This window comes from Micromonospora sp. NPDC002717 (assembly GCF_040295705.1).
Classification (GTDB): domain Bacteria; phylum Actinomycetota; class Actinomycetes; order Mycobacteriales; family Micromonosporaceae; genus Micromonospora.
In genome coordinates, this window is record NZ_JBEOVW010000009.1 from 165,467 (window position 1) to 221,720 (window position 56,254).

The 56,254-nt window shown below is 73.9% G+C and carries 49 protein-coding genes and 1 pseudogene (1 of these 50 only partly in view); 26 read left to right on the forward strand and 24 right to left on the reverse strand.

The features are described 5' to 3' along the window. Positions 1–432: the 5' portion of an MDR family MFS transporter gene (locus ABT006_RS16085; protein ID WP_350707000.1), read on the reverse strand. It extends 951 nt beyond the left edge of the window; only the first 432 of its 1,383 coding nucleotides appear in the window; the start codon lies at positions 430–432; the stop codon falls past the left edge of the window. Positions 433–583: 151 nt separating this feature from the next. Between ABT006_RS16085 and ABT006_RS16090 the strand changes: the two genes are divergently transcribed. After that, positions 584–1,351 carry a phosphoglyceromutase gene (locus ABT006_RS16090; protein ID WP_350707001.1) on the forward strand — a complete coding sequence of 256 codons (768 nt, stop codon included), beginning with the start codon at positions 584–586 and terminating at the stop codon, positions 1,349–1,351. Positions 1,352–1,401: 50 nt separating this feature from the next. On the opposite strand, the gene phoU is transcribed toward ABT006_RS16090, so the two are convergent. Continuing rightward, positions 1,402–2,058, reverse strand: coding sequence for a phosphate signaling complex protein PhoU (phoU, locus tag ABT006_RS16095; protein WP_350707003.1), 657 nt, complete (start codon positions 2,056–2,058; stop codon positions 1,402–1,404). 198 nt (positions 2,059–2,256) lie between these two features. Between phoU and ABT006_RS16100 the strand changes: the two genes are divergently transcribed. Both ABT006_RS16100 and ABT006_RS16105 read left to right on the forward strand, forming a co-directional pair. Next, the gene (locus ABT006_RS16100) at positions 2,257–3,543 is read left to right on the forward strand and encodes a sensor histidine kinase (RefSeq protein ID WP_350707005.1); all 1,287 of its coding nucleotides are present in this window, start codon (positions 2,257–2,259) and stop codon (positions 3,541–3,543) included. 23 nt (positions 3,544–3,566) lie between these two features. Next, positions 3,567–4,250 carry a response regulator gene (locus ABT006_RS16105; RefSeq protein ID WP_350707007.1) on the forward strand — a complete coding sequence of 228 codons (684 nt, stop codon included), beginning with the start codon at positions 3,567–3,569 and terminating at the stop codon, positions 4,248–4,250. 64 nt (positions 4,251–4,314) lie between these two features. On the opposite strand, the gene ABT006_RS16110 is transcribed toward ABT006_RS16105, so the two are convergent. Continuing rightward, entirely contained in the window at positions 4,315–5,124 is an 810-nt protein-coding gene (locus ABT006_RS16110) for a DUF3109 family protein (protein WP_350707009.1), read from the reverse strand. Positions 5,125–5,198: 74 nt separating this feature from the next. On the opposite strand from ABT006_RS16110, the gene ABT006_RS16115 reads away from it, so the two are divergent. Then, positions 5,199–6,143, forward strand: coding sequence for a Ppx/GppA phosphatase family protein (locus ABT006_RS16115; RefSeq protein WP_350707011.1), 945 nt, complete (start codon positions 5,199–5,201; stop codon positions 6,141–6,143). Positions 6,144–6,204: 61 nt separating this feature from the next. After that, positions 6,205–7,011, forward strand: a complete 807-nt coding sequence (locus tag ABT006_RS16120; protein WP_350707013.1) for a sugar phosphate isomerase/epimerase family protein — start codon at positions 6,205–6,207, stop codon at positions 7,009–7,011. 149 nt (positions 7,012–7,160) lie between these two features. Here ABT006_RS16120 and ABT006_RS16125 read toward each other — a convergent pair whose 3' ends face one another. The 3 genes from ABT006_RS16125 to ABT006_RS16135 are packed head-to-tail and all read right to left on the reverse strand — an operon-like array spanning position 7,161 to position 9,193. Continuing rightward, positions 7,161–7,733, reverse strand: a complete 573-nt coding sequence (locus ABT006_RS16125) for a CGNR zinc finger domain-containing protein (protein WP_350707015.1) — start codon at positions 7,731–7,733, stop codon at positions 7,161–7,163. 19 nt (positions 7,734–7,752) lie between these two features. After that, positions 7,753–8,919, reverse strand: a complete 1,167-nt coding sequence (locus ABT006_RS16130; protein ID WP_350707017.1) for a glutathionylspermidine synthase family protein — start codon at positions 8,917–8,919, stop codon at positions 7,753–7,755. 1 nt (position 8,920) lies between these two features. Continuing rightward, a complete protein-coding gene (locus ABT006_RS16135; protein WP_350707019.1) occupies positions 8,921–9,193 on the reverse strand; it encodes a hypothetical protein in 273 nt (90 codons plus the stop codon). Between the two features lie 131 nt (positions 9,194–9,324). Between ABT006_RS16135 and ABT006_RS16140 the strand changes: the two genes are divergently transcribed. From ABT006_RS16140 to ABT006_RS16175, 7 genes are all read left to right on the forward strand, one after another. Then, positions 9,325–10,245: a proline dehydrogenase family protein gene (locus ABT006_RS16140; protein ID WP_350707020.1), complete on the forward strand. Its 921-nt coding sequence runs from the start codon at positions 9,325–9,327 to the stop codon at positions 10,243–10,245. A gap of 194 nt (positions 10,246–10,439) precedes the next feature. Beyond that, positions 10,440–10,775 (forward strand): YrdB family protein, encoded by a 336-nt coding sequence (locus tag ABT006_RS16145; RefSeq protein ID WP_350707022.1) that lies wholly within the window; start codon positions 10,440–10,442, stop codon positions 10,773–10,775. A gap of 119 nt (positions 10,776–10,894) precedes the next feature. Then, positions 10,895–12,466, forward strand: a complete 1,572-nt coding sequence (locus ABT006_RS16150; RefSeq protein ID WP_350707024.1) for a hypothetical protein — start codon at positions 10,895–10,897, stop codon at positions 12,464–12,466. A gap of 588 nt (positions 12,467–13,054) precedes the next feature. Further along, positions 13,055–13,264 carry a helix-turn-helix domain-containing protein gene (locus ABT006_RS16160; RefSeq protein ID WP_007465625.1) on the forward strand — a complete coding sequence of 70 codons (210 nt, stop codon included), beginning with the start codon at positions 13,055–13,057 and terminating at the stop codon, positions 13,262–13,264. Between the two features lie 219 nt (positions 13,265–13,483). Beyond that, positions 13,484–13,585, forward strand: a complete 102-nt coding sequence (locus ABT006_RS16165; protein ID WP_007465623.1) for a 30S ribosomal protein bS22 — start codon at positions 13,484–13,486, stop codon at positions 13,583–13,585. 120 nt (positions 13,586–13,705) lie between these two features. Then, complete coding sequence (locus ABT006_RS16170) at positions 13,706–14,779, forward strand: NAD-dependent epimerase/dehydratase family protein (protein ID WP_350707026.1); 1,074 nt, start codon at positions 13,706–13,708, stop codon at positions 14,777–14,779. A 257-nt stretch (positions 14,780–15,036) separates the two neighbouring features. Further along, positions 15,037–15,918, forward strand: a complete 882-nt coding sequence (locus ABT006_RS16175; protein WP_350707187.1) for a lysophospholipid acyltransferase family protein — start codon at positions 15,037–15,039, stop codon at positions 15,916–15,918. An 18-nt stretch (positions 15,919–15,936) separates the two neighbouring features. Here the strand turns inward: ABT006_RS16175 and ABT006_RS16180 are convergent, their stop codons facing one another. The 3 genes from ABT006_RS16180 to ABT006_RS16190 all read right to left on the reverse strand — a co-directional run bounded on the left by ABT006_RS16180 (position 15,937) and on the right by ABT006_RS16190 (position 19,056). Next, complete coding sequence (locus ABT006_RS16180; protein WP_350707028.1) at positions 15,937–16,812, reverse strand: HAD family hydrolase; 876 nt, start codon at positions 16,810–16,812, stop codon at positions 15,937–15,939. Between the two features lie 120 nt (positions 16,813–16,932). Then, entirely contained in the window at positions 16,933–17,808 is an 876-nt protein-coding gene (locus ABT006_RS16185; protein WP_350707030.1) for a DUF5667 domain-containing protein, read from the reverse strand. Positions 17,809–18,096: 288 nt separating this feature from the next. After that, positions 18,097–19,056: an ECF subfamily RNA polymerase sigma factor, BldN family gene (locus tag ABT006_RS16190; protein ID WP_350707032.1), complete on the reverse strand. Its 960-nt coding sequence runs from the start codon at positions 19,054–19,056 to the stop codon at positions 18,097–18,099. A gap of 600 nt (positions 19,057–19,656) precedes the next feature. On the opposite strand from ABT006_RS16190, the gene ABT006_RS16195 reads away from it, so the two are divergent. From ABT006_RS16195 to ABT006_RS16205, 3 genes are read left to right on the forward strand one after another with little or no spacing between them, the layout of a single operon-like run. Further along, positions 19,657–21,420: an AMP-binding protein gene (locus ABT006_RS16195; RefSeq protein WP_350707034.1), complete on the forward strand. Its 1,764-nt coding sequence runs from the start codon at positions 19,657–19,659 to the stop codon at positions 21,418–21,420. Continuing rightward, on the forward strand, positions 21,413–21,664 hold the full coding sequence (locus ABT006_RS16200; protein WP_350707036.1) for a glutaredoxin family protein: 252 nt from the start codon (positions 21,413–21,415) through the stop codon (positions 21,662–21,664). Before ABT006_RS16195 ends, ABT006_RS16200 begins: the two co-directional genes overlap by 8 nt. A 60-nt stretch (positions 21,665–21,724) precedes the next feature. Beyond that, positions 21,725–22,375 (forward strand): HAD family hydrolase, encoded by a 651-nt coding sequence (locus ABT006_RS16205; protein ID WP_350707038.1) that lies wholly within the window; start codon positions 21,725–21,727, stop codon positions 22,373–22,375. A 9-nt stretch (positions 22,376–22,384) separates the two neighbouring features. Here the strand turns inward: ABT006_RS16205 and ABT006_RS16210 are convergent, their stop codons facing one another. Next, entirely contained in the window at positions 22,385–23,038 is a 654-nt protein-coding gene (locus ABT006_RS16210) for a response regulator (protein ID WP_350707040.1), read from the reverse strand. 25 nt (positions 23,039–23,063) lie between these two features. Then, positions 23,064–24,365, reverse strand: a complete 1,302-nt coding sequence (locus tag ABT006_RS16215) for a sensor histidine kinase (protein WP_350707042.1) — start codon at positions 24,363–24,365, stop codon at positions 23,064–23,066. 461 nt (positions 24,366–24,826) lie between these two features. Here ABT006_RS16215 and ABT006_RS16220 point away from each other — a divergent pair, with 461 nt between their 5' ends. The 5 genes from ABT006_RS16220 to hemB are packed head-to-tail and all read left to right on the forward strand — an operon-like array spanning position 24,827 to position 30,563. Then, a complete protein-coding gene (locus ABT006_RS16220) occupies positions 24,827–25,597 on the forward strand; it encodes a redox-sensing transcriptional repressor Rex (RefSeq protein WP_350707043.1) in 771 nt (256 codons plus the stop codon). Beyond that, positions 25,594–26,988 carry a glutamyl-tRNA reductase gene (locus ABT006_RS16225; protein ID WP_350707045.1) on the forward strand — a complete coding sequence of 465 codons (1,395 nt, stop codon included), beginning with the start codon at positions 25,594–25,596 and terminating at the stop codon, positions 26,986–26,988. The genes ABT006_RS16220 and ABT006_RS16225 overlap by 4 nt, the downstream gene beginning before the upstream one ends. Beyond that, a complete protein-coding gene (hemC, locus tag ABT006_RS16230) occupies positions 26,985–27,980 on the forward strand; it encodes a hydroxymethylbilane synthase (RefSeq protein ID WP_350707047.1) in 996 nt (331 codons plus the stop codon). The genes ABT006_RS16225 and hemC overlap by 4 nt, the downstream gene beginning before the upstream one ends. Further along, positions 27,977–29,557 carry a bifunctional uroporphyrinogen-III C-methyltransferase/uroporphyrinogen-III synthase gene (locus ABT006_RS16235; protein WP_350707049.1) on the forward strand — a complete coding sequence of 527 codons (1,581 nt, stop codon included), beginning with the start codon at positions 27,977–27,979 and terminating at the stop codon, positions 29,555–29,557. Before hemC ends, ABT006_RS16235 begins: the two co-directional genes overlap by 4 nt. Before the next feature lie 22 nt (positions 29,558–29,579). Beyond that, positions 29,580–30,563, forward strand: coding sequence for a porphobilinogen synthase (hemB, locus tag ABT006_RS16240; RefSeq protein WP_350707051.1), 984 nt, complete (start codon positions 29,580–29,582; stop codon positions 30,561–30,563). 473 nt (positions 30,564–31,036) lie between these two features. On the opposite strand, the gene ABT006_RS16245 is transcribed toward hemB, so the two are convergent. The 3 genes from ABT006_RS16245 to ABT006_RS16255 form a co-directional block, all read right to left on the reverse strand. Further along, the gene (locus tag ABT006_RS16245; protein WP_350707053.1) at positions 31,037–34,315 is read right to left on the reverse strand and encodes a lamin tail domain-containing protein; all 3,279 of its coding nucleotides are present in this window, start codon (positions 34,313–34,315) and stop codon (positions 31,037–31,039) included. 97 nt (positions 34,316–34,412) lie between these two features. Further along, on the reverse strand, positions 34,413–35,429 hold the full coding sequence (locus ABT006_RS16250) for a GNAT family N-acetyltransferase (protein ID WP_350707189.1): 1,017 nt from the start codon (positions 35,427–35,429) through the stop codon (positions 34,413–34,415). Positions 35,430–35,501: 72 nt separating this feature from the next. Beyond that, positions 35,502–37,046: a lytic transglycosylase domain-containing protein gene (locus ABT006_RS16255; RefSeq protein ID WP_350707055.1), complete on the reverse strand. Its 1,545-nt coding sequence runs from the start codon at positions 37,044–37,046 to the stop codon at positions 35,502–35,504. A gap of 38 nt (positions 37,047–37,084) precedes the next feature. On the opposite strand from ABT006_RS16255, the gene ABT006_RS16260 reads away from it, so the two are divergent. Together ABT006_RS16260 and ABT006_RS16265 are read left to right on the forward strand one after the other, a co-directional pair. Further along, positions 37,085–37,306, forward strand: a complete 222-nt coding sequence (locus tag ABT006_RS16260; protein WP_350707057.1) for an FmdB family zinc ribbon protein — start codon at positions 37,085–37,087, stop codon at positions 37,304–37,306. A 173-nt stretch (positions 37,307–37,479) separates the two neighbouring features. Beyond that, positions 37,480–40,308, forward strand: coding sequence for an ATP-binding protein (locus ABT006_RS16265; protein ID WP_502890978.1), 2,829 nt, complete (start codon positions 37,480–37,482; stop codon positions 40,306–40,308). 85 nt (positions 40,309–40,393) lie between these two features. Here the strand turns inward: ABT006_RS16265 and ABT006_RS16270 are convergent, their stop codons facing one another. The 7 genes from ABT006_RS16270 to arfA all read right to left on the reverse strand — a co-directional run bounded on the left by ABT006_RS16270 (position 40,394) and on the right by arfA (position 48,844). Further along, positions 40,394–40,930: a phospholipase gene (locus tag ABT006_RS16270; RefSeq protein WP_350707059.1), complete on the reverse strand. Its 537-nt coding sequence runs from the start codon at positions 40,928–40,930 to the stop codon at positions 40,394–40,396. A gap of 176 nt (positions 40,931–41,106) precedes the next feature. Then, positions 41,107–42,768: a glycoside hydrolase family 10-like protein gene (locus ABT006_RS16275; RefSeq protein WP_350707060.1), complete on the reverse strand. Its 1,662-nt coding sequence runs from the start codon at positions 42,766–42,768 to the stop codon at positions 41,107–41,109. A 283-nt stretch (positions 42,769–43,051) separates the two neighbouring features. Beyond that, positions 43,052–44,068: a glycoside hydrolase family 43 protein gene (locus tag ABT006_RS16280; protein WP_350707062.1), complete on the reverse strand. Its 1,017-nt coding sequence runs from the start codon at positions 44,066–44,068 to the stop codon at positions 43,052–43,054. Then, on the reverse strand, positions 44,065–44,964 hold the full coding sequence (locus ABT006_RS16285; protein ID WP_350707064.1) for a carbohydrate ABC transporter permease: 900 nt from the start codon (positions 44,962–44,964) through the stop codon (positions 44,065–44,067). The genes ABT006_RS16280 and ABT006_RS16285 overlap by 4 nt, the downstream gene beginning before the upstream one ends. An 11-nt stretch (positions 44,965–44,975) precedes the next feature. Beyond that, positions 44,976–45,941: a carbohydrate ABC transporter permease gene (locus tag ABT006_RS16290; protein WP_350707066.1), complete on the reverse strand. Its 966-nt coding sequence runs from the start codon at positions 45,939–45,941 to the stop codon at positions 44,976–44,978. A gap of 6 nt (positions 45,942–45,947) precedes the next feature. Continuing rightward, a complete protein-coding gene (locus ABT006_RS16295; RefSeq protein ID WP_350707068.1) occupies positions 45,948–47,270 on the reverse strand; it encodes an ABC transporter substrate-binding protein in 1,323 nt (440 codons plus the stop codon). Positions 47,271–47,329: 59 nt separating this feature from the next. After that, entirely contained in the window at positions 47,330–48,844 is a 1,515-nt protein-coding gene (arfA, locus tag ABT006_RS16300; protein ID WP_350707070.1) for an arabinosylfuranosidase ArfA, read from the reverse strand. A gap of 136 nt (positions 48,845–48,980) precedes the next feature. Between arfA and ABT006_RS16305 the strand changes: the two genes are divergently transcribed. Beyond that, positions 48,981–49,988, forward strand: coding sequence for a LacI family DNA-binding transcriptional regulator (locus ABT006_RS16305; RefSeq protein ID WP_350707072.1), 1,008 nt, complete (start codon positions 48,981–48,983; stop codon positions 49,986–49,988). Positions 49,989–50,011: 23 nt separating this feature from the next. Here ABT006_RS16305 and ABT006_RS16310 read toward each other — a convergent pair whose 3' ends face one another. From ABT006_RS16310 to ABT006_RS16320, 3 genes and pseudogenes are all read right to left on the reverse strand, one after another. After that, positions 50,012–50,737 (reverse strand): methyltransferase domain-containing protein, encoded by a 726-nt coding sequence (locus tag ABT006_RS16310; RefSeq protein ID WP_350707074.1) that lies wholly within the window; start codon positions 50,735–50,737, stop codon positions 50,012–50,014. 151 nt (positions 50,738–50,888) lie between these two features. Then, positions 50,889–51,134, reverse strand: a pseudogene (locus ABT006_RS16315) (hypothetical protein); the annotation flags it as partial. Positions 51,135–51,172: 38 nt separating this feature from the next. Beyond that, positions 51,173–52,810, reverse strand: coding sequence for an ABC-F family ATP-binding cassette domain-containing protein (locus tag ABT006_RS16320; protein ID WP_350707076.1), 1,638 nt, complete (start codon positions 52,808–52,810; stop codon positions 51,173–51,175). Between the two features lie 174 nt (positions 52,811–52,984). Here ABT006_RS16320 and ABT006_RS16325 point away from each other — a divergent pair, with 174 nt between their 5' ends. The 3 genes from ABT006_RS16325 to ABT006_RS16335 all read left to right on the forward strand — a co-directional run bounded on the left by ABT006_RS16325 (position 52,985) and on the right by ABT006_RS16335 (position 54,668). Beyond that, positions 52,985–53,755: an ROK family protein gene (locus ABT006_RS16325; RefSeq protein ID WP_350707078.1), complete on the forward strand. Its 771-nt coding sequence runs from the start codon at positions 52,985–52,987 to the stop codon at positions 53,753–53,755. A 94-nt stretch (positions 53,756–53,849) separates the two neighbouring features. Next, a complete protein-coding gene (locus tag ABT006_RS16330; protein ID WP_350707080.1) occupies positions 53,850–54,218 on the forward strand; it encodes a tetratricopeptide repeat protein in 369 nt (122 codons plus the stop codon). 195 nt (positions 54,219–54,413) lie between these two features. Then, a complete protein-coding gene (locus tag ABT006_RS16335) occupies positions 54,414–54,668 on the forward strand; it encodes a Smr/MutS family protein (RefSeq protein WP_013736060.1) in 255 nt (84 codons plus the stop codon). The last annotated feature ends 1,586 nt before the right edge of the window (positions 54,669–56,254 follow it).

Consider the following 56,254-nt stretch of genomic DNA (forward strand, 5'->3'; position numbering starts at 1 on the left):
CGAGAAGGCGCGCAGCCGGTCCTTCTCCGGCACCACGTCGATCATCATCGCGCCGAACGCCGGGCGGGCCGCCTCGGCGAACATGCCGAGCAGCAGCGCGCCGAGCGCCACCGCCCAGAGTTCCCGGGCGAAGCCGAGCGCGAGCATCATGGTGGCCGCGCCGAGGTGCGCGGTGAGCAGGGTCGGCCGGCGGCCCCAGCGGTCGGTCAGGGTGCCGCCGACGGTGGTGCCGACCGCGCCGCCGACACCCCACAGGCCGATCACGAGGCCCGCCTGCGACGCGGAGAAGTCGCGCTCCTGGGTCAGGTAGATGGCGAGGAAGACCAGGACGAACGAGCCGAGCCGGTTGATCAGCGTGCCGGCCCAGAGGTACCAGAAGGTGACCGGCAGGCCACCTGTCGTGTCCCCGAACCAACCCCGCATCGTCCGCACGTCGGCGCCCCCGCTCGCGTAATGACCGTCCTGATTGTTGCGCCTTACAACCTAGTGGCGGGCCGGTTTTCCGGTCATCGTCTTTTCCACGTGGTGGTCGTCACGACCACTGCCCGCGTGTCCCCGCGCCGGGTGCGGCAGGATGATCCGCATGACTGCGAGCGAGGGGCCCACCGTCGGGACGCTGGTCCTGCTGCGGCACGGCGAGAGCGACTGGAACGCCAAGAACCTCTTCACCGGCTGGGTCGACGTCGACCTGACCGAGAAGGGCGAGAACGAGGCGCGCCGCGGCGGCGAGCTGCTGCGCGAGCACAGCCTGCTGCCGGACGTGGTGCACACCAGCGTCATGCGCCGCGCGATCCGCACCGCCGAGCTGGCGCTCAACGCGGCCGACCGGCACTGGATCGCCGTGCGGCGGTCGTGGCGGCTCAACGAGCGGCACTACGGCGCGCTGCAGGGCAAGAACAAGAAGCAGACCCTGGAGGAGTACGGCGAGGAGCAGTTCATGCTCTGGCGCCGCTCGTATGACACGCCGCCGCCGCCGATCGCGGACGACGACGAGTTCTCGCAGGTGGGCGACCCGCGCTACGCGCTGCTGCCCAGCGAGCTGATGCCGCGCACCGAGTGCCTCAAGGACGTCGTCGAGCGGATGCTGCCCTACTGGTACGACTCCATCGTGCCGGACATCCTGGCCGGTCGGACGGTGCTGGTGGCCGCGCACGGCAACTCGCTGCGCGCCCTGGTCAAGCACCTGGACCAGATCTCCGACGAGGCGATCGCCAAGCTCAACATCCCGACCGGGATCCCGCTGCGCTACGACCTCGACCCGCAGCTGCGCCCGCTGACGCTGGGCGGCACCTACCTCGACCCGACCGCCGCCAAGGCGGCCGCCGCCGCCGTGGCCAACCAGGGTCGCTGACCGGCACGACGACGGCCCCCGGGTGCCCCGGGGGCCGTCGCCCGTCCGCCTCAGGCCGCCGAGGGAGGCGGGGTCTGCCCGGTGATCAGGTAGACCACGTGCTCGCCGGAGTTGACGGCGTGGTCGGCGAAGCGCTCGTAGAAGCGGCCGAGCAGGGTGGCGTCGATCGCGGTCTCCACGCCGTACGGCCAGTCCTCGCCGAGCAGCACCCCGAACAGGCTCCGGTGCAGGTCGTCCATGGTGTCGTCGTCGCGGTCCAGTTCGGCGGCGAGGTCGGCGTCGGGCTTGGCGAGCACCGAGCCGATCTTGACGGCCATCCGGTCGGCGGTGGCGGCCATGTCGGTGAAGATCGGCCGCAGCTCGGCCGGCACGGCCGGCGACGGGTGCCGGCGCAGGGCCGTCTTGGCGACGTGGTCGGCCAGGTCGCCCATCCGCTCCAGGTCGGCCGCGACGTGCAGCGCGGTGATCATCGCGCGCAGGTCGGAGGCGACCGGCGCCTGCCGGGCGAGCAGGTCGCAGACCCGCTCCTCGACGTGCCGGTAGAGGTCGTCGATCTCGGCGTCCCGCTCGATCACCGTCTCGGCCGCCCGGCGGTCCGCGGTGAGCAGAGCGCGGGTGGCCTGCCGCATCGCGGCCCGGACCCCCTCCGCCATGTCCACCAGCAGTTGGCTGACGGTCTGCAGGTCAGCCCGGAACTCGTCGCGCATTGTCACGTCCTGTGGTCGGTGGTCGCCGCCGGAGGGCGGCGAGGGAGCAGGTGCGCCGCCCACGGTAGGTCGGACGGACGGACCGCAGATGAACCACGGTGAACGACGCCGGACGCGGGAGTGAACTTTCCCGGAAGTGAGCGTGATTCGCCCCATTTGTATTGGTTGCCAGGTTAACAATCGCCCTACGATCGCCGGGTGGAGTGGGCGGTGACGGTCGCGTTGGCCGTGGGGCTGGTGGCCGGACTGGTCGCCGGGGTGCTGCTGCCCCGGTTCGTGCCGGGGCTGGGCGGGCGCTCCACCTCGACGGGGAGCCGGCCGGGCTTCCCCCTCACGCGTGGGAGGCTCCCGATAGCCGAGGATCCGCAGTCCGGGCTCGGCCGCCGGACCATCGACTCGCTCCGCGCCGGCGTGGTGGTGCTCGACCCCGACGACCTGCCCGTCCTGGTCAACCCCGCCGCCCGCGCGATGGGGCTGCTCCGCACCGGCCCGACCCCCGGCTCGATCGCCGCCCACCCCCTGATCCGTACGCTCGCCGGGCAGGTCCGGCGCACCGGCGTGCGGCGCGAGATCGAGCTGGACCTGCCGCGCGGCCGCGACAACACCGGGGTTAACCCGCTCGGGGTGCACCTGCGGGCGATGGGACTCGGCGCGGGCTACATCGCGGTGGAGGCGGCGGACGTCACCGAGTCGCACCGGCTGGCCCGGGTGCGCCGGGACTTCGTGGCCAACGTCAGCCACGAGCTGAAGACCCCCATCGGCGCCCTGCAACTCCTCGCCGAGGCGCTGCTCGACGCCACCGAGCCGGCCGGCGCGGGCGCGCCCGACCTCTCCGAGGACCTGGTCGCCGCCCGGCGCTTCGCCGAGCGGATCCAGCACGAGTCGACCCGGCTGGGCCGCCTGGTGCAGGAGCTGCTGGAGCTGACCCGGCTCCAGGGCGCCGAGGCGCAGCCGCCCCCGGAGCCGGTCGCCGTCGACTGGGTGGTCGCCGAGGTGGTCGACCGGACCCGCACCTCCGCCGCCGCCCGCCGTATCGACGTGGTCGTCGAGGGGGAACGGGGGCTCACGGTCCACGGCAGCGACACCCAGCTCGCCACGGCGGTGTCGAACCTGGTCGAGAACGCCATCAACTACTCGGCCGAGGACACGACCGTCCGGATCACCGCCCGCGCCGACGACGAACACGTGGAGATCGCCGTCGCCGACCAGGGCATCGGCATCGCCCCGACCGACGTCGACCGGATCTTCGAGCGCTTCTACCGGGCCGACCAGGCGCGGTCCCGGTCGACCGGCGGCACCGGGCTGGGGCTGGCCATCGTCAAACACATCGTCGGCAACCATGGCGGGCGGGTCGAGGTGTCGAGCACTCTTGGTGGTGGGTCGACGTTCACCCTGCGGCTGCCCGCCCGTCCCCCCGACGAGATCCTGGCGACACTGCCGTCTGCTGGGATCGAGGCCGGCCCGGCCGAGCTCCGGCAGGTCTGACAGCAATGGAAAGGAAATCCCCGTTGAGCCGCGTTCTGGTGGTCGAGGACGAGGAGTCGTTCTCCGACGCCCTGTCGTACATGCTCCGCAAGGAGGGCTTCGAGGTGTCCGTCGCCGCGACGGGCCCCTCCGCCCTCACCGAGTTCGACCGGACCGGCGCCGACATCGTGCTGCTCGACCTGATGCTGCCCGAGATGTCCGGCACCGAGGTGTGCCGGCAGCTCCGACAGCGCTCGCACGTGCCGATCATCATGGTCACCGCGCGGGACAGTGAGATCGACAAGGTGGTCGGCCTGGAGATCGGCGCCGACGACTACGTGACGAAGCCGTACTCGCCGCGGGAGCTGGTCGCCCGGATCCGGGCGGTGCTGCGCCGGCAGAGCTCCGAGGTCGCCGAGTCGGGCGCGCCGACGCTGGCCGCCGGCCCGGTCCGGATGGACATCGAGCGGCACGTGGTGACCGTCGACGGCGCCCCGGTGCAGCTTCCGCTCAAGGAGTTCGAGCTGCTGGAGCTGCTGCTGCGCAACGCCGGCCGGGTGCTGACCCGGGGGCAGCTCATCGACCGGGTCTGGGGGGCCGACTACGTCGGCGACACCAAGACCCTCGACGTGCACGTCAAGCGGCTGCGTTCCAAGATCGAGCCGGAGCCGTCCGCGCCGCGCTTCATCGTCACCGTGCGGGGCCTGGGCTACAAGTTCGAGCCCTGATCGGCGTACGCGCGAAAGGGGCCCGCGCCGGCGCGGGCCCCTTTCGGACGTGCTGCGGTGGCGGTCAGGCGCCGTCGGCCGGGTGCGGGGCGACCATGCCCTGCCGGCTGCGCGCCCCGCACAGCTCGGCCAGCTTCGCGTACGCGGGCGCGCCGATCAGCGCCGTCAGCTCCGGGCCGTAGGAGACGTACATCGGCTCGGCGCCGACGTGCGCGTCGGTGGAGGAGGTGCACCACCAGTCCAGGTCGTGCCCGCCGGCGCCCCACCCCCGCCGGTCGAACTCGGACAGCGTGGAGACCAGCACCTTGGTGTTGTCCGGCCGCTTGACCCACTCCTGGTCGCGGCGGATCGGCAGCTGCCAGCAGACGTCCGGCTTGTATTCCAGCGGGTGCACCCCGTCGCGCAGCGCCTGGGCGTGCAGCGCGCAGCCGGCGCCGCCCGGGAAGTCGGCGTCGTTGAGGAAGACGCACGGACCGTCCTCCGCCTGGGTGGCGGTGCGGCGGGCCGGGTTCTTGCCGTCGATCGTGTCGTTCTCGGTCCAGTTCTTGAACCCGCGACGGAAGTGCTGCCACGTCGCCGGGCTCAGCCGCTTCACCGCGGCCCGGACCCGCTGCTCGTCGTCGGAGTCGGTGAAGAACGCGCCGTGCGAGCAGCAGCCGTCGGCGGCCCGGCCGGCGACGATGCCGTGGCAGCCCCGGCCGAAGACGCACGTCCAGCGGGAGAGCAGCCAGGTCAGGTCGGCCCGGACCAGGTGGTTCTCGTCCGCCGGGTCGGCGAACTCGATCCACTCCCGCGGGAAGTCCAGCGGCACCTCGCGGCTGCGGGGGTCGTCCGGGTCGTCGACCAGCACACGGAGTTCGATCTGCCCTGTCACCCGGCCCAGCGTACGCGGGGAGCACGGCCCGGTCCGCCGAGCCGCGCAAACCGGTTGCCCCTAGGGTCGTCAACATGCGACTGGGTGTCCTCGACGTCGGTTCCAACACGGTGCACCTGCTGGTGGTCGACGCCCACCACGGCGCGCACCCCTGGCCGGCGCACTCCGAGAAGGTGGTGCTGCGGCTGGCCGAGCAGATCGACCCGGACGGCGCGCTCACCGAGACGGGCGCGGACGGCCTGGTCAAGGCGGTCAGCATGGCCAGGGCGGCCGCCGACGGGCTGGACGCCGACGACCTGATCGCGTTCGCCACCTCCGCCGTGCGGGACGCCACCAACGCCCCCGAGGTGCTCGCCCGGGTCCGCGAGGAGGCCGGCGTACGCCTGGAGGTGCTCCCGGGCGCGGACGAGGCGCGACTGACCTTCCTCGCGGTGCGGCGCTGGTTCGGCTGGTCGGCGGGGCGGCTGCTGGTGCTGGACGTCGGCGGCGGCTCGCTGGAGATCGCGGCCGGCATCGACGAGGATCCGGACGAGGCGGTGTCGCTGCCGCTCGGCGCCGGCCGGCTGACCCGGGACCGGCTCCGGGCGGCACCGGACAGCGCGGCGCCGCCGCCGGCCGAGGCGGTCGACGAGCTGCGGGCGTACGCCGACGGCCTGCTGGAGCCCGTCGTCGCGCGGATGACCGCGGTGGGCTGGGAACGCCCCGTGGCCACCTCGAAGACGTTCCGGACCCTGGCCCGGCTGGCCGGTGCGGCCCCCTCCGGCGCGGGCCTGTGGGCCCCCCGCCGGCTCACCCGCCGCGGGCTGCGGCAGGTGCTCGGGTTCATCCGGCACATCCCGCCGGCCCAGCTCGCCGAGCTGGAGGGGGTCAGCGCGGGCCGGGCCCACCAGTTGCTCGCCGGGGCGGTGGTCGCCGAGGCGGCGATGCGCCGGCTGGACGTGGAGGCGCTGGACATCTGCCCGTGGGCGTTGCGCGAGGGCGTGATCCTGCGCCGGCTCGACCAGCTCGGTTCCGGGTGATACGGGCGCTTTGCGGGTTCTCGTCATGAGGTGTCAATCGACCCCGGCTACCCTCGATGGTGTGACATCCCGCGTCCCCGTGCTCCTGTCCAGTTCCTCGGTCTTCCCTGAGCGGACCGCGGCGGCGTTCCAGCTGGCCGCGGCGCTCGGCTACGACGGCGTCGAGGTGATGGTCTGGACGGACGCCGTCAGCCAGGACGTCGGCGCGCTGCGCGGGCTCGCCGAGCACTACGGCGTCCCGGTGCTCTCCGTCCACGCGCCCTGCCTGCTGGTCACCCAGCGGGTGTGGAGCCCGGACCCGTGGGAGCGGCTGCGCCGGTCCGCGGAGATGGCGGCGGCGCTCGGCGCGCCCACCGTGGTGGTCCACCCGCCGTTCACCTGGCAGCGCGACTACGCGCGCAACTTCGCCGACGGGCTGGCCAGGATCGCCGGCGAGTTCCCGGAGCTGCGCCTCCCGGTGGAGAACATGTACCCGGTCCGGATGGCCGGCCGGCAGTTCGTCCCGTACGTCCCGGGCTGGGACCCGACCGAGACCGGCTACGCCTCCTACACGCTCGACCTGTCGCACTGCGCCGCCTCGCACACCGACTCGATGGCGATGGCCGACCGGATGGGCGCCGGCCTGGCGCACGTGCACCTCGGCGACGGCACCGGCGAGGGGCGCGACGAGCACCTCGTGCCCGGGCGCGGCAACCAGCCCTGCGCCGAGCTGCTCTCCTCGCTCGCCGGGCGGGGGTTCACCGGCTCGGTCGCCGTGGAGGTCACCACCCGGGGCGCGAAGAGCCGCGCGGTGCGGGAGGCCGACCTGCGCGAGGCGCTGGAGTTCGCCCGCCAGCACCTCGGCACCCCGTCCCCCGTCGACGCCTGACACGCCGACCCTCGACGCGGCACCCGAACCACGCGGGTCGGGCGGGGCCGCGGCGGGAGACCGGGCGCGGCGGGCCGCGCCGTGAGCCGGTCGAGGGCGCCGGTCGACGGCCGGCCCGGCCCGGGCCGGTGGCCGACCCGGGCCGGGCGTCAGGCGACCGTGGTGAGGGATTCCTTGCTGGCGGCGCCGGCCTGCTCGCCCACCGCGGCGCGCTTGCGGGCCCGGTGCGCGGCCACGTGCGAGCGGGTGGCGCAGCGCTCCGAGCAGAACCGCCGGCAGCAGTTGGACGAGGTGTCCAGGTAGACGTTGCCGCAGCGTTCGTCGGCGCAGACCCCGAACCGGGCGCTGCCGTACTCGCAGAGCCAGACCGAGAGGCCCCAGACCGCGCCCGCCAGGTATTCGGCGCTCACCGAGGCGCCCCGGCTGGTCACGTGCATGTGCCAGTCGCTGGAGTCGTGCCCGGAGATGCGGGGCTGCACCGGGAACGCCTCCAGCAGGGCGTTGAGCTCGGCCACCGCCTGGGCGTCCCGCCCGGAGGTGCCGTACTCGAAGACGTCGCGCAGGCGCTTCTGCGCCCGCCGGAAGGTCGCGAGGTCCCGCTCCGCCACCTCGTCACGCATCCACGCGTTGTCGTCGGGGAAGAGGGCCCGCAGGTCGTCGAGGTCGTCCAGGCGGGCGTTGACGAGGTCAACGCCGGTCCGGGCGTACGCGTCGAAGTTCACGCCCCCAACGGTAGACGACTCAGGAGCCGCGTGGTGCGTCGATGTAGTGCGGCAGGAACCGCGCGTAGCCGTCGGTGATGAGGCTCGCGCTCTCCCGCACCCCCGCACCGGCCGACTCGCCGTCGACCACCCAGCTGCCCAGCACCATCCGGTTGCCCTCGAACTCCGGCAGCGCGCGGAACTCCTGGTAGCAGAAGCCCTCGTCGCCGTAGATCCCCGGATTGGTGATCTCCCCGGCGCCGGTGACGATCCGCACCGAGCCGCCCTCCCGGCCGAGCAGCGGCTTGGCGACGTACTCGGGCATGCCGCGCGGCGAGTCGAGGTACGCCGGCAGCAGCAGCTCGTGGCCGGGGTACAGCTCCCAGAGCACGGCGAGCAGCGCCTTGTTCGACAGGAGCAGCTTCCACGCCGGCTCGATCCAGGTGGTCGGGGTGCCCGGCCGCAGCGCCAGCGACCCGTACGGCTCGGCGAGCATCCACTCCCAGGGGTAGAGCTTGAAGCAGGTGGTGACCGGCTGGTCCGCCGCGTCGACGAAGCGCCGGCCGTCCCAGCCGATCTCCTGGACGGGCTGGAACACGACGTCCAGCCCGGCCTGCCGGGCGGTCTCGGCGAGGTAGCCGGCGGTCATCTGGTCCTCGCCGGACTCCTCCTCGTTCGACCAGACCACGTGCACCCGCCGGTCGTGCAGGCCGGCGCCGATCTTCGCCCAGGCGCCGACGAGGCGCTCGTGCAGGCTGTTCCACTGGTCCAGCTCCGGCCGGGTGTGCTCCAGCCAGTACCACTGGACGATGCTCGCCTCGACCAGGGCGGTCGGGGTGTCGGCGTTGTACTCCAGCAGCTTCGGGGGCCAGCTGCCGTCGTACCAGAGGTCGAAGCGCCCGTAGAGGGTCGGCGGCGACTCGCGCAGCGACCGGGCCACGGCCTCGGCCGCCCAGTCCGGGATGCCGAACTCGGCGTGGCGGCGGCGCGCGACGACGTGTTCGGCGGCGGCCACCGACATCCGGTGCAGCTCCTCCGTCGCCTCCTCCAGCCGCAGCACCTCGTCCAGCTCGAAGGCGTACGCGGCGGTCTCGTCCCAGTACGACATGATCCCGCCGTCGGGCAGCTCCGTGTCGACGTACACCAGGCCCTGCGAGCGGATGGTCGCGTCCCAGCCGGGGCGGGGGGTGACGGACTCCCGGCGCACGTCAGCCGCCGCAGGCGGCGAGGTGGGTGCCGAAGCCGCCCCGGTCGGGGACGGCCGCGGTGACCGGTTCCGGCGCGGTGCCGCCGGCGGTGACCTCGGGCACCCGCAGCGCGACGGCCACGGTGCCGCCGCCGCCGACAGGCCCGAGGGCGCAGTCGTCGTCATCGTCGTCGTCGGAGGTCGTGTTGCAGGCGGAGAGGGCGAGCGCCAGTGCGGTGAGCGCGCCGAGCTGCACGGAGGCCGACCGGAGCCGGCGGCGGGGGCGATGTTCCACGTCATGGTTGTAACCGATGGACACCAGTGCCGTCCGCCCCCGGGTAAGGCATGTGATGCGGTTGGGACCTGGGCGCGGGTACTGCCGCCGCCGCCCGGCGCGCGGGCGTCGTCGGGCGTTACGCTCGGTCCATGCTCCGTTCCGTCATCCTCGCCGCCTCCCGGTCATCCCAGGTCGAGCGGCTCGTCGCGACGGCCCCGGTCACCCGGGACCTCGTCCGCCGGTTCGTGGCCGGCGCCAAGACCGACGACGCGTTGCGCGCGACCCGCGAACTCGTCGACGACGGTCTCGCGGTCACCCTCGACCACCTCGGCGAGGACACCGTCACCCCCGAGCAGGCCAACGCCACCCGGGACGAATACCTGCGGCTGCTGACGCGGCTCTCGGGCGCGGGGCTGACCCCGGCGGCCGAGGTGAGCGTCAAGCTCTCCGCGCTCGGCCAGGCGTTCGACGAGCAGCTGGCGTATGACAACGCACGGGCGATCTGCCTGGCAGCCGACGAGGTGGGCACCACGGTCACCCTGGACATGGAGGACCACACCACCACCGACTCGACCCTGGACATCCTGGCCAAGCTGCGCAAGGACTTCCCGTCGACCGGCGCGGTGCTCCAGGCGTACCTGCGGCGGACCGAGTCGGACTGCCGCGAGTTGGCCACGGCCGGGTCCCGGGTGCGGCTGTGCAAGGGCGCGTACAAGGAGCCGGAGTCGGTGGCCTACCAGTCCGCCCGCGAGGTGGACAAGTCGTACGTCCGCTGCATGAACATCCTGATGTCCGGCGACGGCTACCCGATGCTGGCCACCCACGACCCGCGCCTGATCGCCATCGGCGAGGACCGGGCCCGCTGGTTCGACCGCGGCCCCGAGCGGTTCGAGTTCCAGATGCTGTACGGCATCCGGCCGGAGGAGCAGGCCCGGCTGGTCGGCGAGGGCTACACCGTGCGCACCTACGTGCCCTACGGCGACCAGTGGTACGGCTACCTGATGCGCCGCCTCGCCGAGCGCCCGTCCAACCTGGTCTTCTTCGGCCGGGCCGTGCTCAGCAGGAAGTGACTCGGACGTTCGACCGGGCGCGGGTGCCCAGCACCAGGCGGTAGCCGTCCGGATCGACCACCGTCACCCCCCCCAGCGGTCCCAGTACGGGCCGGCGGAGCCCCTCGTCCCGCCGGCCCGTTCCAGTTCCGGACCAGCTCGTCGTCGACCGCGCCGAGCGGCGCGTCCGGTCCCGAATCCCGGGAGGAGCGCCGATGTACGCCCTGCTCTTGCTGCTGCTCTTCCTGCTCGAACTGGCCGTGCTGGCGATCGGCGGCTGGTGGGGCTGGTCGTGGGACGCCGGGACGCCCGCCCGGCTGGCCGCCGCCGTCGCCGTGCCGCTGCTGCTGGCCGCGCTCTGGGGCGTCTTCGGGTCGCCGAAGGCCCGGGTGCCGCTGCCGGCGGCGGGCAAGCACGCGTTCCAGGCCGCCTGGTTCGTGGCCGGCGGCGGGATGCTCGCCCTGCTCGGGCGGCCGCTGGTCGGCGTCGCGCTGGTCGTCGTCTGGGCACTCACCGTCGCCCTGCTCCGGCGATCGGGCCGCCCTGCCTGAGCCCGCCCCGGCGGCCCGCCGGTCCGGGCTGCCACGGGTGCCGGCGCGACCCGCCCGGGTGCGGCGTCGGGCCGTGGCGGTGGTCGCCGGGGCGACCGGATGGTCGTACCCTTCGCCGGGTGACTGACGGGCAGCCCGGGGCGGACGGTCGGCCGGCGACGGACGACGCGCGGGCCACCGCGACGACACCACCCGCCGCATCGTCCACGCCCACCGAGCTGCCCACGCCGGGCACCCCTGCCGCGCCCAGCGGGCCGGCCACGTCCCCCACGCCCAGCGGGCCGGCCACGTCCCCCGCGCCCAGCGGGCCGGCCACGTCCCCCACGCCCAGCGGGCCGGCCACGTCCCCCGCGCCCGTCGGGCCGGGCCTGCCGACCGTGCCCACGGCGTCGGCCGAGCCCGGTCCCGTCGCGGTGCCGGTGGTGCCGCCGGAGCGGGTGTCACGGCGGCTGTGGCCGCTCTGGGCGGCGCTCGCGGCGGTCGTGGTGATGGTCACCTGCGGCCTGTCCACGGCGTTGCTGGCCGGCCTCGCGCGCGACGACGCCGGGCCGGTGCCGGGGGCCTCCGGCACCCGGGCCGACGACCCCGCCACGAGGGCCGCCCGCCAACTCGGCGAGCGGATGACGGCGGAGCTGGCGCGGCAGTCGGCCGCGCTGCTCGCCGGGGACCGGGCCGGGTTCCTGGCCGTCGCGGAACCCGTCGCGCACCCGGACCTGCGCCGCCGGTACGCCGCGCTGCGGGCGCTGCGGGTGACCACCTGGCAGGCCGAGGCGACCGGCCTGCCCACCCCGGTCGACGGCCGGCCCGGCGAGTGGCGGTTGCCGGTCGAGTTCCGGTACTGCCTCGTCGTGCCGGACTGCCGCACCAGCCCGGTGCTGACCGGCACCCGCTGGCGGGCGGGGGACCGGCCCCGGCTGCTCGCCGTGGAGCCGTCCCGATCGGTGGAGACCGGCACCCGGCCCTGGGAGGTCAGCGAGCTGGCCGTCGCCGTCGGCCCGCGCACCCTGGTGGCCACCACCCCCGCCCTGCGCCGGCAACTGCCCGGCCTGCTCGCCCAGGCCGAGGCGGCCGCCACGGTCGCCGACACGTACGCCGTCGGCGGCCGGCCGCCCGACCGGTACCGGGTCTTCTACGCGGGCCGCGCGGAGTGGCAGCGCTGGTACGGCGGTGACCGGCCGAAGTGGACCGGCGGGTACGCGGTCGCCGTCGGCGGCGGCCACCACGAGGTGGTGCTCAACGCCGACGGGCTGGTGTCCAGCGGGGTGGACGACCTCCTCCGGCACGAGCTGACCCACGCCGCCTCGCTGCCCGAGCGGGGCTACCCGGGCAAGGGCATCTGGTGGCTGGTCGAGGGGCTGGCCGAGCACGCCGGCGCCGACGGCCAGCCGGTCGACCGGTACGAGGGACTGGCCGAGGTGCGGCGGCTGACCGGCGGCTGGGACGGCCGGCTCGACGGCCTCACCCCGGCCGACGACGCGCCGGCCGAGCGGGTCAGCGGCAGCTACGGCATCTCCTACCTGGCCGTCCGGCACCTGGTCGACCGGTTCGGCCCGGAGCGGCTGCTGGCCTTCTTCGCGGCGGTGGTGCACGAGCGTCGCCCGGTGGCCGACGCGGCCGAGGCGACCTTCGGCGAGCCGTGGAGCGCCCTGCACGACGAGTGCGTCGCGTACGTCCGGGCCGTGGCCGCCTGAGCGGCGCGTCGTCCGACGTCGCCTGAACGGCGCGGGGCCGAACGTCGCCCGGGCGGTGGGTCATCGGGCGTCGACGTGGGCTCGTGGCGCGGGCCGCGCGCCGCACCGGCTGGCCATGCGCGACGGCGTGGTGGTCGGCGACGGCGCAGCCCAGGGGGCGGTCGGGTGCGTTCATGATCGACCGCTGTCGGGCGGCGCCGGCCGACCTGACACACTGGTGCCGCTCCCAGCGCGGAGCCCCGGTCCGCGTCCGGAAGCGGCCCGGGGCGCCCGCCCGGTGGTTCCGGTGGCGCCGCCGGAACCACCGGGCGCCTTCCGCGGCGGGGCGGCCGGTCACCGTCCCTGACCGTGCTCGGCTCCCGGTGGTCGCGCGGCGGAATGAGGACCGACCGGACGCCGGGCGCAACAGGTTCGACAACCACGTAGCCGGTCGGGTGGACCGGCCCCGCGAACCATGATCAGTTGTACGAAGGGATCGCGCCGGTCACAGCCGCCCCGCTACCGTACTGGTAACACGCGCGTCGCCGGTCCGGGCGGGGAGGATCCCGTCCGGTGGCACGCGCCGGGCATGGGATGGGTCGGTGAGCCATGGCCGGGTCGCAGTCCGACGGTCGGCTGTCGGAGGTCAAGTTCCTGACCGTCGCCGAGGTGGCGACGGTCATGCGGGTGTCGAAGATGACGGTCTACCGCCTGGTGCACAGCGGTGAGCTCACCGCGGTCCGGGTCGGCCGGTCGTTCCGGGTCCCCGAACACGCGGTGCACGAATACCTGCGGGGTGCCTTTCAGGAGACCGCCTGAGCCGCCCGCGGGCCACCCGTCGAGTGCGACGTAACGGGCATCGACGGGGGCGCGTTGGTCCTGTTGACGCTCTCCAGCTACCCTGGACCCCGACCGTGACCGCAGATGCGCCCCGCCGCATGTCCCGCTGGCCCGGTCCGCTGTCCGCACGCGGTCGTCGACGGCACCCGATGGTGGTGTCATCCGGTCGCCCCGCATGTTGCATCGAAAGGCTGTCGTATGGGCTCGGTGGTCAAGAAGCGCCGCAAGCGCATGGCTAAGAAGAAGCACCGCAAGCTGCTGCGCAAGACCCGCGTCCAGCGTCGCCGTCTCGGCAAGTGACCGGGGCCGGGCCGCTGCCCGGCACCTGTCGTCACTTGCCAACTGTCGACCCTCGGAGGCTCAGGTGATCAGGCCGTGGATGTCCCGGCTCGATCCCGCCTGCCGAGGGAGGTGCGCGACATGACCCCCGGTGGCACCCCAGGTGCCCCGGGGGTCGTCGTCGTGACCGGGGTCAGCCGCTACCTCGGCGCGCACGTCGCCGCCCGGCTCGCCGCCGACCCGCGCATCGAGCGGGTCATCGGCGTGGATCCGTCGGAGCCGGCCGCCGAGTTCACCGACCTGCTCGACCGTGTCGAGCGCGTCCGCGTCGACGCCGGCTCGCTCGGCGGTCTCCTCGCCGACCTCGACGTCGACGCCGTGGTCCACCTCGCCCTCGTCACCGCCCCGGACCAGCAGCACGGCGGTCGCGCGGCGATGAAGGAGCAGAACGTCATCGGCACGATGCAGCTCCTCGCCGCCTGCCAGCGGGCGCCCCGGCTGCGCAAGCTCGTGGTCCGCTCCTCGACGGCCGCGTACGGGGCGTCGTTCCGCGATCCGGCCGTCTTCACCGAGGAGACCGAGCCGCGCGAGGTGCCGCGCGGCGGCTTCGGCCGCGACATCCTCGACATCGAGGGGTACGTCCGCGGCTTCCGTCGCCGCCGGCCCGACGTCACCGCCACGGTGCTGCGCTTCGCGCCCTTCATCGGCTCGACCGCCGACACCACCCTCACCCGCTACTTCTCCCAGCCGGTCGTGCCCACCGTGTTCGGCCGCGACCCCCGGCTGCAGTTCCTGCACTTCGACGACGCGCTGGAGGTGCTGCACCGGTCGATCGTCGAGGACCATCCGGGGACGTACAACGTGGCCGGTCCCGGGGTGCTCTCCCTCTCCCAGGCGATCCGCCGGGCCGGCCGGGTCGCCGTGCCGGTGCTGGAGCCCGGCCTCTCCGGGGCCGTCGCGTTCGCCCGCAACCTCGGCTTCGGCCGCTACGGCCTCGACCAGGTCGACCTCTTCGTGCACGGCCGGGTCGTCGACACCACCCGCCTGGAGCGGGAGTACGGCTTCACGCCCCGCACCACCGCCGCCGCGTTCGACGACTTCATCCGCGCCCACCACGGTGGCGTCGTGGTGACCCGGGACCAGTTGGCGGCCGCGGAGCACCTCGTGCTGGAGGGGATCCGGCAGGTCCGGGCCGCCGTGCGGGAGCGCTCGTGAGCGAGCCGGAGCAGCGGCGCGACGGCCGCTACGACGTACCGCTGACCGTCGCCGAGCCGGGCGCGGAGCCGGCGCGGGCGAACGGGCGCCGCCGGGCTGCGACGGCCGACGAACCGGACACCGCCGCCACCGACGAGCCGGTAGCGGCCACTGCTGGCGACAGGGACGAGCCTGGCGGGCCTGTCGCGTCGGGCGCCACGGACGAGCCCGACGAGCCGGCCGCGACGGAGGCCGACCGGCCGGGCGGGGCCGGGGACGTGCCGGCGACGACCGGGCCGGCGGTGCCGGACCGACCGGGCGACCACTGGGACCGCCGGGTCGCCAAGGGGCTCGCGTTCCTGCGCCGCCGGCTCTCCGGCGACTACGAGGTCGACGAGTTCGGCTTCGATCCGGAGATCACCGAGGCGGTCTTCCACCCGCTGCTGCGGGTGCTCTACCGGGACTGGTTCCGCACCGAGGTCACCGGCCTGGAGCACGTGCCCGCCGAGGGCGCCGGGCTGGTCGTCGGCAACCACTCCGGCACCGTGGCGCTGGACGCGCTGATCCTCTCGGCCGCCCTGCACGACCGGCACCCGGCCCACCGTTACCTGCGCCTGCTCGGCGCGGACCTGGTCTTCCGGATGCCGGTCGTCTCCGAGCTCGCCCGCAAGACGGGCGGGACGGTCGCCTGCAACCCGGACGCGGAGCGGCTGCTCGGCAACGGCGAGCTGGTCGGCGTCTTCCCGGAGGGCTTCAAGGGCATCGGCAAGCTCTACGCCGAGCGCTACAAGCTGCAACGCTTCGGCCGGGGCGGGTTCGTCTCGGCGGCGCTGCGCACCGGCACCCCGATCGTGCCGGTCGCCATCGTCGGCGGCGAGGAGATCTATCCGATGCTCGCCGACATCAAGCCCCTGGCGCGGCTGCTCAAGCTGCCCTACTTCCCGGTCACCCCGACCTTCCCGTGGCTGGGGCCGCTGGGCATGGTGCCGCTGCCGAGCAAGTGGCTGATCGAGTTCTGCCCGCCGATCCCCACCGCGCACCTGACGGACTCCGCCGACGACCCGCTCGTGGTGTTCAACCTGGCCGACCAGGTGCGGGAGACGATCCAGCAGACCCTGCACAAGCTGCTCGAACGCCGGCCGGACCCGTTCGGCCCGTGACGCGGGCGGCCGGCGACGTCAGCCGTTGCGGCGGCGCCGGTGCAGCGCCATGCCGGCGGTGACCGCCCCGGCCAGCAACCCGGCGGCGGCGGTGGACGGCACCACGATCTTCACGGCGCGCCGGCCGGTGCGGAAGTCGCGTACCTGCCAGCCGCGCTGCCGGGCCTCCCTGAGCAGGGCGGCGTCGGGGTTCACCGCCACCCCCCGACCCACCGTGGAGAGCATCGGCAGGTCGTTGCAGGAGTCGCTGTAGGCGGTGCAGCGGGCCAGGTCCAGCCCCTCCACCGCGGCGAGCTGGGTGATCGCCTCGGCCTTCGCCGGGCCGTGCATCAGGTCGCCGACCAGTCGGCCCGTGTACGCCCCGTCGACCACCTCGGCGACCGTGCCGATCGCGCCGGTCAGGCCCAGCCGGGCGGCGATCACCCGGCCGATCTCCACGGGCGCGGCGCTGACCAGCCAGACCCGTTCACCGGCGTCCAGGTGCCGCTGGGCCAGCTGGCGGGTGCCGCCCCAGATCCGGGGGGCCATCAGCTCGTCGAAGATCTCCTCGGCGAGGCGCTCCACGTCGTCCACCCGCCAGCCCTCGACGAACGCGAGGGCGGCCTCCTTGGCCTGCGACATGTCCCCGGCGTGCTCGGTGGCGAGCAGCCGGAAGCGAAGCTGCTGCCACGCGAACCGGGCCAGGTCGGTCGTGGTGAAGTACTTGCGCGCGGCGAGGCCCCGGGCGAACCAGTAGATCGACGCGCCCTGCATCATCGTGTTGTCGACGTCGAAGAAGGCCGCCGCGGTCGGATCCGGCTGCGGCGGAGCCAGGGGCGCCAGGTCCGTCTCCGCCCAGCCGGCGGTGTGGCCGTGGACGTCGGTGCTGACCGTCACCTTGCGGCTGCGGGCCACGCGACCTCCCTCTGCTGACCGGGCGCGGCGTGCGCCTGCCACTGGTCGAGGGTAGCCGGGCGACGGTTGCCGACGGCCGCCCGGCGGGTGAACTGTGGCGTGGACGGCGCGCCGGGCAGGTCAGCGGTCGCCGGGGCAGGTGGCGGGGGCCGGGCCGAGGGAGTCGCTGCCGACGGGGGCGGGCAGGCCGCAGGAGATCGCCGCGCGGAGCGCGTCGGAGCGCTTGCGGACCGCGTCCAGCAGGGCCAGCGAGCGGCGGGTCCGGTCCCGGTCGGCCCGGGTGCCGGCGTCGAGGAGGTCCCCGACCGCCCGCCGCTGCCCGGTGAGGAAGGAGTTGACCGCGTCCAGCGCCGCCAGGTCGGAGCGCTGCACCGCGGCGGTGGTCAGCAGGCGTACGCCCTGGCGGGTGCCCGCGTCCATGTCGTCCAGCACGGCGCTGTAGCCGTCCCGGTCCCCGCGCAGCGCGGCGGCCTCGGCCAGCCGGGTGCGGGCGAAGTCCAGGAAGAGCTGGCCTCGGCTGATGTCCGAGCTGGCCAGCGCAAGCTGGGCCCGTTCCGTCGAGCGCTTCATGCCGTACAGCGCGTCACCGGGGACCGCGTTCTCGCTCGCGGCGGAGATGCCGGAGAGGGCGACCGCGCCGGCCGCGACACCGACCAGGATGGCGCCGCGGGCGCGGGCCCGGCGGGCGGTGACGGCGGGCAGCAGGCGGCTGCGACCGGTGTCGGCGGCGGCCGGCTCCGGCGCGGCGGCGGTCGCCGGGGCGCCGATGCCCTCGCGTTCGGCCGTGGCCAGCAGCATGGCGCGCAGCCCGGTGCGGAACTCCGGGTCCACCTCGACGGCCGGCGGGGCGGCGCCGAGCCGCTGCCCGACGGCGACGAGCGCGGCGAGCTGGTCGTCGGCGCGGGAACGGACGTGGTGTCGCCGGCCGCCGTTGGCCTCGTCGAGAAGCTGCGCGAAGCGCTCCGCGCGCCGACGGGAGAAGAGGTCACTGTCCACCGCAGGCACCTCCTCTCGCTGGTCACGGCCGGTCGGCCGCTGTCGTCGCCGGCGACCGGTGACGGCGTGACACCACGGACGAACGTCGTGGCCGGCCACGCTGCCGGACCTCGGAACCCGGGGGGATGCCGGGGCTACCACCGGTCGCACCCGGAGAAACGGTCCGCACCAGGCATGGGTTACGGGCCCGCCGGGGGCGAAATCACGGAAAGTGATTGCCGTCACGGCGCAGAGAGGACGGTGAACTGGGCGGACGGGGATCGGCGCCCGTCGGTCCCGTCGGCCGGACTACGGTTGGAAGCCGTCCGGCAGCAGCCGCGCCAGCGCCCGTACCGCGCGGTACTGCAACGCCTTGATCGCGCCCTCGTTCTTGCCCATCGCGCGGGCCGTCTCGGCCACGGAGAACCCCTGCAGGAAGCGGAGCACGATGCACTCCTGCTGCTCGGGGTTGAGCTGCTTGACGGCGCCGAGCAGGGCCACGTTGGTGATGTGCTCGACGACCGCCGCCTCCGGGCTGCCCTCCGGGCCCCGGTCCTCGCGATCGGCGTCCAGCACGTCGCCGGTGGTCACCTCCAGGCGGTAGCGGCCGGACTTGAAGTGGTCGGCCACCAGGTTGCGGGCGATGGTGACCAGCCACGCGCCGAGGTCCCGGCCCTGCCAGGTGAAGCTGCCGATCCGTTTGAGGGCGCGCAGGAAGGTGTCGGAGGTGAGGTCCTCCGCGAGCTGGCGGTTGCCGACCCGGAAGTAGACGAACCGGAACACCGTGTCGACGTACCGGTCGTAGATCAGCCCGAACGCCTCGGACTCGCCCGCCTGGGCGCGCTCGACCAGGGCCCAGACCTCGGTCGCCGGGTCGGACGGGTCCGGTCGGCTGGGGAAGCCCGTCGAGGCGGCGGGGGCGGCGGCGGTCGCCGGCACCGCCGGGATCACGGCCGTCTCCGCGGCCGACTGCTCGGACGCCGTCGACGGTTCCGTCGTACGGCGGCCCTGCGCCGGCATGGTGGGCCGGGCCGGCACGGCCACCCGGCCCCCGGCCGGCTTGGCGTTGCCCCCCGGTGTCGCGGGACGGGGTGGCGGCTCGTTGTGGTGCGGCCGGTGGCGGATCCGGCTCGACGTGCCGTCGCCGCGGACCGCGAGGCTGCCCGTGTCGTCCAGCGGGCCCCGGATGGCGGGTCGCTCGTTGAGCGGGGCGCGGGTCGCGGGGTTGGTCAGGCCGAGCGGCCGTTCCGCGTAACCGAAGGTCGTCACCGCGCCGCCTCCGTCCCGCCGGCTGCTGGCCGCGCCGGTCGGCGCGTCGCCGTCGCGCCGCCACCCGGGCGGTCGGGCAGGGCTGGCTCGGGGCGTGCCGACGGGCGGCAGATCCCCTTGAGGTGCTGGTCCAATGCGCTCACAGGCACGGGGGCCTCCTCGGGCTGAGGGGTGTCGACTCACGGCAAATGGGGTGAGCCGACCCGAGTGATGATAGGGCCAACGTCACCCGCGCGTGGCAAGTCCGTTACACAGGGCGGAAGTATTTCCCGCCGCGTCGCACAAATGGCGGACCGGTTGTCCGTCGCGTGCGGTTGACATTCGGATTGCCGCGTGATCCTGAAGGGGTTTCCAGCTCAGCGGGCACGCCGGCCGGCGCGGGGCGGACGGGTGACGCGGGGGTCGACTCAGGAGGGTCGCGCGTGTCGCGGCCCGCCGGCGTGTCCCGTACACGGGACTGGATCCGTCTCGTTGGCGCGCCCCCGGGCGTCCTGTCGGCGGGACTCGCCGCGGCGCCGGCGCGCCCGACGGCCCCTCGGGCGCGGCCCGGGCCGTCGCGGGCATGGCCCGAGACCCGGCGCTGTGCCAGACTCAGCCACCGTGCAGGACGCATCCGACAGCATCGCGTCGAACCTCGCCGACCGGGTCCGCCGGGCGGCCGCCGCCCACGGCGACCGACCCGCGCTGCACTGGCGCGAACGGACCCTGACCTGGTCCGAACTGGACGCCTCGGTGACCGCCGCCGCCCGGGCCCTAGCGGACCTGACCGGGAATCCGCCCGCCGGGACGGCGCCGACCGAGGCCCGGGCCGCCGGGGCGACGCCGACCGGGACCCCGGCCGCCGGGCGGACGGCGGGCCCGTCCGCCGCCGTTGACCGGCACCCGCCCCGGGTCGCCATCGCGCTGGGCAACTCGCCGGACTTCGTGGTCGGCTACCTGGGCGCGCTGCGCGCCGGGCTGGTGGCGGTGCCGGTCAACCCCGGCCTCACCGCCCCCGAGCTGCGGCACGTGCTGGCCGATTCCGGCGCCTCGGTCCTGATCGGCACCGAGCGGGTGCGCGACCTCGTCGCCGACGTCGCCGGGGAGCTGCCCGCGCTCACCGCCGTGCACGGCGCCCCGCCGACGTCGGACGGCGGGGGCGGCGGCCCGTTCCCCGGCCGGGGCGGCGACGACCTGGCGGTGCTGCTCTACACCTCCGGCACCGAGGGGCGGCCGAAGGGCGCGATGCTCACGCACCGGGCGCTGGCGGCCAACCACGAGCAGGTGGACCGCATCGACCCGCCGGTCGTCGGCCCGGGCGACACCGTGCTGCTCGCGCTGCCGCTGTTCCACGCGTACGGGCTGAACTCCGGGCTGGGCGCGGTTGTCCACCATGGCGCGACCGGGGTGCTGGTCGACGACCTCGGCCCCGACGCCGGGCTGGCCGAGATCGCCCGCCGCCGGGTCGGCGTGCTGGTCGGCGTACCGTCGATGGTGGCCGCCTGGGCCACGGCGGAGGCCGGCGCGCTCGCCGCGGCCATGGCGTCGGCGCGGCTCGTGGTCTGCGGCGCGGCGCCGCTGGAGCCGGCCGTCGCGGCCCGCTTCGCCGAGGTCGCCGGCCGCCCGGTGCACGTCGGGTACGGCCTGACCGAGACCGCGCCGGTGCTCACCTCCACCCTCGTCGGCGGCGAGCCCAAGGCCGGCTCGATCGGCCGCCCGCTGCCCGGCGTCGAGTTGCGCCTGGTCGGGACGGACGGGGCCGACCTGTGGCGCGACGGCGTGGCCGAGCCGGACGAGGACGCCGACGAGCTGGACCTCTCCGACGCCGCGCCGGGCACGGACCCGGGCCAGATCGTGGTGCGCGGGGCGAACCTCTTCTCCGGGTACTGGCCGGACGGCCGGGGCGGGCCGGACGCCGACGGCTGGTGGGCCACCGGCGACGTCGGGTACGCCGACTCCGACGGCGATCTCTTCCTGGTCGACCGGGTCGGCGAGCTGATCCTGGTCAACGGGTTCAACGTGTACCCGCGCGAGGTGGAGCTGGTGCTCTCCGCCCATCCCGGCGTGGCCGAGTCGGCGGTACTGGGTGTGCCGCACCCGCGGACCGGCGAGACTGTCCGGGCGTACGTGGTGCCGGCGCCGGGGCGCCCGGTCACGGGCGAGGAACTGCTCGCCCACTGCGCCCGCAACCTGGCCCGGTTCAAGTGCCCGACCGCCGTCGAGTTCGTCGACGAGCTGCCGCACTCGGTGATCGGCAAGGTACGCAAGACCCTGCTCCGGCCGGCGTCGTCCCCGGCGGCACCGGTGCCGTCGCCGGCGGCGTCGCCGGAGAACCGTCCGCCGGCCCCGGCCGGCACCAGCACCACGGAGGAGACCGATGCGTGAGCCCCGACTCACCCTGATCACCCGGCCCGGCTGCCACCTCTGCGAGGACGCGAAGGCGGCGCTGGACCGGGTGGTGGCGGTCACCGGGGACCGGTGGACCGAGAAGGACGTCACCGACGACATCGAGCTGGAACGCGAGTACGGCGACCGCCTGCCGGTGGTGCTGCTCGACGGCAAGGAGCACGGCTACTGGCGGGTGGAGGAGGAGCGGCTGCTGCGGGACCTGACCACCCCGCAGTTGTAGCGCCGCCGGGACCGCCGGGCCGACCACGGCGGGCCGGTGGCGCCGGTTTATGGTGCTGCGATGACCCCTGCGCACCGCCACCTGGTCTGGGACTGGAACGGCACCCTGCTCAACGACCTCGACCTGGTGGTCGCCTCCACCAACGTCGCCTTCGCCAGCGTCGGCGGGCCCACGGTGACCGCCGACGAGCACCGGGTCATGTTCCGCCGGCCGATCGCCGACTACTACGCCGAGGTGCTCGGCCAGGCGGTCGACGACGACGAGTTCGGCCGGCTGGACCGGATCTTCCACGACGCGTACCGGGCCGGGCTGACCACCTGTGAGCTGGCGCACGACGCCACGGTCGCGATGGCGGCGTGGCGGGGCAACCAGTCCCTGCTCTCGATGTGGTTCCACGAGGAGCTGGTGCCGACGGTGCGGACGTACGGGCTCAGCGGGCACTTCGTCCGGGTGGACGGGCTGCGGGCCACCGTCGGCGGCGACCGCAAGGCCGAGTCCCTCCGCAAGCACCTGGCCGAGCTGGGCGTGGCCGGCCCGGACGTGGTGCTGATCGGGGACTCCGTCGACGACGCCGACGCCGCCCTGTCGGTGGGCGGTCGCGCCGTGCTCTACACCGGCGGGTTCACCGACCCGGCCCGCCTGCGCGCCTCCGGCCACCCGGTCGCCGACACCCTCACCGAGGCCGTGGCCCTGGCGGCCGCCCTGCCCTGACCGGCGGGGTCAGTTGCGCAGGTAGGCGAGGACGGCCAGGACCCGGCGGTGCTGCTCCGTGTCGGGCGGGAGCTGGAGCTTCGTGAAGATGTTCCGGACGTGCTTCTCGACGGCGCCGTCGGTGACCACCAGGGTGCGCGCGATCGCCGTGTTCGAGCGGCCCTCGGCCATCAGGGCGAGCACCTCGCGTTCGCGCGGGGTGAGCTCGCGCAGCGGGTCGTCGCGGCGGCGCCGGGCGAAGAGCTGGCCGACCACCTCGGGGTCGAGCACCGTCCCGCCGGCGGCCACCCGGTCCAGGGCGTCGAGGAACTCGTCGATCGCGGCCACCCGGTCCTTGAGCAGGTAGCCGATACCGCCCCCGCCGCCACCGGTCGTGGCGAGCAGGTCGTCGGCGTACGACACCTCGACGTACTGGGAGAGGACCAGGATCGGGGTGCGGGGCACCAGCCGCCGGGCCTCCACCGCCGCGCGCAGCCCCTCGTCGGTGTGCGAGGGCGGCATCCGGACGTCGACGATCGACACGTCCGGCCGGTGCGTGACGACCGCCGCCACCAGCGCCTCGCCGTCGGCGACGGCGGCCACCACCTCGTGCCCCCGCTCGCTGACCAGCCGGACCAGCCCTTCCCGGAGCAGCACGGCGTCATCCGCGATCACGATTCGCATGGTTGAGTTGTCTACCACGTCGGGATCACAGCGGGAGTTCGGCGCGGATTTCGGTGGGCCCGCCGACGGGGCTGACCACGTCCAGCCGGCCACCGGCGGCGCGCACCCGGTCGGCGATGCCGACCAGCCCGTGCCCCTTGGCCAGGTGGGCGCCGCCCTGACCGTCGTCGCCGACGCCCACCTCCAGCCGGCCGTCGCGCCGGGCCACGATCACGTGGCACTCGGTCGCCCGGCTGTGCTTGGCGACGTTGGTCAGCGCCTCGGCCACGACGAAGTACGCCGTGCTCTCCACCGCCGGGTCGAGCCGGCCGGCGGGGCTGCCCAGCTCCGGGTCCACCCGCAGCTCGATCGGGATCAGGCCGCGCCCGGCCAGCGCCGCCAGGGCGCTGGGCAGGCCCCGGTCGACCAGGATCGGCGGTGCGATGCCCCGGGACAGGGCGCGCAGTTCGGCGAGCGTCTCCCGGGTCTGGGTGACCGCCTCGTCCAGCGTCCGCGCCGCGGCGTCGGGGTCGGAGGCGAGCTGCTGGCGGGCCCGGCTGAGGTCCATGGCGAGCCGGACCAGGCGCTGCTGCGGGCCGTCGTGGATGTCCCGCTCCAGCCGGCGCAGCGCGCTCGCCTCGGCGGACACGGCGGCCCGCTTCTGCTCCTCCAGCACGGTGATCCGGTTGCGCATCTCCGCCACGCCGGTGAGCATCGCCCGGCCGAAGCTCGCCTGGAGCAGCGCGCAGCCGCGGGCCACGATCGGCAGGGTGATCAGGAAGAACAGCCCGATCGCGGTGTGCAGCCCGATCCGGGCGATGGTCGAATCGCCCAGGCCGAGGAGTTGGGGGAGGCCGACGTCCTCCGGGTCGCCGTGCGGCAGCGCCCAGTCGTACGCCCAGTAGAGCGATCCGGCGACGGCGCCGGCCCACCAGACCAGCGTGACCGCGAAGGTGGCGACGGCCACGACCAGCTTGAGGATGCCGTGCGCCAGGTCGAGCCAGGACTGCGCGTCCCCCATGGGCACGAAGATCCGCCGCCAGGCGCTGGCTCCGGGCTCGGGGAGCCGGTACTGCGGGCGGATCCGGGACTGGTGCAGCACGGCGGGGAGGCGGAGCCGCTCGATGTCGGCCAGCCCTCGGGCGGCGTACAGGGTGCCGCTGAGGACGGGCAGGCCGATCACCGTCACCACCAGCCCGAGGCCGGCCGCGAGGCCGGCCAGCAGGACCACGAAGCTGGCCAGGGCCAGGGGGAGGCCGAGCAGCACGTAGCCGGAGTCCAGGAGGAGCTGACGGGAGATGGTCGGCGCCGGCGCGGGCGGGGCGGCGGCGACGGGTGCGGCGGTCATACCACGAGGCTAGGCAGCGCGGGGGTGATCGACCCATCCCGTCGGCCGGCCTCTCCGGCGTAGGGCTGTCCCTACCGTGACCCTCCGGGCGGCGCCGGCCGCGACGGGCGCCCCGGAGCCCGACCGGCGGTGGGCCCCGGTGCCGACGGTCGGGCCCCGCCGGCACCGGCGTGACGAAATCGGCGGCGAGCCGCGCTCGCGCGATTGGTCAGAGAAGTCGTAATTGAGCAATAATCGCCGAGCGGCGCCGGCGGAGGCCGCTGTATCGATCTTGCGGGATGGAGGGCCAGGTGGAGCCGCGTCGCGAGCTGTCAAGATCGCGATTTGTGCACGCCTTCACAAGCGCCTACTCTGTAGTTCCGACGCGCCCTGCTAGCACAGCCGGCAATCTCGGTCGCCAGCGGGAGTCCCGAAACGGCCGGCCGCTGGAGCTGGCCGAGGATCGCACCGCACGGAGTCTCATGAGTCAGCACCGTCACCCTGGCGCGCCCGGCCGCGCCGGTGCCGTACCGGCGCTCCCGGACCTGCCCGAGGCGACCGTCGCGCGGCTCCCCGAATACCTCCGTGCCCTGCACAACCTGGCCGAAAGCGGTCACGAGACCGTGTCCAGCGAGGGGCTGGCGAGCGCCGCGGGGGTGAACTCGGCGAAGCTCCGCAAGGACCTCTCGCACCTCGGCTCGTACGGCACCCGGGGCGTCGGCTACGACGTGGCGCTGCTGGTCGACCAGATCGAGTTCGTGCTCGGGCTCACCCAGCGCCGTGCGGTCGCCCTCGTCGGCGTGGGTAATCTCGGTCACGCCCTGGCCGGCTACGACGGCTTCGCCAGCCGCGGCTTCCGGATCGCCGCGCTCTTCGACGCCGACCCCGATCGCGTCGGCGAGGAGATCAGCGGGCTGGTCGTCCGGCACATCGACGAGCTGCCCCGGGTCGCCGTCGAGGAGTCCATCGCCATCGGCGTGATCGCCACCCCGGCCCCGGCCGCCCAGGCAGTCGCCGACCAGCTCGTGGCCGTCGGTGTGACGAGCATCCTGAACTTCGCTCCGTGCGTACTCTCGGTTCCGGAGGGGGTCGACGTGCGCAAGGTCGACCTGGCCATAGAGCTGCAGATCCTGTCCTTCCACGAGCACCGCAAGGCATCGCTGACCGCGCTTCCCGCCACCGGCGGGTCCGCCCTCGCCGCCCTGCCCGGCGGGCTCGCGGTCACCGACCCTCAGGAGGCGATCGGCACGTGAAACTGCTCGTCGTCGGTGCGTCCTACCGCACGGCTCCCGTCGCCACGCTGGAGCAGCTCGCGGTCGCCCCCGCCGAACTCACCCGCACCCTGGACCGCCTGGTCGCGCAGCCGTACGTGACCGAGGCCGTGCTCGTCTCCACCTGCAACCGGGTGGAGGTCTACGCCGCCGTGTCCGGATTCCACGGCGGTCTCGGCGACATCTGCGCCGTGCTTGCCGAGCACGCCGGGTGCCAGCCGGCCGGGCTCGCCAACCACCTCTACGTGCACTTCGACGCCGCCGCGGTGGACCACGTCTTCCGGGTCGCCGCCGGGCTGGACTCGATGGTCGTGGGCGAGGCGCAGATCCTCGGCCAGCTGCGCGACGCGTACCACTCGGCGACCGGGGCCGACACCGCCGGGCGGCTGCTGCACGAGCTGATGCAACAGGCGCTGCGGGTCGGCAAGCGCGCCCACGCGGAGACCGGCATCGACCGGGCCGGTCAGAGCGTGGTCACCGCCGCGCTGGAACTGGCCGCCGAGCACCTCGGCAGCGACCTCGCCGGCCGCCCGGCGCTGGTGGTCGGGGCGGGCGCCATGGGCTCGCTGGGCGTGGCCACGCTGTCCCGGCTGGGTGCCGGGCCGCTCACCGTGACCAACCGGGGCGCCGACCGGGCCGTCCGGCTGGCCGAGGCGTACGGGGCCAGCGCGACGCCGATGACGGAACTCACCACCGCGCTCTCCACAGTGGACATCGTAGTGGCCGCCACCGCGGCCACGGAAGCGGTCCTCACCCGCGAGGTGGTCACTTCGGCGCTCGCCGGGCGCGACCCCGGGCGGGGGCCGCTGGTCCTGCTCGACCTGGCCGTGCCGCGCGACGTGGCGGCCGGCGTCGCCGAGCTGCCCGGCGTCGAGGTGATCGACATCGACCGGATGGCGGCGCTGCTCGCCGACGGTCCCGCCGCCGCCGACGCCGCCGCCGTCGAACGGATCGTGGCCGGCGAGGTCGAGGCCTTCCTCACCTGGCTGCGCGGGGCCGACGTCGCGCCGACCGTGGCCGCCCTGCGTGGCCGCGCCGACGACGTGGTCACCGCCGAGCTGCGCCGGCTCGCCCAGCGCCGCCCGGACCTCACCGACGAGCAGCGCGCCGAGGTGGCCCGGACGGTGCACCGGGTGGTCCAGCGGCTGCTGCACCAGCCCACCGTGCGGGTCCGCCAGCTCGCCGCGGAGCCCGGCGGCGACCAGTACGCGGCCCTGCTGCGCGAGCTGTTCGACCTCCAGGTGCCGCAGACGTCGCCGGTCGACACCGTCCCCGACGTCGTGGACAGCGACGTCGTACCGCCGTTCGGCCTCGCCGACTTCCCGTCGTCGGCCGGCCCGGCCGACGTCCCGCCCACCGGAGGTGAGCGATGAGCACCCCCCTGCGCCTCGGTACCCGGGGCAGCAAACTGGCGATGGCCCAGTCCGGCCACGTCGCCGAGGCCCTGACCGCCGCCACCGGCCGCCCGGTCGAGCTGGTCGAGGTGATCACCGCCGGCGACCGATCCGCCGCGCCGGTGCACCGGCTCGGCGTCGGCGTCTTCGTCTCCGCCCTGCGCGACGCGTTGACCGCCGGCACCATCGACTTCGCGGTGCACTCCTACAAGGACCTGCCCACCGCCACGGCGGCCGGGCTGCACATCGCGGCGGTGCCGATCCGGCAGGACCCGCGGGACGCGCTGGTCGCCCGCGACGGCCGGACGCTCGCCGAGCTGCCGCCCGGCGCGACCGTCGGCACCGGCGCGCTGCGCCGCATCGCCCAACTGCACGCCCTCGGGATGCAGCTGGAGGTCGCCCCGATCCGGGGCAACGTCGACACCCGCCTCGCCCGGGTGCTCGGCCCGGAGGCCGACCTGGACGCCATCGTCCTGGCCCGGGCCGGGCTGGCCCGGCTGGGGCGGACCGAGGTGATCACCGAGACGCTCGACCCGATGCTGATGCTGCCCGCGCCCGCCCAGGGCGCGCTGGCGGTGGAGTGCCGGATCGACGACCCGGACATGGTCGAGCTGCTCGCCGTGCTCGACCACGCACCGTCCCGCGCCGCGGTCGTCGCGGAGCGGGCGCTGCTGGCCACCCTGGAGGCCGGATGCTCCGCTCCGGTCGCCGCCTACGCCGTCGTCGCCGAAGGCGAGCCAACCGGCTCGGGTGCCGAGGGCGATGTTGTCCAGGAGATCTACCTGCGCGGGGCGGTGATCAGCCCGGACGGCTCGCGAGACCTCCGGCTGTCCCGCACCGGAACGCTCGCCGACGCGGCGGAGATCGGCAAGGCACTCGCCGCCGAACTCCTCGACCTCGGCGCCGACTCGATCCTCGGCCAAGAAGGACACGCCGGCCCGGGGACCCAGCAATTTGGGAGCACAGAATGACCCGCACCCGTAAGCCCGTAGGCCGTATCGCGTTCGTCGGGGCCGGTCCCGGCGACCCGGGCCTGCTGACCCGCCGGGCGCACGACGCCCTGGTCGACGCCGACCAGGTGGTGTACGACCGGGGAGTCCCCGAGTCGCTGCTCGACGCCGTCCGTGCCCAGGCCAAGTCCGACGCCCAGTTCACCCCGGCCGAGGGCGCGCCGGGCGACGTGGCGAAGGTGCTGATCTCGGCGGCCCGGTCCGGGCTGAACGCGGTGCACCTGGTCGCCGGCGACCCGTTCGGCCACGAGTCGGTGGTCCGGGAGGTGCAGGCGGTGGCGCGTACCGCCGCGCACTTCGAGGTGGTCCCCGGCGTCGGCCAGGCGGAGGGTGTGGCGACCTACGCGGGTGTGCCGCTGCCCGGCGTACGCACGGCGGCCGACGTCGAGGACGTCAGCACGCTGGACTTCGACGCCCTCGCCGCGGCCGTCGGCCGGGGCTCGCTGGCCCTGGCCGTGGACGCCGGCGACCTCGCCGCGATCCGGGACGGGCTGCTCGCCGCCGGGGTGGACGGCGCCACCGGCGTCGGGGTGACCGGGGACGGCACCGGCGAGACGCAGTACACCACCACGTCGACCGTGGACTCCTTCGTCGCGGCGGCGCTCGGCTTCACCGGCCGGGTCGTGCTCACCATCGGCGAGGGCGTCGGCCAGCGGGACAAGCTGAGCTGGTGGGAGAACCGGCCGCTGTACGGCTGGAAGGTCCTCGTGCCCCGCACCAAGGAGCAGGCCGGCGTGATGAGCGCGCGGCTGCGCGCGTACGGGGCCATCCCCTGCGAGGTGCCGACGATCGCGGTCGAGCCGCCGCGGACCCCGGCTCAGATGGAGCGGGCGGTCAAGGGCCTCGTCGACGGCCGGTACGCCTGGGTGATCTTCACCTCGGTCAACGCGGTCCGCGCCGTCTGGGAGAAGTTCGCCGAGCACGGCCTGGACGCCCGGCACTTCGGCGGCGTCAAGATCGCCTGCATCGGCGAGGCGACCGCCGACGCCGTCCGCGCGTTCGGCATCCAGCCCGAGCTGATCCCGTCGGGGGAGCAGTCCTCCGAGGGGCTGCTGGCCGAGTTCTCGCCGCACGACGAGATCCTCGACCCGGTCGGCCGGGTGCTGCTGCCGCGCGCCGACATCGCCACCGAGACCCTCGCCGCCGGGCTCACCGAGCGTGGCTGGGAGGTCGACGACGTGACCGCGTACCGGACGGTCCGGGCCGCCCCGCCGCCCGCCGAGATCCGGGACGCGATCAAGTCCGGTGGCTTCGACGCGGTGCTCTTCACCTCGTCCTCCACGGTGCGGAACCTGGTCGGCATCGCGGGGAAGCCGCACGCGCGTACCGTTGTTGCAGTGATCGGGCCCAAGACGGCGGAGACGGCGACGGAGTTCGGCCTGCGGGTCGACGTCCAGCCGCCGCACGCTTCGGTTCCCGACCTGGTGGAGGCGCTCGCCGCCTACGCCGTCGAGCTGCGCGAGAAGCTCGCCGCCATGCCGGCGAAGCAGCGCCGCGGCTCGAAGGTCCAGGGGCCGACCGCCCTGAGGTTCCGGTAGTCGTCGTAGCAGGAGGCCCGTGATGCCGTACCCCGAGATCCGGCCCCGCCGGCTGCGCCGCAACGCGGCGCTCCGGCGGCTGGTCGCCGAGACCCGCGTCGACCCGGCCGAGCTGGTCGTGCCGATGTTCGTCAAGGAAGGGCTGACGGAGCCGCGGGCGATCGCGTCGCTCCCGGGGGTGCTCCAGCACTCCCGGGACTCGCTCCGCAAGGCCGCGGTCGAGGCCGTCCAGGCGGGCGTCGGCGGCATCATGCTCTTCGGGGTGCCGGCGCGGCGGGACGCCACCGGGTCCGGCGGGATCGACCCCGATGGCATCCTCAACGTCGCGATCCGTGACGTGGTGGCCGAGGTGGGCGACGCCACGGTGGTGATGAGCGACCTCTGCCTGGACGAGTTCACCTCGCACGGGCACTGCGGCCTGCTCACCCCCGACGGCGGCGTGGACAACGACGCCACGCTGGCGGCGTACGCCGAGATGGCGGTGGCCCAGGCCGCCGCCGGGGTCGGGGTGGTCGGGCCGTCCGGGATGATGGACGGCCAGGTCGGCGTGGTGCGCCGGGCGCTCGACGCCGCCGGCCACCAGGACGTGGCCGTGCTGGCGTACGCCGTCAAGTACGCCTCGGCCTTCTACGGCCCGTTCCGCGACGCCGTGGAGTCGGCCCTGGAGGGCGACCGGCGCACCTACCAGCAGGACCCGGCGAACCTGCGGGAGTCGCTGCGCGAGGTCGAGCTGGACGTCGCCGAGGGCGCCGACATGGTGATGGTCAAGCCGGCACTGCCGTACCTCGACGTGGTGTCGGCGGTCCGCGCGGCGGTCGACGTCCCGGTCGCGGCCTACCAGGTCTCCGGCGAGTACGCCATGGTCGAGGCAGCGGCCGCGAACGGCTGGATCGACCGGGAGCGGGTGATGCTGGAGACGCTCACATCGATCCGCCGGGCCGGTGCGCAGATCATCCTCACCTACTGGGCGGTCGAGGCCGCCCAGCTCCTCCGCCAGCGCTACTGAAGCCCGACCGAAGCCCTACTGACGCCCCCGCCCAGCGTCCCGTGCACGGCACCACCTGGCTCCCCTGCACCCCGGGGGCGGGCAACGGCGTCACAGACGCCACGCCGCGCACGGCCGGACAGAGAAGTCGGCACGGACCGGTCCCGGCCCGGTCGCGCTGGACGCGGCCCCTGCCCGACGACTCACGACCCACGAGCCATGACGGCGCGCCAATGCCGGCTCACTCATGCGTGCCTGGTCCACGCATGCTGTGTCCGTCACCCAGAGCGATCAATCCAAGCGAGTCGCCAACCCCTCTCGGGGCGCTCTCTGGACATGTGCTGGTCAGGGCGGTGATTAGTCGGATCGCCGGCCGCGAAGGTCGGTCGGCGTCCGCGCCTTCGCCCCGTGAAAGAGCCGACGGCCCGCCCGCCAGGTGCTTCCTGGCGGGTGGGCCGTCGGTACGCGCAGCCGGAGAGGCTGTCCGGGCGACGTCAGTCGTCGTCGGCGATGGTGCCCACCGCGACCGGGTCGGCGAGGCGCAGCCCCGGCACGCCCGTCACCAGCAGCGTCAGCTTCTCGTCGGCCTCCCGCTTGCGGTCACCGCGCACAGTCACCGGGAAGGTCAGCGAGGTCTGCCCGGCGGCCAGGACCTTGCAACCGACGTAGGGGTCGTAGTCGGCGCCCGCCTGGGCCGTGGTGCCGTACGTGGCGGCGCAGAGCAGCACCGGCTGGGACAGCGGTCGCGAGACGGTGACCGTGAAGGTCAGCGGGTGGGTGCCCCGGTCGCCCTCGGCCACCGACACGTCCCCGACGCTGAGCGAGGCCCGCGACCGGAACCGGGCCACCTGCGGGTCGTGGTCGCTGGAGCCACGCGTGCCGTCAGCGGCGTGCTCGGCCGGCCAGTCGGCGTTGATGTGCGCCGCCCGCATCTGGATCAGGTCCCGGTGCAGCGTGCCGTTGACGAACAGGTGGTCCAGCGTCTGCGCCTGCCCCTCGAAGCTGTACGAGTAGGCGGACGACGGGGCGTCGGCGAGCAGGTCGTCCCAGAGGTTGCGCATGCCGGCCTCGTACAGCGGCCCGAGCTGGTCCGACGGGGTGGGCTCCGCGGCCGTGGCGATCGGGTCGTCGGGGCGGGGGAAGACGTTCAGGTCCCCGCCGTACACCACCCGCGCGTCCGGGTCCGCCGCCTCGATCGCCGTGACGATCGCGGCCCCGTACGCGGCCTGCTCCCGGCGCTGCCCGACCCGGCTGTCCGGCCCCGAGGAGTAGTGGTTGCTCGCGGCCCACAGGGTGTACCGCTCGGTCGACCCGGGCGCGGCGGCCACGGTGAACTTGCCGAGCTGCGGAGCACGGGTGAAGACGTTGTCGCCGTCCTTGCCGGTGGAGGTGTCCACGTCGGCGGGAAGCACCGCGTTGAGCGCCTTCGGGTTCTGCACGTCCGCGTTGCCCGGCAGCCCCGCGCCGCGGTACTGCACCGTCGGCGCCGAGCCCAGCAGCGGGTCGCCGGCGGTCGCCTCGGCCAGCGACACCCGGTCGGTGCGGTACAGGAACGCGGCGGTGATGCCCCGCGCGTCCGCGCCGCTGCGGTCGTACGCGGCCGCGTAGGCCGGGCCGCCGCTCGCCGCGATGGTCAGTGCCAGGTCCTGGAGGGTGTCCGGCGCGCCGTCCGCGTTGTTGGTGGTGCCGCACACCAGCTCGCCGCCGGAGACCGCGCAGATGTCCTGGTCCTCCGCCTCCTGCACGAGGATCAGGTCGGGCGAGTGCAGGTCGGTGGTGATCTGGTCGGCCAGCGCGGCGAGCTGGTCGCGGTACTCCTGCTCGCTGCCGGGGACGTAGTCGAACGGCGGGCGCACCCCGGTGCAGCCGGCGTTGCCGGCGAAGTCGCAGCCGTCGAACGGGTCGTCGCGGTAGTCGTACAGGTTCTCGACGTTGTAGGTCGCGACCGCGACCTCCTCCGACCGCTTGGCCGGCTGCGGCGGGTTGTTCGTGGACGGGTCGGTCCCGCCGGTGAACTCGGCCCGCTCGACCTGCACGCCGTACTTCTCGAACGAGTAGTAGAGGCCGCCGACCGCGTCGGCGGTCAGCGTGTCGAAGGTGCGGGCGGGCGGGAGCAGCGCGCCGCTGTCGCCCGTGGTGCCCTTGACGCCCATGCTGCCGAGCATGATGCGCTGGCCGTTGCCGTCGTCGAAGCGGCGGCCCGGGTCGTTGTCCAGCGGGTGCGCGTCCCGGAACACCCGGCGGGCGTACGGGTCGGCGCGATCCAGCAGCGGGTCGTCCCGGTCGATCACGAAGATCTCGCCGTCGGCGGTGGAGGCGAAGACGTTCCGCCCGCTCACGGCGCCGCTGCCGGCCCGCACCCGCAGCCGGGCGCCCTCGTGCCGCTCCCAGAACCGCTGCGCGTCGGCCAGCTCGACCGGCGGCACCGCGTCGGCCACCTCGACCTCGGCGTTCACGTCGACGCCGGAGGCGAGCTTGCGCACCAGCGACGCGCCGGAGAGCTGGGTGAAGTTGAAGTACTCGGAGACCCGGGCCCGGAGCACCACCTCGTCGCCGACCGTCGGCACGTAGCCGCCGATCAGGGAGGTGAACGAGCCCATGAAGACGAAGATGCCGTCCGAGCTGGTCGGGTCGCCGTCGGTGGCGCCGGACCGGCTCTGCAGGAAGAAGCCGCGCTGGTCCCGGCCCGACGAGTCACGCGCCAGGGTGAGCTGGGTGATCACGCCGCGCACGTCGTACAGCGTGCTGCTGGTGCCGTTGCCGGACGCCGGCGCGAGCGGGGACCGGTCGGCCGGGCCGGACTCGCCGTCGGCGGTCGGACCCTGCACCTCGCCGACCGTCAGCTCGCGGGTGACCTGCACGGCGAGGGTGCAGGTGGCGGTGCCGCCGTCCGCGTCGGTCGCGGTCAGCACCACCGTGTACGCCCCGGCGGCCAGGTCGGCGCTCGCGCCGACCGTGGCCCGGGCGGTGCCGCCGACCGCGTCGGCCGGGGTGACGGCCGTGCGGCTGACGGAGCCGGTGGCCGGGGTCGGGCTGACCGAGGTGACCGCCAGGTCGACGATCCGGTCGTCGGTGTCGGTGGCGGTGACCTCCCGGCTCGCCGCCGTGCCGGCCGGGGTGACCAGCGCCGGCCCGCAGGTGAGCGTCGCCGGCGCGTCGACCGGGCCGCCCCCGTCGACGGTGTGCGCGCCGAGCCCGTCGAACGTGTCGACCGGGAAGCCGGCCCACTGGGCGGCCGGGTCGAACGCGTCCGAGGGGTCGGTGTCGCCGGACGTCACGGTGGGCAACCGGCGCAGGGTGTTGTTCTCGGTGCTGGTGACGCCGGTGCCCCACTCGGTGCCCGGGTCGACGCCGACCTGGCCGATCGAGTCGAGCACGGTGCCGCCCCGGCGCAGCACGATCGCGTCGTCGCCGTTGAACAGGCCGGCTGTCGTGGTCTGGTCGGCCCGGTCCAGGATCGCCGGCGCGGCCGAGGCGGAGGCGAAGACGAAGACGTCGCCGGCCGCGACGGTCCCGGTCAGCGCCACGTTCGTCGGGGTGGTGGAGCCGTTGAAGTGCAACTGGAGCTGGTAGCCGTTGGCGGCCAGGTCGACGGCGGCGCCGGTGCCGTTGAACAGCTCGATCGCCTTGTTGTTCGACGAGCCTTCGACGTACTCCGAGATGAACAGGTCGGTGGGCGCGGCGCTGGCCGCGGTGGGTGCGACGCCGACAGCCGCGACGGTCACGGCGGCGGTGGCGGTCGCGAGCGCGGCAAGAGTGCGGCGCGGGCGCATGGGGCCTCCACGATGGGTGGACGGGGAACTAACGCACGTTAAGGGGCTCCGCTGACCGTCGTCCATCCCCCACCGGTCGGTTTCGTGAACTCTCCGGTCAGCGTCCGGCGTCGAGGCGGTGCACCAGCTCGGCCACGTCGACGCTGTATTCACACCACTCGCGGTCGGCACGGTAGCCCAACTCGGCGTTGACCTTGAGCATGGCCTCGTTGGCCTGTGCGTTCCAGGTCTGCACCTCGGTCAGCTTCGGCTCCGCCGAGCGCAGCTCCAGCAGCATCCGCGCCTTGATCGCCCGGTCGATGCCGTAGCCCCGGTGGTCCTGCACGACGATGGTGTCGTACTGGTCGGCGCGGGTGGGGTGCTGGGCGGGCACCACCACCTCGGTCAGGCCGGCCACCTCCCCGGTCTGCTCGTGGAGGGCGAGCACGATGTAGGGCTTCATGCCCCGCCGGTGCAGGCAGTCCAGGCTGTCCCGCAGCCGCTGCGGGTCGTACGAGCTGGGGCGCAGCTCGCCGTCGTCGACGTCGCGCACCTCCGCCTTGGCCCGGGCGTACGCGTCGATCAGGTCGTCGGGCGGGCCGCCGGGGCAGAACTCCAGGTGGTAGCCCGCGCCGATGCCGGTGGCCATCTCGGACAGCTCGACCCAGTCCACCGCGGACAGGTCGAGCACGCTTCGGGTCTCGACGTATTCCTTCGAGAAGCCGAGCGACTCGTAGAAGGCGACGGCCGGCGTGTCGCCGACCACCTCGACCCCGATCGACTGGAAGCCCTCCTGGTAGGCCCGCCGGGCGGCCACCAGGACCAGGTCACGGCCGAGCCCGCTGCGCCGCCGGGAGGGGTGCACCAGCACCTCCAGCACGCCGATGTCGCCGAGCAGGAGCACGTTCACCTGGCCGAGGATCGGCCCCGGCGCCCCGCCGCCGGCCGGCTCCGCCTGGGCGACCCAGGAGATCCGCCGCTCGCCGGGCATCACCTCGGAGAGGTATTCCCGCAGGGAACTCTCCCGCCACGGTGGATCCCGCGGCAGATCGACTGCCAGGACCGCGTTGAGCGTGTCCAGCAGCGACGCGATCTCGGCGGACGACGCGGTCCTGGGGTCCCACTCGCGCACCATCACCTGTATAGCTTGCCGCTAACCGCTGCCCGGGGGAAGTGTCCGGTTCTCCAATGTATGCGGACGATCACTTCACGTGCGGCTGGCCTGTCCGTACCGGTTGGCGGTGTCGAAGACGTCCTGGGCGTACTGGCGGACGTCGTTGTACGACAGGATCGCGTTCCACCAGTCGGCCGGGATGGTGAGGTTCCGGCTGCCCTTGCAGAGGTAGTTGCCGGCGGCGAGCGCGGCGTCGTCCAGGTCGTGCGGGTCCTTGACGCCGTCGTTGTCGGCGTCCGCCCCGATCTCCTGCCAGGTGGTGGGGATGAACTGCATCGGCCCGATCGCGCGGTCGAATGTGGTGTCCTTGTCCAGCCGGCCGCCGTCGGTGTCGGGGATGCGCATCCGGTTGCCCTGCCCGTCCAGCGGCAGGCCGATGATCTCGGGCAGCGCCTTGCCGTCCTGCCCGAGCCGGGCGTTGTTGGCCTGGCCGTGCCCGGACTCGACGAAGCCGATGGCCGCCAGCGTGGTCCAGCTCAGGCCGCAACTGCGGTTGGTCTGGGCGAGCACCAGCTCGGCGTAGCCGTACGCCTGCATGGCCACCGGCGAGATGCCGACCTTCGGCCCGACCTGCGCGGCCCAGCCGGCGAGGGCGTCCGACGGCCGGCCGGTGGTCACCCCGCCGCCGGCCGGGCCGGTCGGCACGGTGCCGAGCGGTGGCACCGTCTGGGTGGGCAGCGGCAGCCCGCCGGGCAGCGGCTCCTGCGGGCCGGCCGTCGGCGCGACGGAGGCGGCGTCGGCGACCGGACGGGGCGCGCGGACCGTCGCGGGCACCAGCAGCGCGCCCGCCGCGGCGGTCGCCGCGACCAGGGCGAGCAGGAACACCCCGGGCAGGGTGAGCCGCCCGCTGGGGCGCCGCGACCAGTCCCGGGTCGCCCGGACCGCGGCTGCCGCCGCCTGGCGAGGTGGCGGCAGGCGTACGGCGTGCGCGAACGGCACCCGGCGCCGCCGGGCTCGCGCGGCCGGCCCGTTGGTGAGCACGTCCACCTTCGTCGCCGCGAGGTCGCTCTTCCCCGCCGACGTCGGCGCGGCCGAGCCGCCCCCGGCGCCGCTTCCGGAGTCGTCGGGCTTGGTGTCGCCGGGCTTGGTGTCGGCGGCGGACGTGCCACCGGGCTTGGTGTCGGTGGTCGACGTGCCGGCGGCGGACGTGCCGGCGGGCTTGGTGTCGCCGGCGGACGTGTCGGCGGGCTTGGTGTCGGCGGTCGACGTGTCGGCGGGCTTGGTGTCGGCGGTCGACGTGTCGGCGGCGTCACCGGGCTTCGTGGCGGCCGGCGGCTCGGTGTCGGCGCTCGGCTTCCCGGCGGCGGCCGGTGCCGCCCCGGCCGGCGGGACGTCCGGGGCGGACGGTGCGGCGGGGGTGGCCGACGGGCCGGTCGGCGTCCGAGCGGGCTCGGCGGGTGCCGTCGTCGGGGTGCCGGCGCCGGCGGGTGCCTCGGACCTCAGCCAGGGGCGGCGGGGACGGGGCAGGCGCGTTGACGACCCCGGTGCGACCCCGGAGCCGTCGGGCGGCACGGCCGGTCGCAGGGGCCGATGGGTCGATCTGTCCTCGCCGTCCACCACAAGTTGAGTATCACCCATGTCTCCTCGGGCGTCAGGCCCGGCCGTACCCTGGAGTCATGCCCCGGTACGAGTTCCGTTGCCGCGCCTGCGGCGACACCTTCGAGGTCAACCGTCCGATGTCGCAGGCCGGCGAGCCGGCGCCCTGTCCGTGGGGACACGCGGACACCGTCAAGCTCCTCTCCACCGTCTCGGTCACCGGCCGCGGTGGTGGAGCGGTCGGCGGCGCGGCCGCTCCGGCCGGCGGTGGTGGCTGCTGCGGTGGTGGCTGCGGCTGCTGAGTGGTGGCGACGGCTGCTGACTCGTCGGCCTCCGCCCGCCCGTCGGCCGGCCCCGTTCGTCCGCGCCGAGGCCGCCGGGCCCCTTGGGTCCGAGCCCGGCCGGCCGTTCTCACGATGCGTGACGATCCAGTATCCGGCAGCATGAGTCCGACGTCACGGGGGAGGTCCCACGCATGTCGCCACGGATCCACCTCCCCAGCGGGTGGGTGACCTTCGTCTTCACCGACATCGAGGGCTCGACCCGGCTGGCCCAGCTCCTCGGGCCGGACTACCGGCCGGTGCTGCGGGAGCACCGCCGCCTGCTGCGCCGGACGATCGCCGCCACCGAGGGCGCGGAGCTGCTGACCGAGGGGGACTCGTTCTTCCTCGCGTTCGGCGACGCGACCGCCGGGCTGACCGCCTGCCTCACCGCGCAGCGGGCGCTGGCCAGCCACCAGTGGCCGACCGCCGAGGCCGCGCCCCGGGTCCGGATGGGGCTGCACACCGGCTGGGCCGAGCCGCGCGACGGCGAGTACGCCAGCCCCGAGGTGCACCGGGCGGCCCGGGTGGCCGCTGCCGCGCACGGCGGGCAGGTGCTCTGCTCGGCGTCGACGGCGCGGCATGCCGACCCGCTGCCGGCCGGCGCGTCCCTGCTCGACCTGGGCCTGCACCGGCTGCGCGGCTTCGACGACCGGGAACGGCTCTTCCAACTGGTCGCCCCGGGCATCGAGCGGCAGTTCCCGCGGCCACGTACGGCCGACGCGGTCGCGCACAACCTGCCCACCCAGGTGACCTCGTTCGTGGGCCGGCAGGCCGAGCGCGCCGAGCTGCGCCGGCTGGTGGAGGCGCACCGGCTGGTCACCGTGCTCGGGGCGGGTGGGGCGGGCAAGACCCGGCTCGCCGTGGAGCTGGGCACCGACCTGGTGGAGTCGTACCCGGACGGGGTCTGGTTCGTCGACATCGCCGCGGTGACCGACCCGGGCCTGGTGGCGTTCGCGGTCGCCGCCGTGCTCGGCCTGCGTCCCGAGCCCGGCCGCCCGATGGTCGAGACCCTGGTGGAGTACGCTGCCGCGCGCCGGATGCTGGTCGTCCTGGACACCTGCGACGCCCAGCCGGCCGCCTCGGCCGAGGTGATCTCGCGGCTGCTCGCCGGCGGAATGGGCGTGCGGGTGCTCGCCACCAGCCGGGAGTCGTTCGGCCTGCCCGGCGAGGTGGTCTGGCGGATTCCGCCGCTGTCGGTCGACCCGCCGGCGGACGGGGCGGAGAGCGACGCGGTCGCGCTGCTGCTGGACCGGACGGCGGCGGCCCGGGGCGGCCGGCAGCCGGACCCGGCCGAGTCGGCCGACCTGCGCCGGGTCGTGCAGCGGTTGGACGGGTTGCCGCTCGCCATCGAGCTGGCCGCCGCCCGGCTGCGGGTGCTCTCGGTCGGCCAGCTCGCCGAGCGCCTCGACGACGTGCTCGGCACGCTGGACGCGGGCCGGGAGAACCCGGAGCCGCCCCCGGTGGAGCGGGCGTGGACGGGCAACCAGCACGACACGGTGGACCTGGTCGCGGCGGCCGTCGGGGTGCCGCCGCCCACCCCGGCGACCCGGGCGGTGCAGCGGTCCGCCACCGAACGGCACCTCACCATGCAGGCCACGGTCACCTGGTCGTACCGGACGCTGGGCCCACGCGCCGCCCGGTTGCTGCGCTGGCTGGCGGTCTTCGCCGGCCCGGTGGACCTGTCGACGGTGGAGTGGCTGCTCGGCACCGACCCGCTCGACCCGCTCTCCGTGCTGGTCGACAAGTCGATGGTGCTGGCCGAGCCGCACGCCTCGGGCAGCACCTACCGGATGCTCGACCCGATCCGGGCGTACGCGGCCCGGCGGCTGGCGGAGGCGGGGGAGGAGCGGGCCGCCCGGGACCGGCACGTTGCCTGGTCGGCGCACGCGCTGGAGCGGGCGCACCTCGGCCCGGACGGGCAGCCGGTCACGCTGTCGCTCTACGCCCTCGACCCGCTCGCCGGCGAGCTGCGCGCCGCGCTGCGCTGGTGCGCGACCGGCGGCAGCGCCCGGGCGGGGCTGCGGCTGGCCGGGGGCCTGGACCAGTGGTGGCGGGAGCGGGGGCTGGCCCGGGAGGGGCGGCTCTGGCTGTTCCGGCTGTACGGACGGATCGCCGAGACCGGGGAGCGGATCCCGGAGGCCGAGCTGGCGGCGGCGTACCACATGCACTCGCTGCACGCCGGCGCGGACGGCGAGTTCGCCGAGGAGCTGCGGTTCTCCCAGCGGGCGGAGGCGGCGGCCCGGCAGGCCGGCGACACCGGCCTGCTCGCCCGGGTCCTCGCCGGGCGGGCGGCCCCGCTGGTCGACATGGGACAGTTCGCGGAGGCCGAGCGGGTCTGCCGGGAGGTCATCGACTGGGCGCACGACCAGGAGGTGGTCGGCGACGCGCTGTTCGCCGTGTTCAGGCTGGCCGAGCTGCTCTGGCGGCGGGGCGCCCTGGACGAGGCCGCCGAGCTGTTGGGTGCGGCCCGCCCGGTCGAGGCGGCCCGCCCGGTCGAGCGGGGGCGGCGCTCGGTCGACATGCTGCTCGGGATGGTGGCCCTGGCCCGCGGCGACCTGGTCGCCGCGCACGAGCACCTCCAGGTGGCGCTGCGGTCCCGGATGAGCCACGGCTTCCACGGCCGGGCCTGTGACACGCTCAACGCGATCGCGGTGCGCTGCGCCGGCGGGGGCGACGGGCCGACGGCCGCCCGCCTATTCGGCGCGGCGGGGGCGACCCGGGCGAGCATGCGCTGCACGCCGGGCATCTACGGGGCGTACTGGGCGCAGCGGCAGGGGGAGCTGCGCCGGGCGCTGGGCGACGCGGTCTTCGACGCCGCGTACGGGGAGGGGACCGAGCTGGGGCTGGAGGAGGCGGCGGCGCTGGCGCTCGGCGTGGAGCATCCGGACCTGGCGGCGGATTCGACGAGGTTCGGCGCGGACCGGGCCCGCCCGGCTCCCCGTCGCCCCGTGACACCCGACCGCCGCACCGAGCACGCCTGACCGACGGGTCGGGTCGGGCGCGGCGTCGACCGGGCGGTCCCGTCCCGCCCTGGGGAGGCGGGACGGGACCCCGGGTCGACCCGCCTCAGCGGAGGGCGGCGCGGCGCTCGGCGTCGGCCTTCATCCGGGCGGCGCGGTCGATGTCGGCCTGCTGCACGGCGGCGACGGAGCCGAAGGCGCTGACGGCCTGGTAGTACGTCCAGGCGAGGCTGTAGCAGGCCGGCCGGACGATGGTGCTGTACGTGGCGCAGACCCGCTTCAGGTCCTCGTAGAAGGCGCTGTCCAGGCGGGACTTGTTGGCCGTGAACTGGCCCATCGCCTTGTAGTTGCGGTAGCCGAAGTCGTGCCGGTAGCAGGAGAGGGTGAAGTTGAAGCCGAGCGGGTTGTCCGGGCTGGACGAGCAGTAGTCGGTCGACCAGTCGAAGGCGTAGTCGGCCCAGGCGGCCTTGTTCAGCCGGGCGGAGTTCCAGGCGTTGTAGCTGGTGGCGCTGGTCTGGGTCCAGCTCGACAGGACGGACAGCTTCTGTGTGGGCGTGACGGCGGCGGCGGGGGTGGCGACGCCGAGCAGGACGAGCAGCGCGAGCGCGCCCGAGGCGAGCAGGGCGGTGAGGCGTCTGGGCACGGTTACCTCCGCGGGGGTCGGCGGGTGGGACGGGGTTACCGGCGGGTCACCGGATGTCGATCAGTTTCGATCAATGACCGTTCCCGGAGGTGTCGTGCCCGTCGACAATTGGTGACAGATGCCGAAACAGACGAATGCCCCGGGTGCCAGGGGCACCCGGGGCATTCGGTGGTACGTCAGCGGACGAACGCCGGCGGGCTGGCCGGGCTCTCGTTCGCCAGCCGGTCGAGCGCGGTCACGTAGTACGTGTACCGCTTGCCCGCCTCGGCGGTGGTGTCCACCCAGGACTGCGTCTGCGAGTCGCCGTCGGCGCGGACCGTGTCGACCAGGTGCGTCGCGTCGGCGAAGTCGCACCGGCCGGCCAGGCCGACCCCGTCGAACCGGTAGATCGCGTACGACGTGGCGGCGCCGAGCGGGCCCTGGCCGTCGGCCGGCTGGAGCCAGTTCAGCCGGACCCCGTCGTCCTGCCGCGCGGCCTTCGTGACCACGGGCATGAGCAGCGGCTTCGACGGCAGGTGCGACATGGTCGGGATCAGCGCCGGCCGCGAGTAGTGCTCGGCGGCGTAGATGTCGGTCGCGCCGAGCCGGTTGGCCCGGACCTGCACGGCCGAGAAGTGGACGTTGCCCAGCACCTCGGGGTGCGCCCGGTTGAGCGTCAGGTGGTCGGACAGCTCGCGCGGGTTCATCCAGAAGGAGCCGTAGGCCGGGTCACCGCTCTTGTAGTCGGCCTGCCCGATGTAGAGCTGCACCCGGGTGCCCTTGACCACGTCCGCCCACCACGGCACCAGCCGGGCGTAGTCGGCGGCCGGGTACTGGCCGATGTACCAGTAGAGCTGCGGCACGATGTAGTCGATCCACTCCTCCTTGACCCACTTGCGGGTGTCGGCGGAGATGATGTCGTACGACTGGCTGCCGGTGGTGTCCGAGCCCAGCGGGTCGGCCGACTGGTTGCGCCAGATGCCGAACGGGCTGACGCCGAACTTCACCCAGGACTTCTCGGCCTTGATCTTGGCGTTCATTTCCTGGATGAGCAGGTTGATGTTGTCCCGCCGCCAGTCGGCCTTGTTGGTGAAGCCCCGGTTGTGCGCCGCGAAGGTGGCGTCGTCGGGCACCTGGTGGGTGCCGCTCGGGTAGGGGTAGAAGTAGTCGTCGAAGTGCACGCCGTCGACGTCGTACCGCTTGACGGCGTCCATCATCGCGGTCTGGACGAACTCGCGGACCTCGGGGATGCCGGGGTTGTAGTAGAGCCGGCTGCCGGCCACCCCGGCCGGCGGGTAGGCGAAGGTCCACTCCGGGTGCTCCCGCGCCGGGTGGTTCGGCGCGAGCTTGCTGATGTCCGCGCCGGCGCCGCCCGGGGCCGGCATCGAGATGCGGTACGGGTTGAACCAGGCGTGGAACTCCAGGTTCCGCTTGTGCGCCTCCTCGACCACGAACTTCAGCGGGTCCCAGCCCGGGTTCTCGCCGCGGACCCCGGTCAGGTACTCCGACCAGGGCTCGTACGGCGACGGCCAGAACGCGTCGGCGGTCGGCCGGATCTGGACGACCACCGCGTTGTGGTTGAGCCGCTCGGCGAGGTCCAGCAGCTCGCGGTACTCGGCCTGCTGGGTGGCGATGCGGTCGGGCGAGGTCTGGGACGCCTTGGTCGGCCAGTCGATGTTGACGACCGAGGAGATCCACATTGCCCGGAACTGCCGCTTCGGCGTGGCCGGGTCGGTGACGCAGGTGGTGGTGGAGGCGGTGGTCGCCGCGTCGGGCGCCGCGCTCGCGGGGGTGGCGGCGACGAGCGCGCCGAGCAGTGCGGCGGCCAGCCCGGCGGCTCCGAGCCGAGTTGCCTTCATGCGGTGTGTCCCTTCGTTGGGGCTCCCGTGTCAGGGGTCGATCGCGGCACTATCGGCAAGATTCGCCGTTGACAATCTGCCGCTGGTAGGAAATTTTCACACTCCTGGGTCCGGCGCAAGGGTCTGCGCGGGATCGGTCCGTCCGTCGGGTTCGGCTCCGCCGTGCGGCCGGGCCCATCGGGCGCACCGTGACGACCCGCACACGGCAGGTCGTGACCCGAACGGGTCGGGAAAGTGGCGGTCGAGCCCCGGTCCGTTGCTTCCCGCCCGGCGGAGTTCCACGTCAGGGACGGGGCTGGGGGGTGCCCGTGGGGCCCTTGACCACCGGCCTGCCGCCGTCCCAGACGACCTCGTCGAGCCAGATCCGGCGGCCCGGGTCGACCGTGCCCTCCCGACCGGGCGGCCAGGCGTGGTAGAGCAGCCAGGTGCGACCGTCCACCACCACCATCGAGGCGTGCCCCGGCCCGGAGGCCGCCCCGTTGGTCGCCAGGATCGGGTTCTCCGGGGCCTTCACGCAGGGGCCGGTCGGCGACTCGCAGACCGCGTAGCCCTCGGCGTACTCGGCGCGGTCGTAGGCGTTGGCGGCGAAGAACAGGAACAGCCTTCCGTCGTGCCGGTGGAAAAACGGCCCCTCGACCAGGTTGCCCTCCCACGGCTCGGTCTGCTTCAGCAGCCTCACCGGCTCGCCGACCAGGCGCAGCCCGTCGTCGGAGAGGCGCTGCGACCAGATCCAGGTGTCCACCCCGACGGCGTTGCCGTCGTTCTTCCACAGCAGCCACAGGCTGCCGTCGGCGTCCCGGAACGGGCTGGCGTCGATCGCCCCACCCAGCTCCGCCTGGCAGATCAGCGGAGCGGCCGAGTCGTCCCGGTACGGCCCCTGCGGGGCGCTCGCCACCGCCCGGCCGACGCACTGCCGCCCGGACTCGCGCCCGGCGACCGTGTAGTAGAGCAGGAACCGGTCCGGGGCCAGCTCGATCACCTCGGGCGCCCAGTTCCTCCCGGGCTCCGCCCACGCGGGCAGCTCCGGCAGCGCGTCCCCGGCCGGCGTCCAGTCGACCAGGTCGGGGGAGGTGAGCACCGGGACGTTGCGGCCGGCGGCGTTGGTGTGGAAGAGGTACCAGGTGTCGCCCACCCGGATCGCCTGCGGATCCGGGGCGTCGGTGCGTACGACCGGGTTGGTGAACATGCGCGCGTCGGTCTCCCTGCTCGTGGGTCTCGGATCGTCCCCGCAGCCGGCGGCGAGCAGCGCGGCGGCGAGCACCGCCGCCGCGCCGCGCCGCCGGGTCGTCCCGGCCGTCACCCCTTCAGGCCGCTGCGGGAGACGCCCTGGATGACGTGCCGCTGGGCGAGGACGAAGAGGACCAACACCGGCAGGCTGGCCAGCATCGCCCCGGCCATGAGCACCGGGTAGTCGGTGTTGTAGGCGCCCTGGAGCAGGCCCAGCCCCGGCGGCAGGGTGAGCATCTCCGGGCTGAACAGCACGAAGATCGGCCACAGGAAGTCGTTCCAGTTGGTCAGGAACGACAACACGGCCAGGGTGGCCAGCGCCGGCCTGGACAGCGGCAGCACCACCTTCCAGAAGATCTGCCACTGGTTGGCGCCGTCCAGCACCGCGGCCTCCTCCAGCTCCCGGGGCAGGGAGAGGAAGAACTGCCGCAGGAAGAACACCCCGAACGCGCTCGCCGCGCCGGGCACGACCACGACGGCCAGGGTGTCGATCCAGTTCAGCTCGTCGACGATCAGGAAGTTCGGGATGATCAGCGAGGTCGGCGGGATGAACAGCGTCCCGACGATCAGCGCGAAGAGCACCCTGCGGCCGCGGAACCGCATCCGGGCCAGGGCGTACGCGGCCGCCGAGGCGGTCGCCAGCACCAGCAGCGCGTGCGCCGTGGCGGCCAGCATGCTGTTCGCGAACCAGCGCAGGACGGGGTTCGCGGAGTTGTCGAGGACCTGCTCGTAGCCGTACCCGGAGATCGGGTCCGGCAGCCAGGTCGGCGGGATCCGCTGAGCCCCGGTGTAGGTCTTCAGCGAGGTGATGACCATCCACACCAGCGGCGTCAGGAAGACCAGGGCGAGCCCCACCAGGGTGGCGTAGAGCGCGGCCCGGCGCAGCCCGGTGGCCGGTGCGCGGCCGGCCGCCGGGGTCCTGCCGCGGATCGGCGCGGGGGCGCGCCCGGTGCGCGTGGGCGTCGTCATGGCGGTCCCCCTCAGTCTTCGCGGTAGCGGAAGAGGCGGAAGTTGGCGATGCTCACCACCGCCAGCATCAGGGCGAACACGATGCTCATCGCGGCGGCGCGGCCGGCGTCGTTGTCCCGCAGCCCCTCCTCGACGATGAACCAGACCACGGTGCGGGTCTCCGTTCCCGGCGCGCCCTGGGTGATCAGGAACGACTGCCCGAACACGTTCGCCGAGGCGAGCACGGTCGTGGTGATCACGAACAGCAGGACCGGGCGCAGCCCGGGGAGCGTGACGTGGCGGAACCGTTCCCAGGCGCTCGCGCCGTCGACCTTCGCCGCCTCGTACAGCTCCGGCGGGATGTCCTGGAGCCCGGCCAGGTAGATCACGGCGTTGAAGCCGGAGGTCCACCAGACGGTCACCCCGACCAGCGACACCCAGGCCCACGGCACGTCGGTCACCCACGGGGTGTCGGCCGGCAGCCCGACCGTCCCGGCGAGCCGGTTGACCAGGCCGAGGTTGGCGTCGAGCAGGAACCGCCAGAGCAGGCCGATCACCGCCACGCCCAGCACGTACGGCGCGAAGTAGACCGCCCGGAAGAAGGTCCGGCCGGGGAACGAGCGGTTCAGCAGCAGTGCCAGCCCGAGCGGGACGACCACCAGCAGCGGCACCGACAGGACGGTGAAGATCCCCGTCGCCCGTACGCTCTGCCACCAGTCGCCGTAGACGGCCGAGTCGCCGGAGAACAGCTCCCCGTAGTTGTCCAGCCCGACGAAGGGCCGGTGGGGCAGCTGGAAGTCCCACTGGTGCACGCTGAGCCAGAGGCCGAGCACGATCGGCAGCAGACCGAAGACCCCGAACAGGACCAGGTACGGGGCGAGGAAGAGGTACGGCGTCAACCGCCCCGTCCGGCCCGCCGCGGCGCCCCGGCGGGCGGGGCCGGCCGCCGGGGGCGACGTGCCGTCGCGCGCCGCCCCGACCTCGATCACGTCCGCCACGGGAGATCAGCTCCCGTACTTCTTGCGGTTGTCCTCGAGCTGCTTGTTGGCCTTGGCCGCGCCGTCGTCCAGCGCCTGCCTGGGCGGCTTCTTGCCCAGCGCCGCCTCGTTGAACGAGTTGTAGAAGGTCGTCATGACCTCGCCGAGGCCCGGGGCCGCCGGCGGGAAGGCCGCGTATTCCAGCTCGGGGGCGAGCGCGTTCACCTCGGCCAGCGCCTTGAAGTCGGCGCTGTCCCGGACGGTCTTGCGGGCCGGGACCTGGCCGCCCTTGGCCCAGTCCAGCGAGTGTTGGCTGAGCCAGTTGATGAAGACCTTCGCCGCCGAGACCTTGTTGGCGTCGTTGGCCCGCTGCTTGACGATCGTGAAGTTGTGCGAGTTGGCCCAGGCGGACGGCTGGCTGCCGATCTGCGGCAGGGGCGCCACCCCCCACTGGATCTCCGGGCTCTTCTTCAGGTCGTTGACCTGCCAGATGCCGTTCCAGTTGAAGGCGTTCCGGCCGCTCTTGAACGCCAGGTAGTCGGCGTCCTGGCCGACGTTGGCGGGGGAGTGGCCCTGCTTGATCAGGTCGACCAGCCAGGTGCACGCCTCGACGGCCTGGTCGGAGTTGAAGGTGGCCCTGGTGGCCTCGGCGTCGAAGACGCTGCCGCCCCACTGGTGCAGCAGGGAGTAGAAGGTCATGCCTCCGGTGAACTGGAACGGGCTGACCCAGAAGCCCTGCACGCCGGACTTCTTCAGCTCGGTCAGCGCGGCGGTGTACTCGTCTCTCGTCGTCGGCGGCTTGGCCGGGTCCAGGCCGGCCTTCTGCAGTACGGCCTTGTTGTAGTAGAAGCCGAGCGGGTGCATGTCCAGCGGGATGCCGTACCGCTTGTCGTTGTAGAGCCCGCCCTTCCAGACGGTGGGCGCGAAGTCCGCCTCGCTCAGCTCCAGCACCTTGGCCACGTCGTCCAGTTCGGTGATGACGCCACGGGCGGCGAAGGTGGCGAGCTGGTCCATGTGCATGACCGCGATGTCCGGCCCGTTGCCGCTGGAGGCGGCGCCCGGCAGCTTGGCGTAGTAGTCCGCCCACTCGTACGTCGCGATCGTGACGGCGATGTTCTGGTGCTCGGTGTTGAACTGGTTCACCAGCGCCTTGAAGATGTCGCCGTCACCGCCGGTGAACCCGTTCCACAGCTTCAGGTCCACCTTGGGGCCGGTGTAGTCCTTGCCGCCGTTGCCGGCCGCCGGGCCCGAGCTGTCGTCCTCGCCGCCGCAGCCGGCCAGGGTCAGCGAGGCGGCGGCGCCGAGCCCGAGGCCGAGCAGGCGCCGCCGGCTCATCTCGTTCTGCATCATGCGGGTTTCACTCCTTGGGGGACGGGGATGAATTGTGCCTGCCCAGAGCCGGTCCGGCGTCAGCCGACGGCGGGGGAGAAGCGCAGCACGTTCCAGGAGACGGCCGGCAGTCGCACGGCGCACCGGCCGCCGTCGGTGGTGGGGGTGGGCAACTGCCGGGGCGTCACCCGGTCGGGCTCCGCCTCCGTGTTCGTCGCCGTCGGGTCGTCCCCGGCGACGAGGCTCAGGTGGGACGAGACGGATAGTCCCGGCAGGCCGCGGAGGTCGAGCTCCAGCGCCAGGTCGGCCGAGTCCCGGTTGACGGCGAAGACGGTCAGCCCGCCCGTCTCCTCGTCGTGCACGGCGACGGTGTCGAGCACGGGGACCGCGCCGTACCGCTTCGTCTCGTAGGTCGGGCCGACCGGCTCGGTGCGCAGCACCGTGCCCCGGGCGTGCCGGGCGGTCAGCGCGAACGGGTGGAAGATGCTCTGCCGCCAGGCCGGCCCGCCGGTGCGGGTGCGGATCGGGGCGATCACGTTGGCGAGCTGGGCCTGGCAGGCCACCCCGACCCGGTCGGCGTGCCGGAGCAGGGTGATCAGCAGGTCGCCGACCACCACCGCGTCGACGGCGGTGAAGTCGTCCTCGATCAGCGCCGGGGCCTCCACCCAGCCGCGCCGGGCCAGGTCGGCCTGGAGGCGGGACTCGTACCAGACGTTCCACTCGTCGAAGGAGACCTTGAGCCTGCGCCGGTCCCGCCGCTTCGCCGCCACGTGGTCGGCGGTGGCGACCACGTCCCGGATGAAGTTGTCCAGGTCGACGGCGGAGGCCAGGATGCTGGGCCGGTCGCCGTCGGACGGGTCGTAGTAGGTGTGCGCGGAGATGTAGTCGACGTGCTGGTAGGTGTGCTCCAGGACGGTCGCCTCCCAGGAGGCGAAGGTGGGCATCCGCCGGTTGGAGCTGCCGCAGGCGACCAGGCTGATCGAGGGGTCGATCATCTTCATGGCGCGGGCGGTCTCGGCGGCCAGCCGGCCGTACTCGTCGGCGGTCTTGTGGCCGACCTGCCACGGGCCGTCCAGTTCGTTGCCCAGGCACCAGAGCCGCACCCCGTACGGCTCCTCGGCGCCGTGCTTGCGGCGCAGGTCCGACAGCTGCGTCCCGCCCGGGTGGTTGGCGTACTCCAGCAGGTCGCACGCCTCCTGCACGCCCCGGGTGCCGAGGTTGACCGCCATCATCGGCTCGACCCTCGCCTCGGCGGCCCAGCTCATGAACTCGTCGAGCCCGAAGGCGTTCGTCTCGATCGTCTTCCAGGCCAGGTCGAGCCGGCGGGGACGGTCGCCCACCGGGCCGACGCCGTCCTCCCACCGGTAGCCGGAGACGAAGTTGCCGCCGGGATAGCGGACCACCGACACGCCCAGCTCCCGGGTCAGCTCCAGCACGTCGCCGCGCAGCCCCCGCGCGTCCGCCGCCGGGTGCCCCGGCTCGTAGATCCCGCCGTAGACGCAGCGGCCCATGTGCTCGACGAACGAGCCGAAGAGTCGCCGGTCGGCCGGTCCGATCGCGAAGGCCGGGTCGATCGTGAGCTGCGCGGTCCGCAAGGGGGTGCCACCTTTCCTCGTCGCGGTCCCGGGTGACCCCGGTCACCCGGTGTCCCTGGTTTCTACAACGTTGTAAGCAACGTTGTAAAGGCCCGCCCACGAGGTAAAGTGCCCAGTCATGGCGGGAGGTGGCCCGGTGCGGCACAGGCTCAAGGACGTGGCGGAGCGGGCCGGAGTGTCGGTCAAGACCGTCTCCAACGTGGTCAACGGCTACGTGCACGTCCGGCCCGACACCCGGGCCCGGGTCGAGGAGGCCATCGCCGAGCTGAACTACCGGCCCAACCTCTCCGCGCGCAACCTGCGCAAGGGGCGCACCGGCGTGATCGCGCTGGCCGTGCCCGAGCTGGACATCCCCTACTTCGCCGAGCTGGCCCGGCACGTCGTCACGGCCGCCGCCGAGCTGGGCTGGACGGTGCTCATCGACCAGACCGGCGGCGGCCGCGAGCAGGAGCGGGTGGTCGCCTCCGGCATCACCGAGCACCTGATCGACGGGCTGATCTTCAGCCCGCTGGCGCTCACCGCGGAGGACCTGACCGGGCTCGACGGCACCCCGATGGTGCTGCTCGGCGAGCGGGTCGACCACGGCCCCGCCGACCACGTCGGCATCGACAACGTGGGCGCCGCCCGGGAGATCACCGCCCACCTGGTCGGGCTCGGCCGCCGTCGGATCGCCGCCATCGGCTCGCAGCGCACCCCGGAGGGGGCGAGCGCCCGGCTCCGGCTCGCCGGCTACACCGCCGCGCTCGCCGACGCCGGCATCGACTACGACGAGGGGCTGGTGGCGCCCGCGTCGGCCTGGCACCGCGCGGACGGCGCCGCCGCGATGCGCGCGCTGCTGGCCTCCGGCGTACGCCCCGACGCCGTCTTCTGCTTCAACGACACCCTCGCCCTGGGCGCCCTGCGCGCCCTGCACGAGGCGGGACTGCGCGTCCCCGAGGACGTCGCGGTGGCCGGCTTCGACGACATCGAGGACGGCCGGTTCTCCGTGCCCACCCTGAGCACCATCGCCCCGGACAAGGAGCGCATCGCCCGGCTGGCCGTGGAGCTGCTCGCGGGCCGCATCGACGGCGACCGCACCGCGCCGCCCCGGGAACTCTCCGCCCCCTGGCGCCTCACCCCCCGCGAAAGCACCCTCGGCCGCTGACCCCGGCTGCCCGTCCGGCCGGGTCAGTCGAAGAAGCGGGCCAGGTGGGCGGGGGTGGGGCCGGCCGCGTCCGGGGTCAGCGGGGTGAGGTCGGCGAAGATTGAGGCGCCGTCGCAGCCGACGTGCAGCGGATACCAGCGCGGGGTGCCCGGCGTGCGCTGCAGGCAGATCCCCTTGACCGTCTGCACGTCGAGCAGCCGGACGTGGGTCGGGTCGGCGACGGCGTTCACGTGCCGCCACCACGGGCTCATCACGTGCAGCACGCCGCCCGGCCGGAGCACCCGGTGGCACTCGTCGACCAGCGGCAGGAAGTCGACCAGGTGCTCCAGGATGTGCACCGCGAACAGCACGTCCACCGAGTCGTCGGCCAGCGGCAGCGAGGCGGAGAGATCGGCCACCGCGTTCACCCCCGGGGCGGGGTAGATGTCCAGCCCCAGGTTGCCCGGCCACTGCTTGGTGGCGCCGCAGCCCAGGTCGACCACGACCGGGTCGCGCCCGCCGACGCGTACCCGGCACCAGACGCCGAACACCCCGTCGAGCCGGCCCACCCGCTCCCGGACCAGGCGCAGGTCGGACTGCTCCGCGACCTCGCCGCCGAGGTGGGCCACCCCCCGGTCGAAGCGCACCTCCACCGCGAGGTCGCGCAGCCGGTCGTCGTGGCGGGCCTGGTCGGCCCATGCCTCGGCGAGGAATACGTCGATCGCCCGCAGCCGCTCGGCCGAGGGCGGGGTCTGTCCCAGCGCGACCATCCGGGTCCACCTCCCGCGGGCCGATACCCGGATCTCCGCCCGATATGCCCCGCGACACGTCGTGCGGTGAGCCGGGCGGTCAGCCGGTGATCGTCCGCCGGGGGCGACCGCCGCCGCGCATCCGCTGCCGGGGCGGTGGGGCGGCCGGCTTGGGCCGCTTGAGGTGGTAGCGGTGCAGCTCGTTGTTGCCGGGCAGGGACGGGTCCTCGCTCATGGCCACCAGCTCCCAGCCCTGGTCGCCGGCCCGGTTCAGGTGGGCCAGCGCGGTGTCGCCGTAGGGCGTCACGTCGACCATGGAGCCGTCCGGGCCGTACCAGACGAAGACGACCTCCCAGCCGATGTCGTTGGTGGCCGCCTGGCGACGGCGGACCAGCAGCGCGTACTCCCACTTGAGCATGGGGTCATTGTCACCCGCCGCGAGCGGGTCGGCACGGATCAATCCTCGGCGATCCGTCCGGCGGCCACCCGCAGCCTCCGGTTGGTCTGCACCGCGTCGAGCATCCGCCGGTCGTGGGTGACCAGCAGCAGCGTGCCCGGGTAGTTGGCCAGGGCGGACTCCAGCTGCTCGATGGCCGGCAGGTCCAGGTGGTTCGTCGGCTCGTCCAGCACCAGCAGGTTCACCCCGCGCCCCTGGAGCAGCGCCAACGCCGCCCGGGTCCGCTCGCCCGGGGACAGGGTCGCCGCCGGGCGCAGCACGTGCGCCGCGCGCAGGCCGAACTTGGCCAGCAGCGTCCGCGCGTCCGCCGGCGACAGGTCCGGCACGGCGGCGCGGAACGCGTCGATCAGGGGCGCGTCGCCGAGGAAGAGCCCCCGGGCCTGGTCCACCTCGCCGACCACCACGCCCGGGCCGAGCGCGGCGTGCCCCTCGTCGAGGGGCAGCCGGCCCAGCAGGGCGGCCAGCAGCGTGGACTTGCCGGAGCCGTTCGCCCCGGTCACCGCCACCCGGTCCGCCCAGTCGACCTGGAGGGTCACCGGGCCGAGGGTGAAGCCGCCCCGGCGTACGACGGCGTCGCGCAGCGAGGCCACGACGGCGCCGGCGCGGGGCGCGGCGGCGATCTCCATCCGCAGCTCCCACTCCTTGCGCGGCTCCTCGACCACCTCCAGCCGCTCGATCAACCGCTCGGTCTGCTTGGCCTTGGCCGCCTGCTTCTCGGTCGACTCCGAACGGAACTTGCGGCCGATCTTGTCGTTGTCGGTGGCCTTGCGGCGGGCGTTCTTCACGCCCTTCTCCATCCAGGCCCGTTGCGTGCGGGCGCGCGCCTCCAGCGCGGCCCGGGTGTCGGCGTACTCCTCGTACTCCTCGCGGGCGTGCCGGCGGGCGACCTCGCGCTCCTCCAGGTAGGCCGCGTAGCCGCCGCCGTAGTGCCGGATCTGCTGCTGGTGCAGGTCCAGCTCCAGCACCCGGGTCACCGTGCGGGTGAGGAACTCGCGGTCGTGGCTGACCAGCACGGTGCCGGCGCGCAGCCCGGTGACGAACTCCTCCAGCCGCTCCAGGCCGGCCAGGTCCAGGTCGTTGGTCGGCTCGTCGAGCAGGAAGACGTCGTAGCGGCTGAGCAGCAGCGAGGCCAGCCCGGCGCGGGCGGCCTGGCCGCCGGAGAGACCGGTCATCGGGTGGTCCAGGTCGACCGTGAGGCCCAGTTCGGCGGCGACCTGTTCGGCACGCTCCTCCAGGTCCGCCCCGCCCAGGCCGAGCCAGCGCTCCAGCGCCTCGGCGTAGTCGTCGTCCGCGCCGGGCGCGCCGTCGGTGAGCGCCGCGGTCGCCGCGTCCAGCGCGGCCTGCGCGGCGGTGACCCCGGTGCGCCGGGCGAGGAAGTCGCGGACGGTCTCGCCGGCGCGCCGCTCCGGCTCCTGCGGCAGGTGCCCGACGCTCGCCGTGGGCGGGCTGAGCGCGATGCCCCCGGCCTCCACCGGCAGCAACCCGGCGAGGGTACGCAGCAGCGTCGACTTGCCCGCCCCGTTCGGCCCGACCAGCCCCACCACGTCCCCGGGGGCGACCACCAGGTCCAGCCCGGAGAACAGCGCCCGGTCCCCGTGCCCCGCGGCCAGCCCCTTGACGATCATCGTCGCGCTCATCAACCGCGACCCTATCCCGCCCCCGACCCCTGCCCACCCGCTCGCCCTCCCCGCCCCCACCGCCTCCGCGATCTTGCGCTTCGTGCCCGGGCGAGTGGGGCGAAAGCCGCGCACGTGGGGCCGAAAGTGCAAGATCGCGAACCGGGCTCGGGAGGCGCACGGCACACTGCTCAGGTGGTGACCACTCTGGCGATCGACTGTGGCGGCGGCGGGATCAAGGGTTCCGTGCTGGACGAGGCGGGCACGATGCGCGCCCGGCCGCTGCGGGTGCCCACGCCGTACCCGCTGCCGCCGGCCCTGTTCGTCAAGACGCTGCTCGACCTGGGCGGCCGGCTGCCCGCGGCGGACCGGCTGACCGTCGGCATGCCGGGGATGATCCGGCACGGCGTGGTGGTCGCCACCCCGCACTACGTGACCCGCTCCGGGCCCCGGTCGAAGGCCGACCCGGGCCTGGTCGCGGAGTGGTCCGGGTACGACGCGCGGACCGCGCTCGCCGAGGCGTTCGGCGTGCCGGCCCTGGTGCTCAACGACGCCGAGGTGCACGGCGCAGGGGTGGTCGCCGGGACCGGCTGCGAGCTGGTGCTGACCCTCGGCACCGGGCTGGGCAGCGCGCTCTTCGACGGCGGGGTGCTCGCCCCGCACCTGGAGCTGTCCCACGCCCCGGTGCGCTGGGGCACCACCTACGACACGTACGTGGGGGAGCCGGAGCGGCGCCGGCTCGGGGACGCGTTCTGGTCCCGTCGGATCCGACAGGTCGTGGACGGGCTGCGCCCGGTGTTCCGCTGGGACCGGCTCTACCTGGGCGGCGGCAACTCGCGGCTGATCCGGCCCGAGCAGCTCGCCCGGATGGGCGACGACGTGGTGGTGGTGCCCAACACGGCGGGCATCGTCGGCGGCGTACGCGCCTGGGATCTGGTCGCCGGCCGGCACGGCGCCCCCACCTGATCCCGCCCGCGTTCCGCCCGGGAACAGTCGCGGTACGCCGGGTGTTGTGCCAGCGTCGGGAGAAGTGGCGGCGTGACACGAGGGGGTGGGTCGAATGGATCTTCTGGCCGAGTACCGGCGGGCGACCATGTTCTTCGAGGCCGGTGACCCGACCGGAGCGGCCCGGCTGCTCGAACCGATCGTGGCGGCCGAGCCCGACAACTCGTCGGTGCGGCAGCTGCTGGCCCGGGCGTACTTCCAGTCGGCCCAGCTCAGCCGGGCCGAGGAGCAGCTCCGCGAGCTGGTCGACCGCGACCCCAGCGACCACTACGCCCACCACGTGCTGGGCCGGACGCTGGAGCGGCTGAACCGGCACACCGACGCGCTGCGGCACCTGCGCATCGCGGCGGCGATGCACAGCGGCAACGACGACTACCGCACCGCCCTGGACCGGGTGCAGGCCCGGGTCGCGGGCGGTCGCTGACGGCGGACGACCCGACGCCCGGGGAAGTGGGCGCACGGACGGGGCAGCTCGACAGGGCTGCCCCGTCCGTACGGTCGTCACCGGGTGCAGCGCAACGCCGGGCGCCGCCCGTTCCACCCGTGCGGGGGGTGGGGCGGAGCGCGCCGGGCGGCCTACCATCGGCGGCATGGGACGTGACCTGCCGGTGGCTGCGCGATGAAGCTGAAGCTGGACCTGCACGACATCTTCAACAAGGGTCACGACATCGACCGGGCCCTGCGCGGGATCATGGACGAGGCGGTGGCGAAGAAGGCCACCCTGGTCGAGATCATCCCCGGCAAGGGCTCCGGCCAGCTCAAGAAGCGGGTGCTGCGCTTCCTCGACCAGAAGGACGTCAAGCAGCTCTACCACCGCGTCGAGAAGGACTCGAAGAACTTCGGTCGTCTCTTCGTCCACTTCCGCTGGAAGTAAGAGCCCCAGCCTTCCGACCTGCCACGCGATCCCCGACACGGCCTCTGAGCTGCTGAAACGCCTTCCGTCGGTTTCCGCCGTCTTCCGTCACTGCTCGCGCTCGGTTGTGCCGGATCTGTGCCCGGCCGTTCGACGAGGACTTGACCGCGCCGGTTCGATGCGCACAAGTCGGGCTCCCTCGGCCGCTTGTGCTGCGCCTGGTCCTCGTGTCCAGCCTGGCGGTCCGGTCCAGTCGTTCGTCCGCGCTCGCCGCCCTGACCGCTCCCCGGCGGCTGACGCCTCGTTTACAGCTCTGTTCGGAGCGTCCGTCCTCATCCGGAAGGACTATCGCCTCGAACGACGGCCCGTCGCCGTCCTCCTTAGCGCATCCCTGTTCTGCACGGTTGCTGTCAGCGCTGCTGTCATCCGCAGTTCCGCCTGCACCCACAGCCTCACCGCCTGAGCGGAGGAGCCGCCACCGTCGCCCTGATGCCTACTGGTGTCGTGGGGGCATGGTCCACAGGCGGCTGGTCAATTCCCGACCATCCCGTAACCCTCCGCCGGCTCGTTCGTTGGGCCCTAGGCGTCTTCAAGATCGGACGGGGAAACGGGGGCGGCGGAATCGCATGCGGCAGCCTCATGTGCCACGCGTCACCCCCCGCCCCGGGGTTGCTTGGGACAGCCGACCCCCGCACCCAGTACTATGACTCGGCAGGCGATCGGTTCTAAGGTGTCACCGGGGCGGTGAACGGGCCAGACCGATCAGATGAGAAGGGGGTGGTCCATGGGTAGCCGGGATTCGGCACGACCTGCAGGACGCCACGGGAACGAGGACGGCAACACGGCGCCGGGGACCAGAAGGTCCGGACGCCAGGGGGCGGATCTTCCAGAGAAGCCGAGAAGGCGGCGGCGAAACCGGGATCGGCGGCAGGGCCACCCTCCCCAGCCGAAGCCGGAGAGGTCAGTCCCAGACGTCCCGGATCGGGACACGGTCGGCCGGAAGGCCGGCAAGCTGCGGGCCAAAAGCAAGATCGACGCCCGGCCTGCCAGCCGGACGCCGATCAATGACTCCCCCCGCAGCAAGAGCCGCCGCAGGTCGGGTGGAGGTAGGACTCCCTCCGACCGGAGGAACTTCAGGCGCATGCGTGGGATCGCTGATAACTACATCCCCCGCATCATCAGGTTGCTGATCACCGTCACCGGACTGATCGTCGCGGTCACGGGACTGATCCAGTCCTGCGTCTAGCTCCTCAGTAACCGCAAGATACCAAGAGGCCGCGTGCAGTAACTGTCGCTCACCTGACAGTGATGTTACTGCACGCGGCCTCTCCGCGTGGACCATCCGTCCCGGCCAACACGCATTTTGGCTGGCTAGAGGCGTGAAGAGTCCTTGCATAACAGCTCGGCAACGTTCGAAAACCGCTCCTTCACTTGAGCTTCAGCTCGTGGAGGAGTCGGTCATCTATGTGAATATAAGCGGACCGTCAGCTTGGAGGTGCGCGACGTGGCCAGGCTTTGGACCTACTTTGGTCATTCTGGCGGGCCACGAGAGGACGGCGCCTTCTTCGAAGAGCTGTATGCCATGGACGACACGGCGGTCGCGACGA

What these genes read in the sequence shown, in the direction of transcription:
- ABT006_RS16260 (WP_350707057.1), top strand. Translation starts at nt 37,085, where the DNA reads ATGCCCCGGTACGAGTTCCGTTGCCGCGCCTGCGGCGACACCTTCGAG.
- ABT006_RS16255 (WP_350707055.1), bottom strand. Translation starts at nt 37,046, where the DNA reads ATGGGTGATACTCAACTTGTGGTGGACGGCGAGGACAGATCGACCCAT.
- ABT006_RS16235 (WP_350707049.1), top strand. Translation starts at nt 27,977, where the DNA reads ATGACCCGCACCCGTAAGCCCGTAGGCCGTATCGCGTTCGTCGGGGCC.
- ABT006_RS16310 (WP_350707074.1), bottom strand. Translation starts at nt 50,737, where the DNA reads ATGGTCGCGCTGGGACAGACCCCGCCCTCGGCCGAGCGGCTGCGGGCG.
- ABT006_RS16245 (WP_350707053.1), bottom strand. Translation starts at nt 34,315, where the DNA reads ATGCGCCCGCGCCGCACTCTTGCCGCGCTCGCGACCGCCACCGCCGCC.
- ABT006_RS16090 (WP_350707001.1), top strand. Translation starts at nt 584, where the DNA reads ATGACTGCGAGCGAGGGGCCCACCGTCGGGACGCTGGTCCTGCTGCGG.
- phoU (WP_350707003.1), bottom strand. Translation starts at nt 2,058, where the DNA reads ATGCGCGACGAGTTCCGGGCTGACCTGCAGACCGTCAGCCAACTGCTG.
- ABT006_RS16295 (WP_350707068.1), bottom strand. Translation starts at nt 47,270, where the DNA reads ATGATGCAGAACGAGATGAGCCGGCGGCGCCTGCTCGGCCTCGGGCTC.
- ABT006_RS16200 (WP_350707036.1), top strand. Translation starts at nt 21,413, where the DNA reads ATGCGTGAGCCCCGACTCACCCTGATCACCCGGCCCGGCTGCCACCTC.
- ABT006_RS16140 (WP_350707020.1), top strand. Translation starts at nt 9,325, where the DNA reads ATGCTCCGTTCCGTCATCCTCGCCGCCTCCCGGTCATCCCAGGTCGAG.
- ABT006_RS16285 (WP_350707064.1), bottom strand. Translation starts at nt 44,964, where the DNA reads ATGACGACGCCCACGCGCACCGGGCGCGCCCCCGCGCCGATCCGCGGC.
- ABT006_RS16320 (WP_350707076.1), bottom strand. Translation starts at nt 52,810, where the DNA reads ATGAGCGCGACGATGATCGTCAAGGGGCTGGCCGCGGGGCACGGGGAC.
- ABT006_RS16220 (WP_350707043.1), top strand. Translation starts at nt 24,827, where the DNA reads ATGAGTCAGCACCGTCACCCTGGCGCGCCCGGCCGCGCCGGTGCCGTA.
- hemC (WP_350707047.1), top strand. Translation starts at nt 26,985, where the DNA reads ATGAGCACCCCCCTGCGCCTCGGTACCCGGGGCAGCAAACTGGCGATG.
- ABT006_RS16275 (WP_350707060.1), bottom strand. Translation starts at nt 42,768, where the DNA reads ATGAAGGCAACTCGGCTCGGAGCCGCCGGGCTGGCCGCCGCACTGCTC.
- ABT006_RS16215 (WP_350707042.1), bottom strand. Translation starts at nt 24,365, where the DNA reads ATGACCGCCGCACCCGTCGCCGCCGCCCCGCCCGCGCCGGCGCCGACC.
- ABT006_RS16145 (WP_350707022.1), top strand. Translation starts at nt 10,440, where the DNA reads ATGTACGCCCTGCTCTTGCTGCTGCTCTTCCTGCTCGAACTGGCCGTG.
- ABT006_RS16165 (WP_007465623.1), top strand. Translation starts at nt 13,484, where the DNA reads ATGGGCTCGGTGGTCAAGAAGCGCCGCAAGCGCATGGCTAAGAAGAAG.
- ABT006_RS16250 (WP_350707189.1), bottom strand. Translation starts at nt 35,429, where the DNA reads ATGGTGCGCGAGTGGGACCCCAGGACCGCGTCGTCCGCCGAGATCGCG.
- ABT006_RS16205 (WP_350707038.1), top strand. Translation starts at nt 21,725, where the DNA reads ATGACCCCTGCGCACCGCCACCTGGTCTGGGACTGGAACGGCACCCTG.
- ABT006_RS16170 (WP_350707026.1), top strand. Translation starts at nt 13,706, where the DNA reads ATGACCCCCGGTGGCACCCCAGGTGCCCCGGGGGTCGTCGTCGTGACC.
- ABT006_RS16210 (WP_350707040.1), bottom strand. Translation starts at nt 23,038, where the DNA reads ATGCGAATCGTGATCGCGGATGACGCCGTGCTGCTCCGGGAAGGGCTG.
- ABT006_RS16335 (WP_013736060.1), top strand. Translation starts at nt 54,414, where the DNA reads ATGAAGCTGAAGCTGGACCTGCACGACATCTTCAACAAGGGTCACGAC.
- ABT006_RS16265 (WP_502890978.1), top strand. Translation starts at nt 37,480, where the DNA reads ATGTCGCCACGGATCCACCTCCCCAGCGGGTGGGTGACCTTCGTCTTC.
- ABT006_RS16160 (WP_007465625.1), top strand. Translation starts at nt 13,055, where the DNA reads ATGGCCGGGTCGCAGTCCGACGGTCGGCTGTCGGAGGTCAAGTTCCTG.
- hemB (WP_350707051.1), top strand. Translation starts at nt 29,580, where the DNA reads ATGCCGTACCCCGAGATCCGGCCCCGCCGGCTGCGCCGCAACGCGGCG.
- ABT006_RS16115 (WP_350707011.1), top strand. Translation starts at nt 5,199, where the DNA reads ATGCGACTGGGTGTCCTCGACGTCGGTTCCAACACGGTGCACCTGCTG.
- ABT006_RS16330 (WP_350707080.1), top strand. Translation starts at nt 53,850, where the DNA reads ATGGATCTTCTGGCCGAGTACCGGCGGGCGACCATGTTCTTCGAGGCC.